48 protein-coding genes and 2 pseudogenes are annotated in these 51,739 nt (G+C 67.5%); 20 read left to right on the forward strand and 30 right to left on the reverse strand.

Annotation, left to right across the window (positions count from 1 at the left end):
• The coding region (locus ACFYY7_RS40665; RefSeq protein ID WP_388669976.1) for a hypothetical protein at positions 1-938 on the forward strand (938 nt) is incomplete at its 5' end.
• Positions 939-1,454: 516 nt separating this feature from the next.
• Here ACFYY7_RS40665 and ACFYY7_RS40670 read toward each other — a convergent pair.
• From ACFYY7_RS40670 to ACFYY7_RS40755, 18 genes and pseudogenes are all read right to left on the reverse strand, one after another.
• Positions 1,455-2,111, reverse strand: a complete 657-nt coding sequence (locus ACFYY7_RS40670; RefSeq protein ID WP_388669979.1) for a hypothetical protein — start codon at positions 2,109-2,111, stop codon at positions 1,455-1,457.
• The gene (locus tag ACFYY7_RS40675; protein WP_388669982.1) at positions 2,108-2,554 is read right to left on the reverse strand and encodes a hypothetical protein; all 447 of its coding nucleotides are present in this window, start codon (positions 2,552-2,554) and stop codon (positions 2,108-2,110) included. The genes ACFYY7_RS40670 and ACFYY7_RS40675 overlap by 4 nt, the downstream gene beginning before the upstream one ends.
• Positions 2,555-2,669: 115 nt before the next feature.
• Positions 2,670-2,816 (reverse strand): hypothetical protein, encoded by a 147-nt coding sequence (locus ACFYY7_RS40680; RefSeq protein WP_388669985.1) that lies wholly within the window; start codon positions 2,814-2,816, stop codon positions 2,670-2,672.
• Between the two features lie 359 nt (positions 2,817-3,175).
• On the reverse strand, positions 3,176-3,556 hold the full coding sequence (locus tag ACFYY7_RS40685) for a hypothetical protein (RefSeq protein ID WP_388669988.1): 381 nt from the start codon (positions 3,554-3,556) through the stop codon (positions 3,176-3,178).
• Positions 3,553-3,744 (reverse strand): annotated as a pseudogene (locus tag ACFYY7_RS40690) (GGDEF domain-containing protein); the annotation flags it as partial. The gene ACFYY7_RS40685 and the pseudogene ACFYY7_RS40690, both read right to left, overlap by 4 nt.
• A gap of 329 nt (positions 3,745-4,073) precedes the next feature.
• On the reverse strand, positions 4,074-4,196 hold the full coding sequence (locus ACFYY7_RS40695) for a hypothetical protein (RefSeq protein ID WP_388669990.1): 123 nt from the start codon (positions 4,194-4,196) through the stop codon (positions 4,074-4,076).
• A gap of 34 nt (positions 4,197-4,230) precedes the next feature.
• Positions 4,231-4,431 (reverse strand): hypothetical protein, encoded by a 201-nt coding sequence (locus ACFYY7_RS40700; protein ID WP_388669993.1) that lies wholly within the window; start codon positions 4,429-4,431, stop codon positions 4,231-4,233.
• 70 nt (positions 4,432-4,501) lie between these two features.
• On the reverse strand, positions 4,502-4,843 hold the full coding sequence (locus tag ACFYY7_RS40705; RefSeq protein ID WP_388669996.1) for a hypothetical protein: 342 nt from the start codon (positions 4,841-4,843) through the stop codon (positions 4,502-4,504).
• 222 nt (positions 4,844-5,065) lie between these two features.
• Positions 5,066-7,387: a hypothetical protein gene (locus ACFYY7_RS40710; RefSeq protein ID WP_388669999.1), complete on the reverse strand. Its 2,322-nt coding sequence runs from the start codon at positions 7,385-7,387 to the stop codon at positions 5,066-5,068.
• 152 nt (positions 7,388-7,539) lie between these two features.
• On the reverse strand, positions 7,540-8,046 hold the full coding sequence (locus tag ACFYY7_RS40715; protein WP_388670002.1) for a hypothetical protein: 507 nt from the start codon (positions 8,044-8,046) through the stop codon (positions 7,540-7,542).
• A 2-nt stretch (positions 8,047-8,048) separates the two neighbouring features.
• On the reverse strand, positions 8,049-8,867 hold the full coding sequence (locus tag ACFYY7_RS40720) for a hypothetical protein (RefSeq protein WP_388670005.1): 819 nt from the start codon (positions 8,865-8,867) through the stop codon (positions 8,049-8,051).
• Positions 8,868-9,215: 348 nt separating this feature from the next.
• On the reverse strand, positions 9,216-9,413 hold the full coding sequence (locus ACFYY7_RS40725; protein WP_388670008.1) for a hypothetical protein: 198 nt from the start codon (positions 9,411-9,413) through the stop codon (positions 9,216-9,218).
• Between the two features lie 281 nt (positions 9,414-9,694).
• Positions 9,695-10,831: a hypothetical protein gene (locus ACFYY7_RS40730; RefSeq protein WP_388670011.1), complete on the reverse strand. Its 1,137-nt coding sequence runs from the start codon at positions 10,829-10,831 to the stop codon at positions 9,695-9,697.
• Between the two features lie 79 nt (positions 10,832-10,910).
• Positions 10,911-11,294 carry a hypothetical protein gene (locus ACFYY7_RS40735; protein ID WP_388670013.1) on the reverse strand — a complete coding sequence of 128 codons (384 nt, stop codon included), beginning with the start codon at positions 11,292-11,294 and terminating at the stop codon, positions 10,911-10,913.
• Between the two features lie 152 nt (positions 11,295-11,446).
• Complete coding sequence (locus tag ACFYY7_RS40740; protein WP_388670016.1) at positions 11,447-11,584, reverse strand: hypothetical protein; 138 nt, start codon at positions 11,582-11,584, stop codon at positions 11,447-11,449.
• Positions 11,581-11,859, reverse strand: a complete 279-nt coding sequence (locus ACFYY7_RS40745; protein WP_388670019.1) for a hypothetical protein — start codon at positions 11,857-11,859, stop codon at positions 11,581-11,583. Before ACFYY7_RS40745 ends, ACFYY7_RS40740 begins: the two co-directional genes overlap by 4 nt.
• A 181-nt stretch (positions 11,860-12,040) precedes the next feature.
• Positions 12,041-12,637 carry a WhiB family transcriptional regulator gene (locus ACFYY7_RS40750; protein ID WP_388670022.1) on the reverse strand — a complete coding sequence of 199 codons (597 nt, stop codon included), beginning with the start codon at positions 12,635-12,637 and terminating at the stop codon, positions 12,041-12,043.
• A gap of 86 nt (positions 12,638-12,723) precedes the next feature.
• Positions 12,724-13,575, reverse strand: a complete 852-nt coding sequence (locus ACFYY7_RS40755) for a hypothetical protein (RefSeq protein WP_388670025.1) — start codon at positions 13,573-13,575, stop codon at positions 12,724-12,726.
• A 442-nt stretch (positions 13,576-14,017) separates the two neighbouring features.
• On the opposite strand from ACFYY7_RS40755, the gene ACFYY7_RS40760 reads away from it, so the two are divergent.
• Together ACFYY7_RS40760 and ACFYY7_RS40765 are read left to right on the forward strand one after the other, a co-directional pair.
• A complete protein-coding gene (locus ACFYY7_RS40760; RefSeq protein WP_388670028.1) occupies positions 14,018-14,788 on the forward strand; it encodes a GntR family transcriptional regulator in 771 nt (256 codons plus the stop codon).
• A 38-nt stretch (positions 14,789-14,826) separates the two neighbouring features.
• Positions 14,827-15,360 (forward strand): GNAT family N-acetyltransferase, encoded by a 534-nt coding sequence (locus tag ACFYY7_RS40765; RefSeq protein WP_388670031.1) that lies wholly within the window; start codon positions 14,827-14,829, stop codon positions 15,358-15,360.
• 7 nt (positions 15,361-15,367) lie between these two features.
• Here the strand turns inward: ACFYY7_RS40765 and ACFYY7_RS40770 are convergent, their stop codons facing one another.
• Positions 15,368-16,012: a hypothetical protein gene (locus ACFYY7_RS40770; RefSeq protein WP_388670034.1), complete on the reverse strand. Its 645-nt coding sequence runs from the start codon at positions 16,010-16,012 to the stop codon at positions 15,368-15,370.
• A gap of 926 nt (positions 16,013-16,938) precedes the next feature.
• Here ACFYY7_RS40770 and ACFYY7_RS40775 point away from each other — a divergent pair.
• Together ACFYY7_RS40775 and ACFYY7_RS40780 are read left to right on the forward strand one after the other, a co-directional pair.
• Entirely contained in the window at positions 16,939-19,095 is a 2,157-nt protein-coding gene (locus ACFYY7_RS40775) for a hypothetical protein (protein ID WP_388670037.1), read from the forward strand.
• Positions 19,092-19,928: a DUF721 domain-containing protein gene (locus ACFYY7_RS40780; protein WP_388670040.1), complete on the forward strand. Its 837-nt coding sequence runs from the start codon at positions 19,092-19,094 to the stop codon at positions 19,926-19,928. The genes ACFYY7_RS40775 and ACFYY7_RS40780 overlap by 4 nt, the downstream gene beginning before the upstream one ends.
• A 447-nt stretch (positions 19,929-20,375) precedes the next feature.
• On the opposite strand, the gene ACFYY7_RS40785 is transcribed toward ACFYY7_RS40780, so the two are convergent.
• Entirely contained in the window at positions 20,376-21,689 is a 1,314-nt protein-coding gene (locus ACFYY7_RS40785) for a protein kinase (RefSeq protein ID WP_388670043.1), read from the reverse strand.
• A gap of 262 nt (positions 21,690-21,951) precedes the next feature.
• Here ACFYY7_RS40785 and ACFYY7_RS40790 point away from each other — a divergent pair, with 262 nt between their 5' ends.
• The 3 genes from ACFYY7_RS40790 (at position 21,952) to ACFYY7_RS40800 (ending at position 22,955) form a co-directional block, all read left to right on the forward strand.
• On the forward strand, positions 21,952-22,197 hold the full coding sequence (locus tag ACFYY7_RS40790) for a hypothetical protein (protein ID WP_388670046.1): 246 nt from the start codon (positions 21,952-21,954) through the stop codon (positions 22,195-22,197).
• The gene (locus tag ACFYY7_RS40795; RefSeq protein ID WP_388670049.1) at positions 22,194-22,484 is read left to right on the forward strand and encodes a hypothetical protein; all 291 of its coding nucleotides are present in this window, start codon (positions 22,194-22,196) and stop codon (positions 22,482-22,484) included. The genes ACFYY7_RS40790 and ACFYY7_RS40795 overlap by 4 nt, the downstream gene beginning before the upstream one ends.
• A 126-nt stretch (positions 22,485-22,610) precedes the next feature.
• Positions 22,611-22,955, forward strand: a complete 345-nt coding sequence (locus ACFYY7_RS40800) for a hypothetical protein (protein WP_388670052.1) — start codon at positions 22,611-22,613, stop codon at positions 22,953-22,955.
• 346 nt (positions 22,956-23,301) lie between these two features.
• On the opposite strand, the gene ACFYY7_RS40805 is transcribed toward ACFYY7_RS40800, so the two are convergent.
• The 3 genes from ACFYY7_RS40805 to ACFYY7_RS40815 form a co-directional block, all read right to left on the reverse strand.
• Complete coding sequence (locus ACFYY7_RS40805) at positions 23,302-23,811, reverse strand: hypothetical protein (protein WP_388670054.1); 510 nt, start codon at positions 23,809-23,811, stop codon at positions 23,302-23,304.
• 368 nt (positions 23,812-24,179) lie between these two features.
• Positions 24,180-24,704 (reverse strand): hypothetical protein, encoded by a 525-nt coding sequence (locus tag ACFYY7_RS40810; protein ID WP_388670057.1) that lies wholly within the window; start codon positions 24,702-24,704, stop codon positions 24,180-24,182.
• A gap of 609 nt (positions 24,705-25,313) precedes the next feature.
• A complete protein-coding gene (locus ACFYY7_RS40815) occupies positions 25,314-26,108 on the reverse strand; it encodes a carbon-nitrogen hydrolase family protein (RefSeq protein WP_388670060.1) in 795 nt (264 codons plus the stop codon).
• Between the two features lie 726 nt (positions 26,109-26,834).
• Between ACFYY7_RS40815 and ACFYY7_RS40820 the strand changes: the two genes are divergently transcribed.
• Positions 26,835-27,677 (forward strand): IS5 family transposase, encoded by an 843-nt coding sequence (locus tag ACFYY7_RS40820; protein WP_388670063.1) that lies wholly within the window; start codon positions 26,835-26,837, stop codon positions 27,675-27,677.
• A gap of 45 nt (positions 27,678-27,722) precedes the next feature.
• Here ACFYY7_RS40820 and ACFYY7_RS40825 read toward each other — a convergent pair whose 3' ends face one another.
• The gene (locus tag ACFYY7_RS40825) at positions 27,723-29,069 is read right to left on the reverse strand and encodes a WD40 repeat domain-containing protein (RefSeq protein WP_388670066.1); all 1,347 of its coding nucleotides are present in this window, start codon (positions 29,067-29,069) and stop codon (positions 27,723-27,725) included.
• A 448-nt stretch (positions 29,070-29,517) separates the two neighbouring features.
• On the opposite strand from ACFYY7_RS40825, the gene ACFYY7_RS40830 reads away from it, so the two are divergent.
• The 3 genes from ACFYY7_RS40830 (at position 29,518) to ACFYY7_RS40840 (ending at position 31,831) form a co-directional block, all read left to right on the forward strand.
• On the forward strand, positions 29,518-30,336 hold the full coding sequence (locus tag ACFYY7_RS40830; protein WP_388670069.1) for an isocitrate lyase/phosphoenolpyruvate mutase family protein: 819 nt from the start codon (positions 29,518-29,520) through the stop codon (positions 30,334-30,336).
• 180 nt (positions 30,337-30,516) lie between these two features.
• The gene (locus ACFYY7_RS40835; RefSeq protein WP_388670072.1) at positions 30,517-30,861 is read left to right on the forward strand and encodes a hypothetical protein; all 345 of its coding nucleotides are present in this window, start codon (positions 30,517-30,519) and stop codon (positions 30,859-30,861) included.
• A 649-nt stretch (positions 30,862-31,510) separates the two neighbouring features.
• Positions 31,511-31,831, forward strand: coding sequence for a DUF5958 family protein (locus tag ACFYY7_RS40840; RefSeq protein ID WP_388670107.1), 321 nt, complete (start codon positions 31,511-31,513; stop codon positions 31,829-31,831).
• Here ACFYY7_RS40840 and ACFYY7_RS40845 read toward each other — a convergent pair.
• A pseudogene (locus ACFYY7_RS40845) lies at positions 31,829-32,734 on the reverse strand (hypothetical protein); the annotation flags it as partial. The gene ACFYY7_RS40840 and the pseudogene ACFYY7_RS40845 sit on opposite strands and share 3 nt — an antisense overlap.
• Before the next feature lie 936 nt (positions 32,735-33,670).
• On the opposite strand from ACFYY7_RS40845, the gene ACFYY7_RS40850 reads away from it, so the two are divergent.
• A complete protein-coding gene (locus tag ACFYY7_RS40850; RefSeq protein ID WP_388670075.1) occupies positions 33,671-34,174 on the forward strand; it encodes a hypothetical protein in 504 nt (167 codons plus the stop codon).
• A 1,073-nt stretch (positions 34,175-35,247) separates the two neighbouring features.
• Here the strand turns inward: ACFYY7_RS40850 and ACFYY7_RS40855 are convergent.
• On the reverse strand, positions 35,248-36,360 hold the full coding sequence (locus ACFYY7_RS40855; RefSeq protein ID WP_388670078.1) for a ParB/RepB/Spo0J family partition protein: 1,113 nt from the start codon (positions 36,358-36,360) through the stop codon (positions 35,248-35,250).
• The gene (locus tag ACFYY7_RS40860; protein WP_326770378.1) at positions 36,360-37,022 is read right to left on the reverse strand and encodes a ParA family protein; all 663 of its coding nucleotides are present in this window, start codon (positions 37,020-37,022) and stop codon (positions 36,360-36,362) included. The genes ACFYY7_RS40855 and ACFYY7_RS40860 overlap by 1 nt, the downstream gene beginning before the upstream one ends.
• 1,338 nt (positions 37,023-38,360) lie before the next feature.
• Between ACFYY7_RS40860 and ACFYY7_RS40865 the strand changes: the two genes are divergently transcribed.
• Positions 38,361-39,428 (forward strand): class I SAM-dependent DNA methyltransferase, encoded by a 1,068-nt coding sequence (locus tag ACFYY7_RS40865; protein ID WP_388670081.1) that lies wholly within the window; start codon positions 38,361-38,363, stop codon positions 39,426-39,428.
• Between the two features lie 542 nt (positions 39,429-39,970).
• Positions 39,971-40,444 (forward strand): hypothetical protein, encoded by a 474-nt coding sequence (locus ACFYY7_RS40870; RefSeq protein WP_388670084.1) that lies wholly within the window; start codon positions 39,971-39,973, stop codon positions 40,442-40,444.
• Positions 40,445-40,999: 555 nt separating this feature from the next.
• Here ACFYY7_RS40870 and ACFYY7_RS40875 read toward each other — a convergent pair.
• Positions 41,000-42,322, reverse strand: a complete 1,323-nt coding sequence (locus ACFYY7_RS40875; RefSeq protein ID WP_388670086.1) for a winged helix-turn-helix domain-containing protein — start codon at positions 42,320-42,322, stop codon at positions 41,000-41,002.
• Between the two features lie 442 nt (positions 42,323-42,764).
• Positions 42,765-43,244 (reverse strand): hypothetical protein, encoded by a 480-nt coding sequence (locus ACFYY7_RS40880; RefSeq protein ID WP_388670088.1) that lies wholly within the window; start codon positions 43,242-43,244, stop codon positions 42,765-42,767.
• A 1,289-nt stretch (positions 43,245-44,533) separates the two neighbouring features.
• Between ACFYY7_RS40880 and ACFYY7_RS40885 the strand changes: the two genes are divergently transcribed.
• The 4 genes from ACFYY7_RS40885 (at position 44,534) to ACFYY7_RS40900 (ending at position 48,167) form a co-directional block, all read left to right on the forward strand.
• Positions 44,534-45,610 (forward strand): bifunctional DNA primase/polymerase, encoded by a 1,077-nt coding sequence (locus tag ACFYY7_RS40885; protein ID WP_388670091.1) that lies wholly within the window; start codon positions 44,534-44,536, stop codon positions 45,608-45,610.
• The gene (locus ACFYY7_RS40890) at positions 45,607-47,148 is read left to right on the forward strand and encodes a phage/plasmid primase, P4 family (protein WP_388670094.1); all 1,542 of its coding nucleotides are present in this window, start codon (positions 45,607-45,609) and stop codon (positions 47,146-47,148) included. Before ACFYY7_RS40885 ends, ACFYY7_RS40890 begins: the two co-directional genes overlap by 4 nt.
• Positions 47,149-47,274: 126 nt before the next feature.
• A complete protein-coding gene (locus ACFYY7_RS40895) occupies positions 47,275-47,661 on the forward strand; it encodes a DUF6009 family protein (RefSeq protein ID WP_376320368.1) in 387 nt (128 codons plus the stop codon).
• A gap of 302 nt (positions 47,662-47,963) precedes the next feature.
• A complete protein-coding gene (locus ACFYY7_RS40900; RefSeq protein ID WP_388670097.1) occupies positions 47,964-48,167 on the forward strand; it encodes a hypothetical protein in 204 nt (67 codons plus the stop codon).
• 341 nt (positions 48,168-48,508) lie between these two features.
• On the opposite strand, the gene ACFYY7_RS40905 is transcribed toward ACFYY7_RS40900, so the two are convergent.
• Positions 48,509-49,027: a cupin domain-containing protein gene (locus tag ACFYY7_RS40905; RefSeq protein ID WP_388670100.1), complete on the reverse strand. Its 519-nt coding sequence runs from the start codon at positions 49,025-49,027 to the stop codon at positions 48,509-48,511.
• Positions 49,028-50,332: 1,305 nt separating this feature from the next.
• Between ACFYY7_RS40905 and ACFYY7_RS40910 the strand changes: the two genes are divergently transcribed.
• Positions 50,333-50,782 carry a hypothetical protein gene (locus ACFYY7_RS40910; protein ID WP_388670104.1) on the forward strand — a complete coding sequence of 150 codons (450 nt, stop codon included), beginning with the start codon at positions 50,333-50,335 and terminating at the stop codon, positions 50,780-50,782.
• The last annotated feature ends 957 nt before the right edge of the window (positions 50,783-51,739 follow it).

The raw sequence follows: 51,739 nt of genomic DNA on the forward strand, positions 1-51,739 counted from the left end.
GAAGGGCCAATCCTTCATCGGTCACGCAGCACTGCTTCAAGAAATTCTTCCTACATCGAATTCCCCTCTGCATTCAGGACACACTGGAACAAGATCGAGCACCGGCTCTTCGCGATCTGTTCCAGCGTGACGCCGGGTTCACGGTTGCGCGCGACCCGCACGACGTCCTCGCGGAACTCCTTCGGATACGGCTTGGGCACTGCAACATCCTTCCAGGCCGCCTCTCAGCAAGCCAGGTCAGGTGTCACTTATCCGTGCAGCAGTCCCAGATCCAGCGCAGCTGGTCCCGCTTGGTCGCCACCCACGCAGCCGTCTCTGGACTGTTCACCACGCTCAACGATCTGCGTGCCGCCCAGGACGACATGCGCGGCGCGATCTCCGAGACACACCGCGATCAGGCGCGCGCCGCCATCGTCTTCACTGCGGCAGGCATCGATGCCTGCCTGCGCACCTTGCTACGTGATTCCCTGCACACCCTGCTTTTTACCGAGGGACCAGCACACGGAGCCTTTGTCAGCCATTTCATGTCCGAGCGCCTCAAGGACAAGGTAACCGAGGCCACCAAGAAGGCCGTCGTCAACATCGACCCACGCGCCGCCCTTATCGATCTCTACGTCAAAGACCTCACGGATTCGAGCATCCAGGGCGCTGAGGATCTCGCCAAGTGCCGCAACGCACTCGGACTGAAGAGTGACCCCGCTCTGGACAGCTCGATACTCAAGAGCCACCAGCCCTTCTTCGATGCCCGACACGAAGTTGTCCACGAACTCGACCTCGTAGACCCATCCGGCAAGGGCACCCGCGGCCGCCGCCACCGCGACATCGCCGCTGTCGGTGAGCAGTGCGATGGAGCGCTCCACCTTCTGCACGCCTTCATCGCCCCCACTGCCCGCGCCGTCAAGCAAGCACGGCACGACATGGGATGGAGCGAGACATAACCCTGGTGTTTGGGCTAGGACTATGGGGCCAAGGCGGAGATCGTGGGCCGGAGCACGGGCCCACGCTGACTCACTCCTCCTTGCTGCGGGTGATCCACAGAACTCAAGCGGTACCCCCTGAGCCCGCACCCCCGGCACACCCACCTCTGCCGCCCCGGCCCTCCACACCGCCACGGCCGATTGCCCCGCCGCGCCGCCGCACACGTGGGGGCTGTTGGCCGTTCGTCCGACGGTCGTAGCAGCGAGCGAAGGCCGGCCACCGGGCCGCTTGCTGGCACCGCGGGCGAGCCCTGTCTGTCGATGGAACGGCTGGAACAGCCCAGGTACACACTCTGAGCAGGCCTCTTCCCTCCGGCTATCGCGTAGGAAAGAGGTGGCCCTGAAACGCAAGAAGGCCCGTACTCCCCGCGAAGGTGCTCGCAGGGAGTACGGGCCTTCTTGCGTTTCAGCCGTGCGTGTCAGGTTGCTCAGGTCGCGGGCGCATTGTCTTCGTCGGGTTGGAGTGGCTGGCTGCGGTTACACGGCGGCGGCCAAAAGCGCTACGGCATCGGCCTCGTACGGGTCGCTGAACAGTTGGTGGTCACTGACGTCGAACGGCGCGGACCGCGCGGTAACCCTGAATCCGGGGACGACCGTTGTCTCCCGCCCCTCCAACGCGGCGGTGAGACGGCCGGCGTCTTGGGAGGTGTGCCCGGTCTGAGTGTACGGGCCGAGTCGGAGCAGGGTGTAGCCCTTGCCGTCGGGCTTGCGGGCTTCGACGTAGATGGCGTAATGCGCGGGTTCCATGCCGATGCTGTCGGGGAGGTCCAGGCCTGCTGCGGCGTGGGTGAGTGGCGCGTAGGCCGGATCCCATACACCGAGGATGGTGGCTGTTTCGCAGCGCAGCCAGCCCGGCTTTCGGTAGCGCTCACCGCAGGGCGAGTACGAACCGCCGGGGTGTTGCAGGGCGACGGCGATGATGTCGGGTCCGTGGTTGTCGCCGGGCCGGGTATGAGCCCTCTCGATGAAGGGGCCGACGCGTACGGCGATGTCCTGGCAGCGGCCGGATGTCCAGGGCTCCGGAGAGCGGAGGGCGGCGAGCATCGCGCGAAAAGCGTCGACCACGGCCTGGTCCTCGGGGGCGAGGACAGTGCTGGGCACGGTGCCGCAGCGGCGGAACATACGGCGGATCATCGGGCGGTCTCCTGCTCTGGGTTGGCGGGGCGGGGGCCGGCGGGCGTCTTGAGGACGCGTGGCAGGTGGGCGTGCAGGTGCTCGACTTCGACTTCGCGGCCGCAGTCGTGAAGCGCTTGGGCAAGGAGTTCGGTGAGGCCGCATGCCCTGTGCCTCCCGCCTGCGCATCCGATGGCGATGCGGCGGGGGCCGACGGGCAGGGTCGCGTAGTCGGTGAGGTTGGCGAGCAGCTCGCGGGCGCCGGGGGTACCCAGGACGACGGCCTGGACGCGGGGGTGGAAGCCGTCGAGGTCGAGGATGTCGCGGGCAGCGGCCGGGTCGCGGAGCCGGTCGCGGACGTCTTCGATCCGGTCGGCGGCGGGCGGAACGAGAGAGCCGTCCGGGCAGGTGGGCAGGTGCAGGTAGCCGAACGAGATCAGGCGGATCGGGTGGGTCGGGCGCACAGATGTGCCTCCGGTTCTCTGGGGAAGGGTGGGGACGGCCGGAGCGCCGAGCCTGGTCGGGGAGATCTGGGTGGCGCTCGGTGGTATCAGCGGTACTTGGTGATGCCGGGACTCTTCAGCTGGCCTGCGCGAGGAGCTCGCGGTTGCGCCGCTGCTGCTCGGGCGTGAGAGGCACAGGCTTTGGGCCGTGCCGGTGCCAGAGCGGGGAGGCGGGCGGCTCGGGATAGGCGGGGTCGGTGTCGTGCTGCGGAGTGCTGCTCATGACGAGGGCCTCCCAGTAGGAGGGGTTCAGGCGTGGTCGTCGTCGCGCTGGCTCTTGGGCTGAACGTCGGACGCGAACCGGCCGAGGCGGGCCTCGGTGGGATTCGCGGCGATCCAGTTCTCAGCACACGCTTTATGGACGGGCTCCCCCGAGTGGGAGCGCATTGGCGTGGGCTGCTCGCACAGTGCGCAGGGGCGGTCCTGCCAGTGGTCGAAGTGCTGGTTTCGCGCCAGTCGAGGAGGCCGCCGGGGCCGGGACCAGGCCCGGCTCCAACGGCGGCTTCTTGCTTCGGGTACGGGTCATGGCCGCAGGTCGGGCAGTTGCTGGAGCACCTGCCCGATCAGGTCCTCGGTGGGTTTTCAGGGGCCGAGCTGCCCGCGGGCGGGAATCGGCAGGGCGAGTTCCTGGACGTCCGTAAGCACGAGGTGCCATCGATCGGGTTGTGCCCACTCGGTGCAGGGCTGGGAGCCGGCCGGGTCCTGGTGGCAGTCGATGATCCGGGCGATGCCGATCACGGCGCCGGCCGCCAGGTCGCGGCCGCGGATCGTGCGGGCGACCAGCGGGGTGTGCAGGGCGGCTCGGTCGGTGCTCTGGCCCGCGTGCAGCAGTACCCGGCCCGGCTTCCACGGGCGGGGCCGGTTCTCAATGGTTTTGGCGCCGGTCAGGATGCAGGTCGCCCAGGGCTGACGGATCGTGATGCCGCGGATCCAGTCGCCTTCGATGAGCGGGCTCGGTGTCATGCGGCCCGCCCCCGTACTGCGGTGCCCGGGCGGCCGGCCCGACGGCCGTTGACGCTCGGAACGCGCGCATGGTCGGGGCGGGCCCGGACGATGTCGCCGGTGTGTTTGCCCTCGTACATCGCCGCATCCGCAGCACGCATCAAGGTCGGCAAGTCGCAGCCAGCGACAGCGGCCGGGGTGGCGGCGCCGTGCGTCCAGAACCACTCGGAGAACCGACGCGAGCTGGCGGCGCTCCACCGGGTCGGGGCGGGCGAACAACTGCTCAGCCTCGCTGCGTACGGTGGCGCTCCTTGTCGGTGACGGCAGGATCGGGGAGCTGCTGATAGGTCATGCTTCTGGTCCTTCCGTCAGCGGCCGGTGCGGCGCTGGGTGTCGGCGAGGATGGCCTGCCGGCGAGGCCGGCCGGTCTTGCGCGGGTGGGCAGTGATCACGACGGGTCCCTCCGTGGTCTGCGGGTCGGGGCAAAGCTGTGCCCGCCGTCCGTGGTGGGCGCGGCGGGCGCGGATGGGAGTGGGGGTTACTGGCAGCCGTGGCCCATGGGGAACCAGGCGCCGCAGTAGACGGTGATGTGCTGGCCGTCGGTGGCGGGTGCGGGGTGAGGGTCGTGCACCGGGCAGGCCGGTGTGGAGATGTGGGGCATGTGGGTCTCCGTGGGCTGGCCGCCCGCTGCCCGGTCAGTTCTCGGTGCCGAGCTCGGCCGGGCTGGTGGCCTGACGGCGCGGGATCGGGTCGGTGCGTTCCGGGCTGGGGCGGCGGCCCTGCCGCATCAGAGCGGCGGTTAGGCGGGCTGCTTCGGGGTGGGTGCGCAGGGCTGCGGCGGCTTCGTCGACGACGATCGTCAGGGGCTTCGGGGCGGGCAGAGCGGGGCGGTTCACGGGCTTCTCCATCAGCTGTGGCCGCCGCCCGAACCACGGCGTGGCGGGCGGCGGGTGGGCGGGTGTGGTGTCAGGGCTGGAGCACTGCGGTGGTGGTCCACAGGACGGTGGCCGCGCCGGTGGTGAGGGTGAGCCAGGCCAGCGCGTCGGCCCAGATCCGGCCGCCGGTGCCTTTCGGATCGCGAAGGTCCGCGAACGTGTCGCCGAGACGTGTCTGGAGGGAGGCGAGTATGCCGAGGTCGGTGTACCAGCGTCCGCGCCGGTCGACCTCGCCGGTCGTCTCCCCATCGGGATAGTGGCCACCGTGGAGTGCCTGGCGGTGGTACTCGCCCTCCGCGCCGATCTCCGGCGGGCTGAAGCGGACGGGGCTGGTGGTGCGGCAGAGGGGGCAGCGGTAGAGGTAGCGGCGCAACGTGTTTCCTTCTGCTGACGCAGGCCCTGCACCCCCCTCCCTTGAAAGGGGCTGGGGAGGGGGTGCAGGGCCCGGGGAGGGGGGTGGTGCAGATTTGGTTGTCTGGCTTGTCTTCGCAGGTCAGAAGTTGTCTTGGAGGTTGTCTGCCGGTTGTCTCGACCTTGTCCGCGGACAAGGTCGAGACAACCGGCAGACAAGGTCGGGACAACCTCTTGGGCGGGGTCAGTCGAATGCGGTGAGGGCCGCCTCGATGTCCTCCAGGAGGTAGACGGTGGGCTTGCCCTTCACGTCGGACAGCCGGGTGGATTCCAGCTCGACGTCTGCGTCGGCGAGTTCCTTCTGCAGGGTCCGGGCGACCATTCCGAGACGGATGCGGTCCTCGCGGTCGTCCCACTGCCCCCACCGCCCGGGGTCGTCCTTGCGGAGGTGGTCGTGGATCTGGCCGATGGTCAGGTGCTCCGGGTTGCTCTCGTGAACGAATACTTCGCGCAGGGTTCGGAGGATTCCGGGTGCCTCGGGCCGGGTCTCGGTGCCCGTTCCGGCGGGTGCATTGCAGGCATCGCGGAGTTCATTCCAGGCGTCGAGGAGTCCGGCTTCGGTGAGGGTGTGGGTAAGGTCGGGCAGGCCGGCGGCGGCGCGTTCGGCGCCGAGCCGGGCGGCTTGTTCGGCGTCGATTTCGCGGACCTGGTAGCGGATCGGGCGGTTGGACATGCCGGGCAGGCCGACGCCGTAGATCTGGCCGGCGTCATTGCGGGCGGTGTGGGTGGCCGCGCGGAGCAGGTCTGCCCGGTACCCCTCGGCGACGGCTCCGGCGCCGAGGAGTTCGGTGACGTCGACCCGCCGACAGGCGCCCAGGAGCTTGGCGGCGAGCTTGGGGCCGATGGCCTCCCCGAGGTAGTCCTTCGTGCCGAACTGGCTGCCGCCGTAGACCCAGATCGCTTCCTTGCGGCCCAGGAGCAGCAGCTTGATCAGCAGGGCCTTGGCGGTGGGGGAGAGCTGGGGCCACTCGTCGACGAACGCGCAGATCGCGGGGTGTTCGGGGCTGACCTTCCATTTGTTGCCCCAGCCGTAGGCGGCGCGCTGCCGGGCCCGGGCGGAGCACCAGGCCAGGAGGAACTCGAGGACGGCGATGATGAGGTCGTCGTCCATGCACGCGGTCAGGGTGATGGCCGGCCCGAGGTCGCCGACCCCGGTGCCGACGGGGTCGAGGTTGAGGATGACGGCGTCGCGGGTGGAGGTGACGGCCTCGGCGGCGGCGAGCATGACGCCGCTCTTGCCGCCGCCGGAGTCGGCGACCATGAGCAGCATCAGCCCGGCCAGCGAGAACGTGAGCGGGGTGGCGTCCATGGCGACACCGAAGTCGAACATGTCGGTGATCGATGCGGACAGCGGCGCCCGGTAGGGGACCGGCCCGACCAGCTCGGGAGTGAACGGATCGGTCAGGATCATCCGGACCGTGCAACTGCCACCGTGCTCCGGATCCGACTCGATCAGCAAGCCGTTGCGGCGGAGCTTCAGCAGGGTGATCAGGTTCCGGTAGGCCTGGGACTCGTTGAGGTCGTCAGGGCTTCCGGTCTTGAAGGAGACGCGTGCGGACCAGCCCCACGGCTCCTTCGTACCGTCGGTGACGGCCTCGATGTCGCCGCCTTCGTGAAGGATCGCGCGGCGCAGCGCTTCCTCGGCCTGTTCCACGGTCGTGACGTCGCGGACCGGGAACGACGTCAGGTCCACGGTCTCGGGTGCGGGTTCGGTGGTTGCGTCGGAGCTGTTCTGGGCGCTGCTGGCAACGGGTTCGAGTTCGGGTGGTCCGACGAGGTCGGCGGGCAGGGCGCGTTCGGTGAGGGCAAGGGGGTGGTGGCCGAGCCACCAGGCGGCCCCGGCCAGGACCGGCAGGGCCAGGAGACCGACGGTGGGTGCGGCGAGGACCAGGGCGAGGGCTGCGGCACTCGTGGGGACGATGACCCCGGCGAACCGGCCCAGGCTGCGCACGGTGCGGTAGCGGCGGACCTGGTCGGGCGTGGGCTGCAGCAGCTCGGTCTGGAACGGAATCCGCCCCAGCGCGGTGCCCGCGCGGGCCTTCAGCTTGAGCTCGGCGTGCGTGTTCTTCAGCCGGGCCGCCTCCTGGGGGGTGAGACCGAAGTCGACGGCCTCACGGGCCAGCTTCTGGGCCCGCTTGTTCAGCCGCTTTATGTCGGCGGTCGTGTCCTCGCGCTGCGCGGTGTAGACGTCGAGATGCGCCTTGACCAGGCGTCGGCGGATCTCCTCGTCCGACATGGAACCCAGGGTCGTCCAGTGGACAGTGGCCGCCCACCCATGACGCAGGCCAGGACCGGTCTGCCCGGCCACGTAACGGGCCGCGACAGCGGCGTAGAGGGCAATGCTGCGCCTGGTGCTCGCAGCGCGGTGAGCGGCGTTCCCGCGCTGCTGGTCCTGCTCCTGGTCGTTTTGCCGGGGGCCGGGGTCTTCGTCGTCGACGATTTCGGCCCAGACGTATTCGCCTTCGTACGGTTCCACCTGGCCGTGGGTGGGGTGGGTGGTGCTCATTTCTCCTCCATGCGGGGGTCGTTCGGAACAGCGCGAAGGGGACCGGGCCTCGGTGGGGCCGGTCCGGGGGTGGCTGGGGGTGGTTTCGGGCCGGGGTGGCCCGCCACACGCCCGCGGTGGCGGGGGTGTGGGGGACCATCACGGCCCGGCGCCTATCCGCCGAAGACCCAGAAACCGACGTTGTTGCTGATCAGAACAGCGGAGTTGAGGGCGATTCCGAGGAAGCCGACGCCGCTGCCCGCGGAGATACCGATCAGCGTCCCGCCGGCCATTTCCCGCCAGTCCTTCGGCCTCCAGTTGGATGCGTAGGACTTCACGAGGAACCAGACCAGGATGCAGATGCCCAGCAGCGCCCCGAACGCGTTGACGGGGGTGACGTGGGTGGTGGGCGGGTTGGCCGGGCTCTGGGCTCCGGCGAGGCCCTTGATGGCCTGCTCGCCCGCGATGTTCATGCCCACCCGCATGGCTCCGGCGCCGCCGCCGAGCAGGCCGGCGGAGTTCACGGTGACGGCCAGGACCGCGAGGGCCACGAGGAACACGGTCTTCTTGTCCCTGAGAACGTTGAACTTGAAGCCGGCGATGATCAGGACGAGGGCGATCGCGCCGAAAGCGATGGTGCCGAAGCTCCCGTTGGCGACCGGGTTGTCGAAGAGGTTCATGGTCAGGCTCCAGTGAAGAGGCGGAGGAAGTAGCGGCCGGTGAGGACGATCAGGCCGCAGGGGATGGCCCAGATGACGGGGCGGGTGACGATCCAGCCCAGGCCCGAGGACAGAATCTTCCGGGCGGCCTGCCAGACGGTCCCGCCGACGAGGGCGGCCGTCTTCACCAGGACCCTGCAGATCGCGCCGAAGGGGCCGGGGACGACCTGGCCCACGAGGACCGGGGCAATGACGCCGAAGGCGACACCCACGGGCCCGAGCATCGCGTCGGTCAGCGTGTGGGTGTCGAGGACATGGGCGACCCACTGGGCGGCCGTGCGGTCGCCCAGCGGCACCAGGGTGACCGCCAGGATCGCGAGGCCGTTGCGCTTGAGCTGCAGACGCCCCCAGTCGACCGGATTACCGTCCGCGTCCTCACGGTTGAACCGCTCGATCAGACCCGTCGCGATGTCGATCCAGCCGACCCCCAGAGCAGCAGCGGCCACACCCTCAGCGGCGCGCCCGGCGACGTCCGTCCAGTCCGGGCCCGCACGCCCGCCCTGCTCGGCACCCGCCCCGTCAACCGCGGTGTCGATGTCGGCCTCGTCGGTGGTCTTCGCGGCGAAGAGGTCTGCGCCGTTGTGCTGGTCGGGGACACGGCTTGGAGGGGCAGGGGGCGGGACGGTGCCGGTGATGGGGCACACGACGTACGTCTCGGCCGCGAGCGCGCAGCCCTGGCGGATCGGGCAGGTCGCGCAGCAGCCCCCGTCGACGGCACCGGGCCACTCTGTGGACGGCTCGTCCGCCGTGTCCTGGAGGGGCCTGGCGGTCGTGTCCGTCACGATGCCACCCGGCCCGATGCCACCTGCCCGTAAAGCCAGGCACGCACCGTCATCTCATCCAGGTCCGGGGCACCCACCGGGGCGGCGGGATCCGTGGTGAGAACGGAGTGGAAACCGCAGGGCAAGGGCAGCGCGGCAACGGGCTTCGCAGCGGGCCCGAGACGCCCCGGGAAACGGGTGACAGTGGCACCCGGGGCGGCGAGGCGCCGCAGGTGACGCAGACGGCGCGGACGGCGAATGTGCAGGCAGGCGAACAGCACGAATACTCCAAGGAGATGAGGCCGCGGGGCCGCACCGGCATCCGGTGCGGCCCCGCGGAAACGTGTAGGTGAGGTGCGGGCGGGCAGGTCAGCGGGTGCGCCACCAGCCGCCGCGGTCCTGGCGGGAGCGCTCGGAGGCTTCCCACGCCTGGCCCTGCCTGTCCGCCGCCCTCGCGTTGCGGTGGTGGCCTTCGCGGCGCTTACGGGCCGCCTTGTCGCTCGCGGACTCGCCGCCGTACTGCTGTGCGAGCTTCTGGTCGTTGCCGATCAGGCCGAAAAAGGCCATGGTGATTCCACTCCTGACGTCGTGTTGGGGGTGAGGGCCGCTCCTGGCCAGGCCCTGGAAAGCGGGCCGGGAGCGGCTCGGTCTGCCGGTCTGGCCGGCGGGCCGTGTGCTGATGGCGGTGCTCGCCGGGTCTGCTCGCCGGGTCTGCGAAGCCGTGGCTCCGCTCGCCGGGTCGCTCGCCGGGTCTGCGCCGGGTCGACTGCGTGCTGTTTCCGGCAGTCGCAGCGAGGGCCAGTCCGCACGGATGCGGGCTGGCCCTCACTGGTGGTGCCGGACGGTGGTCAGGCGCTCGTGTCCTCGGACTCCTCCTCGTCCTCGAAGTTCTCGCCGCCGTCCTCCTGGGCCAGCAGCGCGCCGAACGCGATACGCACCCGCGCCTCACTGCCGACGAAACCGGCGCGTCGGAACGCATCGCGGGCCTGCCGGTAGGAGCGCGGCGGGTCGTCCGCGTAGCGCAGGTGCCGCAGGACCACGTCCAGCTGCTCGTCGGTCAGCGGCCGGCCGGGCTCGGGGACCGGCACACCCGACACGGCCGCGAGGTCGGCGAGCGTGACGGTAGGTGTGCCGCTCGGGTGTGCCGGTGTGCCGGACGGCGGCACACCCGGTGTGCCGGTCGGTGTGCCGGTTCCGGTCGGCAGCGCGCTGACCTGCGTGCCGCTGCCGTGCCGGTCGCCGTCGGGTGTGCCGGGCAGCGCCGGGGCGGCCGCCGACCACTGTCCGAGCTCCGGCAGACGGATCGCCGCCACGGACGCCGGCAGAACTTTCTCGGCGACCGTCTTCGCGGTGGTCTCGGCCTGGCCGTGCAGTTCCTCGGTCATCGTGTGCTGCGCCTTGAGGACGCCCTTGCGGTAGGCGGTCTCGGCCTTGGCCACCTTCTTCTCCAGGGCGGCGGCCAGTTCCAGGAGCTCGATGCGGTGCGCGGCCTCCGCCTCCATCTCCTCCAGCTTGTCCGCCACCGTCTGCCGCTTGGACTCCAGGGACTTCCGCGTCCCGGCAGACACCTTTCGGCCGAGCGACGGCAGGGCGATCCACCACGCGAGCTTGGTGAAGACGATCGCGATCGGCGTGAGGACCACGGCCAGGTCGATGCCCGGCTGGGACCGGGACAGGATCAGGTCGGCCGTCGGGATGGCCGCGTTGACGACCGTGAGAGCCAGACCGGCGTACTGCACCCGCCAGGCCCGGCGGCGGTTGTTCCCGGCCAGGATCTCCGTGCCCTGGAACACCACCCACAGAGCGTCCAGCGCGCCCACGGTCGGCACGGCCCACCCGCCGAAGCGCGGCTCGAGAATGTCGTAGGACACGGCCACGCTCAGGACGGCCACGCCCAGCGTGACCACCCCCAGAACGGTGAGCACGACCCCGCGCGAAGTGACCCTCCCGCCCCAGCCCTTGTCGTCCTTGTTGTTCTCCTCCACCGCTCTCTCCTTCTTTCTGGTGCGTGAAATCGCGGCCGGCATCAGCCGACCTGCGATGCGGATCAGCCGGCCGCGGCTGTCAGGCATGGGGAAGTTCCGGGCGCCGGGAGGCGGTCACGGTCTGCGCGGTGAGCCAGGCGACGGCGGCCGGGGCCATGTCGGCCGCGCCCGTGTCGGTGTCGAGCGGGGCGGTGTCGATGTCGTGCATCGCGTCGGCCGGCGGCAGCAGCCGCATGTACGGGGAGCGGGCCAGCTTGATCAGACCGCCGGTGCTGTCCAGGCGGGCCAGGGTGTAGCGGGTCTCGCCGCTGGCGAAGGGGATGGTCGCGTCGACCCGGCAGACCACCGTGTGGCCGGGCTTGCCCGTCCAGAATTTCTCGGGGTCGCGGTAGAGGACGTAGTCGTCGCACCGGTAGGTGACCGGCGCGACGACCGTGACGGCGTCGGGGGTGTGCGCGTGCATGTGTGTCTCCCTCAGATCGGGTCGGGTCTGTGCCCGGAGTGGGGTTTCACGAAAGGCCGGCTGCCCCTGGGGTGGGCAGCCGGCCGGGGAAAAGAGCACAGGATGGGCAACGACTTCGTGGCCCGTCCCGTGTCATGGGCGGCGCGGGGCGCTCACTTGCCGTTGAGTCCGAGCACCGACTGGGCGTGCCGTTGAAGGGCTTCTTCGGCCTGCTGGCGGGCTTCCTCGGCCTTGGCCGCGGCCTCGGCGGCAGCGGCCGCTGCCGCCTGCTGGTCCTCAAGGGCGCTCATGCGGCGTACCCCCTGGCCTGCTCGCTCGCCTTGAAGACGATGTCGGCGGTGGTCATGCGGAGGACTGGCTGGCGGTCGTACGTGCCGGGGACCATGTCGGCGAAGGTCCGGCGAGCGCGGCGGCCGGCCGTCCGGGCGCGGTCGTCGCCGTCGACAAGAAGGTGCTGGACAACCTGGTGGAACTCGGTCTCGTCGGGCATGGGGCCGAGGTCGTTGTCCTTCTCCTCCTGGTCCTCGTACCACCCGGCACGTGGGGAAATTGCCATAATGGTCATGCGGATCAGCTCCTGTGAGAGGTCGCTGTGGTCCGTGCTGGCCCCCGGCACATATGGCGTCTTCAGCGCCGTGTCGGGGGTCGCCCCATTCAGGGGCGGCGCACGGTGGGGTCCTGTAGCCCCACGCCGCCACCAGCCCGCGATGCGGCGGGCTGGGGACGACGTGGAGAACAGGAGCAGGTCAAGCTGCGACCACGAGGCCTCCGTCTTCTCGGGCAAAGACGAAGTCGAAGGTGCTGTCGGCACCGGCCGCGTTGTAGACAGTGATGTCCCAGGCCCTGCCCTGGTCAGCGATCTGCATGACCATCGCCCCGATCCGCTCGACAGCCTCACGCGACAGGCCCTGTTTCGTAGTCGGCCCGGCGTTCATCGTGTAGGCGAGCGTGTACCGCTCGCTGCGGGCCGCGGCGGTGCGCTCCAGGAGGTGCTGCCAGTCGGCCGCGGCAGCGGCGGCGAGGCGGCCGGGCTGGCGGATCTCCCGGTCGACTGCCAGTTCCTGCCCGGTTCGGCCGCCGCGGACCAGGCCGTCGCTCGCCCGGTCGCCAATCCCGTCGCGCAGTGCGAGTTCCTCGCACGCCGGACGGACTGGGCAGCTCTGGCAGAACCGCTGTGCACTGGCCCGCTGCGCTGCCCAGATCGCGGGCGGCAGACCGTCGTTGCGGTTGAACAAGGCGCGGTCGATCCGGCCACCGCAACGGGCACCGGCGGCGACGGCGGCCTGGAGCACGGGGCGGCGAGCGAGGCGGGCGGCCTCGGGCGAAATCCTGTCGAGCGTCATGGCTGTCCTTCCGTGGTGGGCTTGTGTGTGGGCAGCGTGATGAGCCCCCAGGCCGAGGTGCCTGGGGGCTCATCACGCGTGAGTGGTCAGATGTGGAGGGGCTTGAGAGGCAGGCCGGGGCCGCCATGCGTCGGAGCGGGCCAGGAGGCGGCGCGGCGGATGAGCTCGTGCTCATCAACGAGGGACGTCGACCGGGCCTCGGGACGCGGAACGTTGTGACGGGCTCGGGTCGCCCGGTCCACCCTCGGGAGGGCCTGCCGCAACGACCACTGATGCACACGAGCCTGCTCCCGCTCCTCAACACGGCGCTGCGCGGCCACAGTCCGGTCCGTGAGGGCCTGCTGCTCGCGGGCGAGGACAGCGGTTGCCTCGAACTCGCGAAGCGCAATCTCCAGTTCGCGGCCCGTGCCGCACCGACCGCCAGCCCCGCACGTCGTGCACGTAGCGCGGTGTGCGATGACCGCGCGGCGGGCCCGATCCAGCAGCGGGAGCAGCCTGGTGCCGGCGGGGGCAACCTGCTGTTCACGGCTGTCGGCGAGTTTGTGTACAGGAGCCGGGACTGTCGTTGCCTTGGGCTTGGGTAACACCTTGGTCGCACGGCGGGACACTGTGGTCGGGGCCGCCTCGACTAGCTCAGTGCGCCAGGCGTTGACGTCGACGTCGAGGGTGACTCGGCGGTTGCTGTTGAGACAGCGGCGTGACTCGGTGCTGCGGTAGCGCTTGGTGGGATGCGGTACGAGTTTCGGAGCGCCGAGCATGCCGGTGATCGGGGTCCACCGCTCGCAGCTGGGGCAGCGCAGGTGCTCCTTGCCGGGCGTCAGGTCGATGTCGTTGATCTTGAGCTCGGAGGCAACGATCGGCAGAAGGGTACTGACGTTCTTCGTACGTGTCTTCCGGCGGCGCTTACGGGCCTCGGGCTGCGCGGATGCCGTGGTCATCAGGGGCTCCTCGTGTTGGAGGGAAGAGAGGTGCGCCGCGGTGGGCTCTCCGACCGCCAGGCGCACGACGTAGGTCGGCGGTCCTGGAGGCCGGACAGCGCATCAGCGCTGCGACGTGCACGGGAGCGCTCGGTCAGGGGACCGATCCGGGGGATTTGGTGGAGCTATCGACCCCGGCCCTCCCCCTCTTCGGGGCAAGGGCTCCTGCTGTGGTGCGGTACTCAGTGCTGGCATGCCCTGCGTGTGAAACAGACGTGACACACCATCAACGGCTCGACTGTGGAGAGCCGTTGCCACTTCCTATCGGAAGCTGGAACCGACAGTAGGGCTCTCACGACACCCCGTCAACTACTTCCGATAGGAAGTTGGTTGGGGTCGACCCAGGACTCGCCAGGCGACTTCACCCATTACTTCCTATCGGAAGCTGCGCTAGGGTTTCGACATGACCTCGAAACCAGCTACGGCCAAGTCGATTGCGGAGGAGTTCCGCGATCGGATCGCCACTGGTGATCTACTGCCGGGCGACAAGCTGCCCAGCACGAAGAACATCGCGGCCGAGTTCGGTGCCAGCGAGTTGGTCGTCTACCGGGCGATCACCCAGCTCAAGGAGTCCGGCCACGTTGTAGCAAGACAGGGGCTGGGAGCGTTCGTTCGCGTCTATGACCCGCTGCTTTGGAACCCTGGCGAATATGAACGCGGAGAACGGGCCGACGATCCAGTCACCAACACGGACGATTGGAAGGCTCAGGTCCGAGCACAGGGGCGGGAACCTGAGCAGAGCGTTCCGCAGGTGTCGATCGAGCCCGCGCCGAGGAACGTTGCCGAATGGCTGGCCTTGGAAATCGGCACGCTCGTAGTCGTTCGCCGACGGCTCCGCCTCGTCGACGGTGAGCGCTGCCAACTCGCTGACTCGTGGTTCCCCGTACACATCGCAGAGGGCACGCCGCTCATGGAAGAGCGGGATGTGACCATGCAAGGCGGCATCCTTGCTGCCACTGGCAACCCTCAGCACCGAATCCGGGATGAGCTGGACATCCGGATGCCTTCGAGCCTTGAGATCGAACGGCTTGAACTGCAGCAACTGCCCGGGACGCCTGTCTGCCAGCACGCGCGCATCGGATACGGCGCCGACGGCTCTCCGGTTCGCGTGATGGTGACGATCGCCCCCGGCGACCGCAATCGGATCATCTACGAGCTGGGGGTCGACAAGTGAAACTGCGCCGAGCAACACCTGATGATGCGGACGCCCTCATGGCCCTCCGTATCGAGGCCGAACAGTGGCTCGCCCAGGCTGGGATCGATCAGTGGCGCAACCCACGAACTCGTGGTCCTGCGCTGGCCAAGTGGATGGCCGACATTGAGGCCGGACGCACCTGGGCCATCGTCGGCAATGACCAGGCCGTGCTCGCCACAGTTACGATCGCCCCGCCTGACATGGACTTCTGGCAGGAGAACGACCACCCTCAGAATGCGCTGTACGTCGCAAAGCTCATCACCGCTAGGTCGTCCAAAGGCTCGCACCTGGGCGGCCGGCTCTTGGACTGGGTAGCTGGGCAGGCACGGCGACAGGGCAAGGACTGGATTCGTCTGGACTGCTGGCGCAGCAACACTCAGCTCCAGGAGTTCTACCTCCTCGAGGGCTTCCAGCATGTACGTACCGAGGCACCGTCACACCGTCTCTCAGGTTGGCTTGGGCAACGCCCGGTATCCGTTGTCCGCCACCCGGAGTCGCCGCTGGCAGACGGGCATGTGGCGATGAAGAGCGCATCGACGAGCGCACGCTGACGCCTGTTCAGCGCGTGCCACCACCTCGAGGAGGTGCAGCAAACTGATGAGCAAGGTGACCTGGCGCCGACACGCGCGCTGCCTGCTCGACCTCGACGCTGGTCGGGTTGACAGCGTTGAGCGCGGCCTTGAGTGTCAGGGTGTCCCGCTGCCACCTCTTCGGCGCGATGAGCTTCAGCCGCGGCGCTTCTTCTGGGGCGAGGACCTGGCTCCGGCAGTCGATGACCGGGATGAGTCCGAGGTTGTGTCCGTAGAGGAACACGGGCTTTCGCGCGATGAGCGAGCGCAATTCGAGTCGGGCGATGGGGCCGAGGAGATAGACGCGGCTACCGGGCCTCTTCTGCTTGCCCACGACGACGAGACCGTCGATTCCTCCGACGACGCTGTCCCAGTTGTACGGGCGGCCGGCGGTGAAGACGCTGCGGTAGTGGAGGATTCCGACACCATCCGGCAGTTGCTCAGTAATCTGCGTAAGCCAGCTGTCCCACTTAGGGCTGTTCATCGTCCTCGGCGCTGCGCTGATGTAGATCCGCACGGGAGCGTCAGGTGCCCGGCTGGCAGCGATCCGTTCCATCGCTGTGGCGAAGCGGTGCTGCTGCACCGCCTTGGCAAAGGTCTCAACGTCCAAGGGATCGGTCTGCGTGGCGTGCATGCTGCTCATCATGCCGGTCTGGACTCCCGGGCTACATCGATGGGGCGGCGGGGTGTCTTCGATCTGCCGATGCATCAAGAACGCACAGAGGAAGAGCGACACGGTTGGTACCAGGGTGTCGTTACATTATGTGCGGAGAGTAGTGTGTCTGTGGATAAGATCAGTACAGACATAGCTAAGCCCCGCGAGGCTGCACTCCGGGGCACGGCCGCAGACCCTCTGGGAAGGTCTCGACATGACTCAGGATACCCGTACCCTCCGCCAGACACACAAGGCACCCACTGCCGTAGTAGCGATGACCTGCGCGTCGCTCCGGCGGGCGGGTGCCTTTTCCATGCTGCCGTGCTCGTCCGGGCACAGGTACACCTCACCCCTTGCGGGGTCGAGATGACGTGAACTTGAGGGCGGCGCCTGCCTCGCAGGACTTCTAGCCGCCCGGGGCCCGACCTCACGGTGATGCCACTCACCTCGGCTCAGCGCCCCATCTAAATCTCCGGTTCCGGCCTGCCAGGGCCGGACCGAAGGAGCTGTTCGACCCGGTGCCAGCCGGCTTCGAACGGTTCAACTCTTGGTTCTCCAGAACCCGAAGCGCCAAAAGGGGCTTCGTTGTACCCACTCTCGACGAGGGATGCGGTTGCCATTTTGCATCATCGATGCACCTTTCGCCAGTCTCTCGATGCCCGATTGATCCATATTTGCGGCCCCGTGGTGTCCCATGTGACACAAGATTCACGTCCGGTGCATCGAGAATCTGCCGCTCAACTGGATGGCGTCGACCAGTCGAAAGGCTCTCGTCGATCCATCTCGTCGGGATCTTTCTGCGCCCTTGGTGTCACGTCTGCCACCGGTTTCGCACTTGGGGCATGTGTGACGCACATCTACACCCTCAGCCACCCCGATCTCCACGCACCCTTCCGGGCGGCCCGGTGAGTGCCGTAGCGGCGCAGGCCGCTGTGCTCCCCCGCCCTCGCACGGCGTTCGTCAGCGGGGCGTCGCGCCGTCGGCTGCGGTCGATCCCGGCGCAGGCCGGTCCAGTTGTTCCGCTGGAGCTGGGCAATCCGCTCCAGCTGTCGAAGACGATGCGGGCCCGGCTGCTCGCCGCGGTGCGCGCGCTGGTGTCGTCTCCAGCGCTGGCCGGGGCGTCGGACTGTGCGCGGCTGGCGTCGGTGGTGCTGATGGCGAAGGCGAAGGTCCGCGACGACTATCAGGCGTCGATCTGGGCGGCGGAGCTCGGTCGCTGGCTGGGGGTCTCCCAGTCGACGGTCGCGCACACGGTGCTGCCCGAGCTGCGCGGTGCGGGGTTTCTCGGCTCGAACGTCGCGACGAACGCCTTCGGGCACGCGACGGGCCTGGAGTGCTGGGTGATCCCCATGTACCGGGCGCAGAAGGCCGGCGACCGACGGCACGCCCTGGCCCTGTCGCGCTCCGAACTGGCGGTGCTACTGAGCCTGATCGAGGTGCTGTTCGGTCCAGGGTGGGCGCCGAAGGACAAGGCGCCGGTCCCGGCCGGGCTGCTCGCCCGGCGTACGGGCCGAGGGGCGGCGACGGATCGGCTCGGGCTGCTGCTGATGGTGCTGACGACGGGTTCGGCGGGCTGGCTTCAGCTGTGCCCGGGGTCGGTGGACACCGGGCGCGGGCGTCCGGCGGCGACAGTCGCGCGGCTGCTGGGCTGCACGGCGGCGGCCGGGGCGAAGGTGCTCAAGCGCCTCCAGGAGCACGGCGTCGCGAACGTGGTGCGCCAGGAGACCGGCTCGGGTCTGCACGCGCGGTCGCGGGTGCGCCTGGTGCCGGTCGCAGAGGCCCACGGCGCGGCCGTGCGGGAGGCCCGCCGGGTTGCGGACGCCGTGTTTTCAGACCTCGCCGCTACTGCATCCGGAGATCTTGGGTCCGTCGAGACGGGCGAGACCCGTGTGGCGACTGGGATCGAGGGTGCCGGGCAGGTCGAGATGGCCGGATCGGCAGACCTTGCCGCAATTGCACAGCACCACGCTCTCCACGCTTCTGGGGTTACTGCTGGTGGTTCTCTCTCGCTCTCTTGTGGTTTTTCCGGCGAAGGCCGTGGTGGGAACCACGGTCTGCCGGACCGCGCGTGCGTGCGCGAGGACGGCGGCCCGCTGCGCGGGGAACAGCCGAAGGAGTCCCCGTCGATCAGCAGCGAGAAGCCCGGCCGCGGGACGGTGCCCGGTGCCGGTCGGGGCAGGCAGCAGCGGGGGAGGGTGCCTCTGCCGCCGGAGGATCTGCGGACCGTTCTGGCTCCGGTCGAGCTGGTGTGGGCGCGGCTGGAGCGTCCAGCGGCCCGCCGTCTGGTGGAGGCCGCCGCCCACAGCGAGCTGGGCAGGGTGGTCGGGTTCGCCGGTCGCGCGGACGCGCCGCAGGTCCTCGCCGACCGGCTTGCCCGGCACCTGGAGAACCAGATGCGGCTTGGCCGTCCGATCATGGACCCGGTGGGCTGGCTGATCGGCCTGGCCCTGCCGCAGCGTCAGCAGTGCGGCGACGTGCGGTGCGACGACCGGGTGCTGCTCGGCTCCGGGCAGGACTGTCCGCGCTGCGCGGAGAAGCAGGCCGACCGCCGCGACCAGCGCCGTGTGGTCGCGGCCGCCGTCGACGCGGCGATGCCGAACGCCTCCGAGACCGAGCGCCGCGCGGCCACCGAGCAGCAACTGCACCAGGACGTGACCGCCAGGGCCTGGGCCCTGGAGCACGAGTGGGAGCAGGTCCGGGCCCGGCAGGCCGCCGCAGCTCAGGCCCGCGCCGAAGCTGCGGCCGCGCAGTCGGCCGACGACGTCCCGGCCGCGCCGATGGCGCCGGTCGTCCTGCCCGCGCCGCGTCCGCTTGCCGCGCCCGACCCGGTCGACGACGTCGACCAGGAGCAGGAGCTCGTCCTCGAGGACCTGACCCGTGAGCAGGTCCGCGCCTGGCGGGTGCGGGGGTTGAAGGACCACAGCGTCGTCTTCGACCACATCGACCAGTACGGCGAGCCGTCCGCGAGGCGACTGTTCAGCAATCAGCTGGTCGACGAAGCACAGCGCCTGGAAGGCACGCACCACCTGGTCCTCGGGCACACCGCCTGGGGGCAGGCATGAACGGCTGCGAGGTTTCCGGGGTCGACCTGGCCCGGGTCGCGCTACGGGCCGCGAGGGAAGCGGCACGGAAGAGCGGCACCGGCCAGAAGGCGAAGGAGAAGAAGCCGCGAGCCGCCACGATGGTGCGGCGCGACGGGCGCGAGCCGATGGGCCTGGGCACCGCGATCGGCACGCTGGTCGCCTCCCGGAGCTGGGAGATCCCGGCCATCGGCGCCTCCCTGCGTGAACGGTGGGCGGTCATCGCTCCCGAGCTCGCCGGGCACGTCGCCGCCGTCCGCTTCGACCCGGACTCCGGCCGGCTCACCGTGTGCCCGGAGTCGTCGGCATGGGCGACGAAAGCCCGCCTGGAACAGACCCGCGTCATCGCGGCCGCCAACAAGGCAGCGGGCCGGATCGTCGTGAACTCCCTGCGGATCCTGCCGCCCGGCGCCATGCCCGCACCCGGCCCGGCCGACGTCGCTGCGGCAGACCCGGTCCCGGCCGCGCCCACCAGCCCGGCGAAGATCAGGAAGACGGCGTGCGAGGGCTATCGGCGCGCACTGGAAGCCCACCGCGCGGTTGCCCAGCCGTCCTGGGCGGACCCGCACATCGCGCGGGCGGTAGAGCGACAGACTGCCGCATTGCGGGAACTGTCCCGCCGCGCGTTCCCTGAGCCGCCCGCAGTGCCGGACGACGTGCCAGCCCCGATCGAGCAAGCCCGTGTCCAGCGCCGCCGGCAGGCTGCGGCGACCGAGGCCGCCGCGCTGCGCCGGGCCCGAATCGAGCGGCCTCGTGGGGCTCAAGTACCGGGCATGGTGCCACTTCAGCAGCCCCCAACTGACGAGGTGGCGTGAAAGCGCCCGGTGCGCCCTGTCGTGGGGTCTGTCGGGGCTGGTCTCTGGGAGATCGGGGCGAGACACTCGGCACGACCCCAGCGTCCGCATCACGCTTGTTGACCGCCCGCCAACTATGTGCGGCCAGAGCGGAGCGCCTCGTACCCGTTCCAACGATTCAGGTCCGCTCGTTAAGACTGAGCAGCAGGCCGCGTTGCGAGCCCTCCAGGGCTGATGACGACTCGCGGAAGCTCCAGCCATGTAGCAACTGAAGCTTCCCCGTGATCTTGGACACTCGATGCCTATGCTGCGAGGTCGTGTTGGTGCCGTTGCCGGGTCTCGGCCGGGGTGAACCTTCCCCTTGATTGTGGACACCTGGAGACTGGAACAGGTTCACGACGACACCTGAGCCATCACCGGCGGTGAACTGGAGCGACCACTGGGCGGCGCTGCGATTCGTGCCTTGCTTCAGCGGATGTGGACTGCGAGATACAGATCGCTACGGTTTCCCTCATTGTCCGGGTATCCCATTCCTGGCAGTACGAGGAACGTGCCCGAGCTGATGCCCGGCGCGAAGGTGATGCTGACTGACTGGGGTGCACCCGGGAGGTGACCGGAGCCTGAGCATGATCGGCAAAGCCCTGCAGCGGTCGTACCCCGTCCGCTGCAGGCGGAACATGTCTCATGCTCGTTCGCCAGGAAAGCTATGGGTCCGCCTGACGCGGCTGCCGCGCGACTAAGGCGCAGTTCCTGGATGGCGGCGCCCTCATCGACGGGCACTCCGTTAAAGGCGTCTTTCAACCGTCCCCATAACGGCGGGCGCGGGGGTGCGGGGACAATCTCGAGAAACGTTGCCCTGTGCGCGGACTTGGTTTGAGGATCGACGAGCCGGGTGTTCTGGGGCGTCTTTAGACGTAGGACGTGCTCCGCGGCTGCGGCGATGTCAGCGAGGATTGCGGCGGGAAGCCAGGCCTGTGCCGGGTCTGGGGAAGGGATTTCCTGGAGAGCGGCGCTCAGCGGTGGGCGCCGATACGGATTCTTGTCGAGAAGTGCTGCAAGCAAGGCGGCGATGTGGGGGGAAAGGCCTGCGAGATCTGGCGGCTCGTGAACGGACCGGTATTGCACCTCTTCCCAGCGTCCCTGTCCGAAGGGGTGCCGCCCAGTCGCCGCGTAGGCAAGTACGGCTCCGAAGGCGAAGAGATCAGCGCGCTCGTCTGCTGTTGCGGTGGTGAGGTACTCGGGTGCCATGTAGCCGATCGTGCCGACGGCTTGGCCCACGTTGGTCAGGGCACTGTCGTTATGTGTGCGGGCGATACCAAAGTCGATCAGGTGTGGACCCGTGCGTGACAGCAGGACGTTGGCAGGTTTCAGGTCTCGGTGAACCGTGCCAGCCTCGTGAACGGTGTGCAGAGCGGTTCCCAGCTGGTGAGCTATACCTGCCCAAGCGGGTGTTCCCAATGGGCCGTGCCGGATGACCGCGTCAGCAAGCGTGGGGCCCGCGATGTATTCGGTAGCCAGCCATGGCTGGGCCGCATCCATGTCCGCAGCAACGACCTTGACCAGTCCCGGTCCCGTCATTTCTTGCGCGACGCGAACTTCGCGCATGAACCGGCGGCGGAACTCGCTGTCGCTCGCGTGCTCGGGGCGCACCACTTTGAGGGCAACCACGTCGCCCTGCGGCCCGCGACCGATGTAAACCACACCCATTCCGCCTTGACCAAGCCGGCCCAGGAGCTGGTAGCCGCCGAGCTCCACTGGGTCGTCCATCAGTAGCTGCTGCACTTGTCCCCCATCTACATGGCCCACGCAGCATGCCACCCGCTGGTCTCCGCTTGGGCAAGCGACTTTACGGACTTCTTTCCGGTCGTAGCTACCCAGGCGACAGGAATACGACCGCTGCGGAACAAGTGCTCTCCGCCAGTACCGCTCAAGACCTTGGAGTCCTGCGTGGAGTGCTTCGACGGCACGCCCGCCGACCCCGCCTCCTACATCGCTCCCCCAGCCAAGCACCTGCTTGCCGCCTGATCCGAGAGGACACCCGACCATGAGCACCACCACCCTCGCCGCCCTCACCGAGCCGGACCGCCCCAAGAACCTGCTGATCAGGTTCATCACGGTCGGCGGCAGCTACGTGGACGTCACCGGACCCGGCGAGCACTCGAAGAAGAACCGCCGGGACTGCTACGGCTGCGGAGACTCCTCCGACCGGCCCGAGGAGGACTACCTGTTCAGCATCCGGCCGGACGCCAACCACCACGCCGCCGCCTGCCGCGCCATCCCGCTCAAGTGACCGCCCGCCATCTGCGCGGCGCCCTGCTGCTCGCCGTCGCCGTCCCGCTCGCCGCGGCGACGGCCGCCGCCGCGCTCAAGGCCAGCCACCTCAAGCTCCACGCCGACCGGCATCGCATCGAGATCACCGCCCGCCCCCGGCCGGGCTGCCCGCACTGCCACGGCAAGGGCGGCTGGTGGATCGGCGGCGCCTTCCCCGAGATGGAGGCATGCGGCTGCTGGTCCGGCCGGCGAGAGCTGCACATCCGGCTCCTGCGCATCCCGGCCTGGACCGAGCCTCCGTTCTGAGCACCGCCGCCCCCGGCCGGAGACCGGCCGGGGGCGAAGGCACCACGGGGCGTCCGCAGCATCGGCAGAGGCCGGCCGCCCCACACACCCCCAAACCCCGAATCCGAGATGAGGAGCACACCCAGCATGACCGATCGCATCCGCGCCATCGAGGGCCTCGCCCTGGTCGCCGCCCTGACCTCCGTCTTCGACGGAGTCCACGGTCTGGGGGACCAGGTCGTGCAGAACTCGTACGACGCGATGACCAAGGGCATGCACGGCTCCCACCTGGTCTACAAGAACGACGGCTCCCCGGTGGAAGAGAACCCCTGGCGGCACGGCAAGGAAGGCCGCACCTGCACCGCCAGCGCCTACGGCCGCCGCTCGGTAAGCCGACACGCCGCTTCTCTGGGGGTAGCCATGTGGCGTGAGGCGAGTGGAGACCACTTCGTGCAGCTCAGTACCGGTGTGATTGGCTTCGTTCATTTTTAGGCTGCTCGATAAAGCCAGGTGTGATCGGCACTACCGTGTGCAACACGTGTGGTGCCACTGCTAGACAGGCCCGGGGTTGCTGGTGGAGATACCCAGCTCCTCGCAGACCCCCATGTTCGAGGCGCCCTCGGCGCAGGCCAACACGATCCGACAGCGCAACGCCAGGGCCTGCGACAACGTCCGCCGACGCGCCCAGCGCGCGTCAACGACTCCCGCTCGCCATCAGTGAGTTCGATCCGGACCATCGGCCTGCCGGTACGTGCCATACCAACAGTTCAGGAAAATTGACGCGTAATGGCCGGCAAGGGAGACGGTTCCCCTTGCCGGCCATCAGCTTCAAGGTGGATCAGTAGTGGTCGATGAACCAGCGGGTGCACTTGAACTTCGCACGGGTGGGCTTCACACAGGCCCGTACCGCATGACTGCGGTTGTCCTCTCCTGTCTGAAGCCGTACCGCGCCGGACTCCGCATAGTCGGCGACGTTCGCATCCGCCCAGTTTGCGATGTAGCGGCAGGTCATGACGCCTCCACCTACAGCCCGGACGTATTCGTCTGAAGGATGCCGGGGCTTGGAGTGCATGTTGAAGTCGCCCATGCTCCGCTGCACATACACCTTGTCGTACCTGGCCACATCTGTGATCGCGGCGTAGGCGTAGGCGTCGAAGATCTTGCCGGTGTAGAGGGTGAGATCACGCCCCTTGTAGGAGCGCGAGTCGGTCTCGCCGTACACCTCTCCACTGGGCACGTAGGCGAGATCGCAGCCATCGACGTTGTCGGATGCCTGAGCGGGCGCTGTAATAGCCAGCGAGCCCAGGACAGCAGCGGCGACTATTGCCGCTTTCGCTTTGGTGCGCATGCTGGTGTATCTCCTTACCGTGCCATCCGTGGGTGGCACGCCCCCTTGCCCCAGATGGCGGGGCATCTGTTCGCAGAGTAGGGGTCGGTGGTGCGCTGACACAGGCGGCTCAACGTGACTGTTACGGGCGTGTGTCACGAAAGCTGCTGAGCAATTGTCAAATTCTGCCGTTCAGTTGAGCCTGCTTGGAGCGATCTCACCTTGGCCGCCGGAGTCGGCTCAGCTGCTTTGGTTCAGGGCTCTGGTCAGATCCCGGTTGGCTGCCCTCGCGGCATCGAGATCGGACTCCTTGGCCATCGTCGCGGACAACACGGTGCATCTGGCGATCAACGCCGCCGCCCTGACGTGGTGGGGTGACGGCGATGACGTCAGTGGTTGACCTGGGCCATCAACTCGCGGTTCGCAGTGCGGGCGGCTTCAAGGTCCTCGTCCCGTTCGGCGAGTTCACCGCGCAGATCGAAGATCTGCTGTTCCAGCTCGGTGATCCGGCGCGTGACCGTCTCGACGTCAGCCGGGGCACCGAGGCCGGAGGCTTCCCAAGCCGCCTGTCCCAGGGCCTCGGAGAGCCGACGTTCGAGTCGGGTGATGTGCGCGGACAGACGGCCGTTGCGGGCCGTCAGATTCGCGACGTCGGCCAGCAGCGACTGGCGACTGACCTGCGCCCCGGTCGCCGTGCCGGGCGGCGGCTCGGAAGCCTGGGCAAGGACGGCCACGTGCAGGTCACCGTGCCGGTGGATCAGACTGCGATGGACGCTGGCGGCACGGGCGACGGACGAGACGGTGATCTCCTCGCCGTCCGCGGCCAGCTTGTCGGGGACCTTGAGGACACGGGTCCGTCGTCGGTCGGAGTCCGCTGCCCGCGCTCGGGCCAGGTAGTCCGGTGATGAGCTCACGCGTCACGCTCCAGCCGCAGGTCCGGCTCCGGCGGACGGATGCCGGGCATGCCCAGGGAGACAGCGCGGGTCTTGCGCAGGGTTCGCGTAGCCTCCGTGATCTGCTCGCGTTCGTCGTCCGTGAGCCCGTCGAGATCGGTCTCGACGCGGCGGATCAGCGTGCGGATGCACTTGATTTCCTCCTCGGAAAAAAATCGCCTCGGTGCGGGCCCAATCTTCCAAGTCGGTTGCTGGGGCGAGGCGTTCGCGATCCCGGACCATGGTGTCGAGGTAGGTCCGCAGCTCCGGCAAATACGACGGGTCGGTGCGGAAATGGTCGCAGCCCACGCAGCGGAACCGGAACGGGCAGCCGTGGCCGCCGGCCTTGACGTTGCTCGGCTCGACGCAGATCCCGTAGGGGACGGACACCTGGCCGATCCGCAGGCGGGCGTGCTCGTGCCCCACGAGCTGGCGGGCCTGGGTCCAGATCTTGTTGCCGTGCCGGTCGAACTGGTGCGAGACGAGTTTGTCGACCGCGGACCGGGTCCGCTTCTGGGTCACCCGTAACGGTGGGCTCGGGTATTGGAACCCTCCGAATGCCTGCCTGTGGGCAGCCGCGCTTTGCACCGTTTACATTGATCTGCCCTGTCCTTCGTAGGACAGCCTCAGCAGGTCTTGCCGCCGCTGGCCGAGGTACCAATTGCCGGACTGGTCAAGATCGATGGTGGTTCTGATGACGGCGGTGTCGCCGGAGGTCACCTCGGCCAGGACCTCTCCTCGCGGCGAGATGATCACGCTGGGGCAGTGTTGGTGAGGGTCTGCGACGTTCGCCGCAACGAGGAACCGCTGGTTCTCCGCTGCACGGCTGATGAGGTGGCTTCTCCAAACCCCAGCTGGCTCGGCTGTGTTTGCGGCGTGGGTGAGATAGATGAATGCCTGTGCTCCGCTGCTGGCAAGGTGCTGCCATTGCTCGGGGAAGCGGATCTCCCGGCAGATCTGGACGCCGAGGCTGACTTGCCCGCCGGCCATCGGGATGGAAAGGGTGGAGAGGTCGGTCCCCGCTTCCAGTCGGCCGCGTTCGTTCATCGCCAGGTTGATCTTCCGGTAGGTCCACCTCGCGCCGTTGGGTGAAAAGTAGACGGCGGCGTTGCTCCAGACTCCCTGGTCGAAGAGCAATGTGCCGCAGAACAGATGGACCGCTTGTCGCTGCGCCAGGTCGGCGACACGGTCTGTGGCCTGGGCGAGGGCCAGAGTGTCGAGGTCGCCAAGGACGGAGAGGTCAGGCCCGTAGCCTGACAGTGCGCCCTCGGGCAGGACGACGATGTCGTCAGGCCGGGCTTCGGCCAAGACCTCGGAGATCAACTCCACATTCCGCTTAACGTCCCAGGTGATAGGGAACTGCGCGACCGTTAGCGATATCTTCATGAATCCTTCTTCCGGCAGTTGATCCTTCCCCCGAGTGCAGGACCAGCACGGCGGCCTCATAGGACGAGGGGCACGGCTTCTGCCCCGGGCCGACCGACGTGCGGGTCGGCGATGTCGTCGTCGAGCGCCTCACCTGCGCCTGTTCCTTCCATTCCCGAAGGACCTGCCAATGATGTGCGACTGCTGTCAGCAGCCCATGAAACCCGAGCAGTCAGAGCAGCGCGAGATGCCCGGGTGCTCTCCGCGCGAGCGGAGGTGAGCAGCTCCGACTGAGCACCGAGGTCTCCGTGTGCACGCGGCGGCGAACACTGAACCGTGCGCCGTGCTCGTTTCTGATCGTCGACTGCGTGAGTGGCAGAAGCCCAGTTGTCCGCCGTGGCCGAAGGTGCGCGGCTTGCTACTGACAAGGCTGTTCTGTTCGAGTCGAGACTGTGATTGAAACCGATGAAAGTCGCATCTCACGCTAAAAGCGACCGACAGAATGGCGGTGCTGGCGGCCTGCTAGCAAGGGGCCGATATGACGAGACATCCGGACCACTGACAGGCCGCCAGGAAGCCGCACAGCCGTTTTTTTCCTGCCCCGAACGGGACCAGGTTCCGAAGTCGCGTCCTGGAATCAGGCTTAGTGGTCACGCGGATAGGCGCGGTTGGGGACACTGGCAGCAGGAACGGGCACAGGCCCGGTGATCATGGAGTTGCGACGCTCTGTAATTACTGAGGAGACCTGTGCCCGTTCTGCCGTCGTGGCTCACTGAACCGCTCTGGGATCAGTTCGCGGCCCTGTTGCCTGTGCGGCCGGAGTATCACCCGGACCATCCGCTCGGCTGCCACCGCAGGCGTATCAGCGACCGGGTCGTCTTCGACAAGGTGCTGCAACTGCTGCGTTTCGGCTGTTCCTACGAGGCGACAGCGGATACAACGTGCTCGGCCACCACGATCCGCAGCCGCCGCGATGAGTGGATACGGCTGGGCGTTTTCGCCGAGTTCAAGCGGATCGCGCTGGAGTCCTACGACCGGATCGTCGGCCTCGTCCTGGACCGGATCGCTGTCGACGGCGCTATCACCAAGGCTCCCAGAGGCGGCGAAGCAGCCGGGCGTTCGCCGGTCGACCGCGGCAAACAGGGCCTGAAACGTTCTGGCATGACGGACGGTTACGGCATTCCACTGGGCAGAGTCCTGGCCGGAGCCAATCGACATGACTCCCCGCTGCTCGCCCCGACCCTGGACCTGCTGGACGACCTCGGACCCCTGCCCCAGGACATCACCGTGCACCTGGATGCCGGCTACGACTCCGACAGGACCCGCGCCCTGCTCGCCGAACGCGGCCTGCACGGCCGGATCGCTCACAAAGGCGAGAAGGCGCCCATCCAGGCAGGTCAGAGGTGGCACGTGGAGCGTACCCACGCCTGGCAGAACGCCTTCCAGCGCCTCGCCCGCTGCTACGAGCGGCGGACCACCGTGATCAACGCGTTCTTCGATCTCGCCGACACCGTCATCACGGTACGCAGCCTGATCCGCCAGGCATGGACAACCCACCGCTGGGAAGAACGCCCGCACCGCCGCTTATGAGAACACTGTGTGGGACACCCCCGGGGTGCACCGCGCGGGACCTGGTCAGCAGCGGGCCAGCACCGCCACCTCATGGCCGAACCCCACTACCAGCCGGCCATCCGAAGTGACAGCCACCGCGAACACCTCCGCGGGGAACACCAACTCTGGTCCGGCCGGCCGGCCGGTGGTCAGGTCCCACACCCGCACCGTCCCGTCTCCACTGCCGGTGACGGCGACCGGACGGCCCTCCACCACCCCCGTCGCCACTCCGCGCACCCAGCCGGTGTGGCCGGTCAGGGGCTCGCCGATGGGCTGGCGGGTGGTCAGGTCCCACACCCGCACCGTCCCGTCCCCGCTGCCGGTGACGGCGACCGGGCCGCCGTCCACCACCCCCATCCCATACACCAAGCCGGTGTGAGTGGTCAGGGGTTCACCGATCTGCTCGCGGGTGGCCAGGTCCCACACCCGCACCATCCCTCCACCGCCGGTGAGGGTGACGGCGACCGGGCGGCCGTCCACCACCCCCGTCGCCACCGCCTCCACATCGCTGCGGAAGTGGTCTTGCAGGGGTTCGCCGATCTGCTCGCGGGTGGTCAGGTCCCACACCCGCACCGTTCCGTCATAGCTGCCAGTAACGGCGACGGGGCAGCCGTCCACCACTGCCGTCGCCACCGCAGTCACCCAGTTGGTGTGTTCGTGGAGGGGTTCGCCGACCTGCCGACCGGTGGCCAGATCCCACACCCTCACCGTCTCATCGTCGCCGCCGGTGACGGCGACAGGGCAGCCGTCCACCACCCCCGTCGCTACTCCAATCACCGCGCGGGTGTGACCGGTGAGGGGCTGGCCGACCTGCCGACCGGTGGCCAGATCCCACACACGCACCGTCCCGTCCCTGCTGCTGGTGACGGCGACCGGACGGCCCTCTACCACCCCCGTCGCTACTCCAATCACCCCGTCGGTGTGACCGGCGAGGGTCTGCCAGAGGCTGCGATCGACCATGCCGCCAGTCGCCCACTCCACCCCCCACCGCGCGGCGGGTTCGCCCTCCACCAGTACGGCGGTGATCCGCGCCGCCAGTCCCCGATCCCCGTACCGGGCGGCATCCAACGCCAGCAACTGCCTCCGTACCCCCGCACCAGCATCACGGTGCAGGTGCGCCGACGCCCGGTACACCGCCCCCGCAAGCCGCCCAGCAGGCCCCGAAGCCGTATCCACCAGCCCCAGCACCTCCTCCGAGTCGGCATTCACCAGAAACCCCGGATCCGCCAACCGCCCATCCGCGCCCGCAAGCACGGCCTCAACCCCGTCAACGTTCAGATCATCGGACATGCCCGCACCCAACCAGCCCACCACGCAACTGCGTAGCCAATTACGAAACGTTACTGACGAACCCTCCAGCAGCCTCAGCAAACAAGACCCGCCCCAGACCCGCAGTCCGCCCCTGCCTCACCAATTCGCGCGGGTTCTTAGCTGAGGTGCTAACGCCGTTAGCACCTCAGCCGTTCACGCCCGTCCGAGCGTGAACGAGCGGCGAGGTCATTGCGAATCTCGTGAACTGGTCTACCTGTGTGCGCGAGGCCCCAGATCGCGCTCATTCGTTTTGACCGAGAGCCTCAGCAGACGCGGGTGCCCACTGAATCCAACCGCCACGACGAAGCGGCACCACTCCCCCCACTGGCTGGGGCACTACCTGCTTCGATCTGATCCACTCCCCCGCCACGAACGTCAGCGCACCCGATGCTTCGGAAGTCCTTCGGGGTTGACTCCGGAGGTGGGGGCATCTGCGTCGGCTTCGAGGTCGACGTCTGTGTCGGATTCTTGCCAGAAGGCAGGCGGCAGTCGATGTTTGACTGCGTCCATGACCATCGCGCAGCCGCATAACGCTCACGTCTTCCGCTCCCTGCACACCGCACCTGCGCCCCTGGCTCTCGCCAACGCCTGGGATGTTGCGAGCGCCCGCGTCATCGAGGCTGCGGGCGCACCGGCGATCGCCACGACCAGTGCCGGTGTCGCCTGGTCGTTGGGTTTCCCGGACGGCGACTTCCTTACCCGCGACCGGGCGCTGGAACTGGTCGGCCGGATAGTCTCTGCCGTCACGGTTCCGGTTACCGCGGACATCGAGGGCGGGTATGGGAAGGATGCCGCCAGCGTTGCCGAGACCATAACCGGGGTGCTCACGGCCGGCGCCGTGGGCATCAACATCGAAGACGGCACCCGGCCCCCGGAAGAGCTCGCGATGCGGCTGGCCGCGGCCCGGCAGACCGCCGACCGGGCAGGCGCGGACCTGTTCCTCAACGCCCGTATCGACACCTTCCTGTTCGGGCTCGGCAACCCGGATACTCGACTGAAGGAAACCCTGGCCCGGGCACACATGTACGTCGATGCGGGCGCGGACGGCATCTTCATCCCCGGCATCACCGACACCGACACCATCGCAGCGCTGGCCAGGGACATCTCCGTACCGCTGAACGTCATGGCCGGCCCCGGCGCACCGACCATTGCCGAGCTCGGCGCCCTCGGCGTGGCTCGCGTCAGTCTCGGCTCCGGCGTGGCGCAAGCCGCCTACGCTGCCGCCCGCCGCACCGCACGGGAGTTCTTCGGCACCGGCGGCTACGACTCCCTCGCCGAAGGCATGGCCTTCCCGGAACTCAACGCGCTGTTCTCCGAACTCAACTGACCTTGGCTGAGTCGGGAGGCGCGGCCATGGCGGCCAATCCTGCCCGCGTCGCGTGACAGGGCGGGTGGCACGCGGGTGCGGCAGGCCTCCGCCGACCGTGATCATTTTCGTCCACGCCCTTTCAGGCGGGGCGGTGATCTCACTCCCAGCCTGTCAGTGTCGATCGTCATCATGAGAGACATGACCAACCCGAACCTGACCACTAGCAGTATCTGGCGGCTCCACCACGGCGACCAGGAGATTGCGCGGCTGGCCGTGACCGGCGCCGATATGCCCTGGATACACGCCGAAGTCGAGACACTCCCCGGTTTTGAAGAGTTCCGCCCCCTCTTCAGTGAGCAAGTGCGAGCTGTCGACGAGGAGGACTGGGAGCGGGCCGAGGACTGCTACGCCCAGATCCGCAGCGCGCTCATCCTGGCGTTTCCCGACGGCGGTCCGGTCGCCGAGTTCATGCTGCACATCTACGACGACGGTACCGCCAGCTGGCGCTGGCACCACGAGCCCTTCGACGCGGTGAACCCGTGACGGCCTGGGTTCGCTGCCTCTGGGACGAGAAAGTCGTCTGGTTCTGCTTCAAGCAAGGACTCCGATGGCCGTGTGATCCGGCAAGCCGAGTTGCAGGAGCCCGGGAACAAGGTCTGACGCTGTCTCGCCGACCGAGTGGGAAGAAGCCCAAAGAGACGGTCGGTCATCTGAACACGAGGGCGCCTACGGTCCGACCGCGGCGGCGAACACTGAACCGTGCGCCGTGCTCGTTCTTGACCGTCGACTGCGTGAGTGGCAGAAGCCTAGCTGTCGGCCGTGGCCGAAGGTGCGTGGCTTGCTGCTGACAAGGCTGTTCCGTTCGAGTCGAAACTGTGATTGGAACCGATGAAAAGTCGCATCTCACGCTAAAAGCGACCGACAGAATGGCGGTGCTGGCGGCCTGCTAGCAAGGGGCTGGTATGACGAGACATCCGAATCGCTGACAGGCCGCCAGGAAGCCGCACAGTCGATTTTGCCTGTCCTGAACGGGCATTGACTGCTCCGTATGGGTAGGGAGGGTGCGGTCGTACGACCCGCTGCCTGGTTCCACTGAACTCAACTCCGCGGCGAAGCGTCGCTTGTCTACTGGGAGGCAGCCGTGACCGAACGCGACGTCATGCTCAACGAACTTGCCCAGGGGCTCCGCCCGATGTCACAGGGCATCGCGTGGTTCGACGCACTCGACCCGGAGAAGCAGTCCGAAGCGCTGCTGTTTCTGCGCCACCACTGTGTCCAGGCGCGCGCCGTCGCGGAGGACGGGCTGGAGGGCATCCGCCGTGCCGGTCTGCGCCCGACGCACACGCCAGCGGTGCTGATCACACGCGGTCGGATCAACGATCAACTTGGGAAGATCGCTTCTCTCACTCCTCGCGACGAACGTAGGAAGGCGTTCCGACTGCTGGTCGCGGTGCTCGCGATCGCCGACGGAAGACGTCGCGAACGCTACTGCTCGGACGGGTGTGGTCACTAGGCAGCCGCGGAAATAGCCACCCGGCCCGTTGACGGCCTCGCCGAGTGCCAGGTAGAGGCCCGGTTCGTCGGTGATGTGCTGGCCGTCCAGCTCGTACGTGTGTCCGGCCTCCCGCTCCTGATGCTTGAGTCGGCAGCCCCGCTCCCGGACGAGATCGAGCCAGGCCGCACGCTGGCGGGTCTCGAGCCTGGTCCAGGCGCCAGGGGCGTTCGGCGGGCCGGCAAGCCAGCGCTCCCAGACGGGCCGGGCGTACCCCGGTATGGGTGCGATGTATCCGTCGAGTTCCAGATCAATTAGGTCCGTCCTGATGGAGGACGGCTGCCACGTACGGACTTTGGGTCGCAGCAGCCGGTCGGTGAGCGATTCGCCCCGGTCGTCTCGTATCTCCAGCCAGACCTCCTCCAGGTCCAGCGTGCGCCGGGTGCCCGTAGCCAGTGCCCGCCGTAGCCGATCACTCGGGGCGAGCCCCCGCAGGACGACCGGAGGTTCTACTTGCTCGGGCGGCAGAACACGGGCGAACTCCCGGCAGGAGCCCAGCCACCGGTACCCGTCGTGCAGTCGGACAGGAGCCCGGTGCCCCTCGGGCGGGCCCTCGTAGTCGTCCAGACCGGTGAGCACGAGACCGTCCGTTACCGGGTGCTGTCCGAGGCTCTCCGCGTCCTCCAGCAGCCAGGCATCGAGCCTACTGTCCTCCGGCACCAGCCACACCCGGCTACCGACCCAGCCGCGCACCTCGGCTCCGTCCGGAACCCAGCCGAACAGTTCGTACGTCCCGCGCAGGGGTTCCCGGAACAATCCCTCCGCCTCGGCGCAGATGCCCCAGACATGGCCGCTTCCTGTGTCCGTCAGCGAGTACCGTCCCTGCCTGCGATGGTTCCTGTCCACATGCACGGTGGGAATCATGCCTAGACCCGGTGTAGTCCGTGAAGTTCTTTTCGTGGTCGGTCAGGGTGTGTGGCCAGCACTCTCCGAGCGAGCCTCGCCCTGCAGGACCGACACCTGAACGGGCTCCGGCGTGGCCGCTGACATAGCCGCATTCCGCGGGGGCACCGCATGCCTCGCAACGCCTGGCCTCATCGACCTCGTCCACTCCCCCGCTACCACTCCAGCCTTGCACCTCGAACAGCCCTGGGCAGCCAGAGCCCTGGCTACCTCGCCCCTCTGGCCGCACACCACGTCGCCGGAGAAAACGGAGACCATAGGCCTCAGTCATCACATCGGAGGGTTCGCGTACCTCCAGTAGAGGGTTCGCGTACCTCCAGTAGCGGTGCAGGCAGCGGCCGAAGCACTGCGACCCTCTGATGGGGCCACCTCTGTCCCTGCAGCCGACCTTCTTGATGGCCAGCGAGGCTGATCTCTACCGGAACCGGTCTGACACGACAACGACCCCGCTCCCCCACCAGGCGGAAGAACGAGGACGCGGCACTTCTGTCAGGCCGTCGTGGTCATGGGCTGGAACCCCGTCTCATCCAGGACCAGCACCGCGCCGGCCTCGCCCCGGACGCTCGGCCACGTAGGACAGCACCACATCGCGGACCCCGTCTGCATCCCAGCGGTATCCCCCCAGCAGCAGCCGCTGCGTCGACCAGGGCATCGCGGCACCGGCCTGCTCAGCCAACTGCCACCCGCTCTTGCGCGGCACGTCCGCCAGCGCCCCCTCACATTTGCGACCGCCGTCGCCCGCAGCTCCGACCGCTCGAAGCACCCAGCGCCCCGCGACCCCAGACCCGCCAGCTCCGCACCCCACAGCTCCACCTGATCCGAAGTCACCACACGACGATCACTGCAGGCAGGATGACCCACGTGGCAAGTGCCGCCGCAGCACCAGGGAGACCCCGCATGGCTGACTACTATCCGTACCCAATCACGACCAGGAGAGGGGACCTGGCGCTGATCTGGCGGCCCGGAGAGGACGATGCTGCCGATGAGCTCGCCGTTGACGAACTCGGAAGACTCCTCGCGTTCCATGACCCCAAGACGCTGCAGGAATACTGCGATCGCAACGGCTGGGAGCTTGTCTGGGAGGACGAAGGCACTCTCGATCTGGGCGTCGTACGGCGATGGGTCGAGCACCCTAGCCTCGGCTCGGTCCCGGCAGGACTGCTGCTGGACGCGTGGAACTTCTTCGAAGACCTCTCCCACAGCCTTAAGGCCGGCCCGCCCCTCCCCTCCCAAGGATCAATCCACGACAGCGCCTACGAAAAGATCTTCGGCGGCAAAGCTCTCGAACCGACCGCTGGCGAGGAAGTCTGGACGGACGAGGAGACCGCGGCCGTGCGCGAACTCCTCCGCGCGGGACTGAACCTCTGGGAACAAGCCGTGCACAGGTCCAGCACCGGCTGATCGACTCTACGAGCCCTCCGCGCGCACCCATCTCGACTGCCGCTGTAGTACTGGCTGTGGTGCTAACGCCGTTAGCACCACAGCCGTTCACACCCGTCCGAGCGTGAACGAGCGGCGAGGTCATCCCGAGTCTTCAACGTGAACTGGTCGACCTGCGTGCGCGAGACCCCAGACCGCACTCATTTGACCGAAGAGCCTCGGCAGACGCGGGTGCCCACCAGATCCAACCGCCACGACAAGCCGGCTCCACTCCCCCACCATCAAGTGAGAGAACGGAGCCGCCGATGAAGCTTGACGCTATGCCTGGGAGTTCTCGCCCCGGCTCGTCTCGCTCAGCATCACGCGTTGGAGCTTCTTCGTCAGCATGTACCGGTCCAGCTCGGACAGCTCCTCCATCAGCGGGTCAAACTACCTTTCCCCGTTGGCCAGGCCCTGCTTTGACCGAGGCCAGCTGATGAATCGCAGACGCACCTTGCCATAGACGGTTGCGTCGACACGAACCCCGCCGCTGGCTAGGGCACCACCTGCTTTGACCTGATCCACTCCCCCACCGATGCGGACCGGTTCGCGGGGCACTGCCTTGGACACTGTGTTCACCTGCAGCACCGATGACCCGCGCATCGCCGACGTACTGCTACGCGAGATTCAGCCTGGCGACTTCCCGAGCGTCGCTGGCCTCGTCGTCCAGCCCGAGGATCTCGAGCCTCGGCCTGGCTCACCGTTGACGCTCTGAAGGTCTTGCTGCGGGCCACTGGGCATAGGCCCTGAGCGGTAGGTCTTCAGGCTTGGCGGGTCGGTGTACAGCGGTTCTGGGCGGTGGCCTAGCGGGTCTTGTCTGTGTGCGTGACGAGCATCTGTATGGCCACAGCGTCTCCCTGGAATCAGGCGGCCATCGTTCGCATGGCTCGGGAGGTCGCCTCCTGGCACTCGGAACGGGCAGGACCAGGAAGCACTTATTTGTGACCGAAGAACTCGGCAGGCGCGGGTGCTCACTTATTCCGACCCGGCCACGACAAACGGCCCCGCTCCCCCACCACCAGGTGGAAGAACGGGGCCGCCAATGACGCTTGACGCTATGCCTGGGAGTCTTCGACCCGGCTCGTCTCGCTCAGCATCACACGCTGGAGCTTCTTCGTCAGCATGTGCCGGTCCAGCTCGGACAGTTCCTCCATCAGCCGGTCAAACCACCTTTCCCAGTTGGCGGCCAGGGCCTGCTTCTGCTTTGGGGCGGCAGAGGTCGGCTCGACTTCCGGCGATTCAGGAGCGGCGTCGCGTGGCACGGGGACGGGCAATGCTTCGCGCGGGGCAGTGCCCGGTGATTCGGCTGACAGGGGCTCTTCTGCGCGTGGCTCGGGCTGCTCTGAGCCTGCTTCCGAACTGGAGGGTGTGTATACCGCGGTATACGCAGGCTCAGGTTTGGGTGCCGGTGCGGTGGTCTCTCTCGCGGGCGCGGGGCTGGGGGCGGGCATGGGGCTAGGGGAAGGCGTGGGGGATCCCATCTTGTCCGCCTTCTGCTTCGCAGCCATCCGGTCGGCTTTCCACGCGGCGAGCTGATCGCTGGGCGGCATGGCCGAGTACATCCGCATGTCGCGGAAGGCCTTGAGCTCGCCGGAGATGACGAGTGCTTGCATCTCCTCGGAGAGGCGCAACAGACCGATGCGCTGGCTGAACCACTGTTTCGACTTCTGCAGCTTCTCTGCAGCCTGCGTCTGGTTGCCGTTGGTCATCTCCAGCATCTGCTGAAGGCCACGGGCTTCTTCGATGTAGTTGAAGTTCGACCGCTCGACGTTCTCTGTGAGAACGGCTGCGAGGAACCTGACACGGGACTCGGCGATGTCCTCGCGGACGTGTACGTCGAGCGTAGGGAGTCCGACGTGGACGGCAGCCTTCCACCGCCGCTCCCCTGCGGCCATGACGATCCGGCAGTCCGGCAGCAGTTCCTCGTGTTCGGGGAACAGCTTGATGTAGCGGGCCCGGGTGATCCCGACGCACGGCTGAAGCTGCCCGGTGCGCATGCTGTTGCCGAGCTCTTCGAGCTTGACTGGGTCGAAGTCCTGGCGGGGGTTGAGGGGGGTGGGCGCCACCTGGTCGGGCGCCACGTGAACCAGGGTGGGCTTGCTGCTGCCGGGGGTGCTCTCCACGGCTGCTCCGGCCAGGGTGGCCAGGTTGAGTCGTCGGCCGGCCATCAGCGGCGGCCTCCGTATCCGAGCTCCAGAGCCAGCCGGAAGTAGTCTTCGCGTGCGCGGAGCGTGGTGCCGTTGTCGGCGTACTGGGTAACGACCTTGCCTTCGGCCGCTGCACGGGTATGAATCTTGTACCGGCGGATCACGGTGTTGGCGCGTGGCCAGCCCATGGCGTCGATGTACTCAAGGGTCTCGTCGCGGTCGGCCTTGCCGTCGCGCGGATCCCAGGCATTGACGACGACCTTGTACGGCAGCCCCCGGGGTGCGATCACCTGGGTGATAGTGCGCGCGGTCGGGTCGAATGCAAGAGGTTCCGGGGGGAGCGGGACCAGGACGTCATCGGCGATGTCCAGTGCGGCAGCGAGGATGTGCTCGTTCTCGAGGCTGCCGGGGGTGTCGATGAAGATGTGCTGCCGCTGGTCGCTGCTTCCGAGAACATCGTGTGTGACTGCTGCCAGGTTGACCGTGGTGGTCGTCTTGCCGACTCCACCCTTCTGGTTCGCGATGACGTGGATCTCAGCGCCCAGGTTCTTGAGCTCCGCGAGGCTGTCGGGGTCCTCGTGGGCAGTCGCGAAGTCGAAGGGGAGGTTGTCGCCGATCCGGTCGGCCCACCAGATGGTGGATCCCTGTGGGTCGGTGGATACAACGAGAATGGAGGAGGCCATGATGCTCCGTTTCCGTGTGCTTCCCGAGGGGTTCTCGGTACTCGGACTGGAACAGCATTGCAGATGATCGAGCCGGACATTTGCACCACCCTGGATGTTCCGCGTGGCGGATGTATACCGCGGTATACGTGGACGCACTATCAGCGCGGCTGCCCGAACCGTCGGGTGACGGAGTCTCCGAATGAACCGAGGCGTATACCGCGGTATACGCCTCGCCTCAGTTCCGCCTCTCCAGGGTGCATCTCTCAGGTGTTGTCCTGTCGCATCGGGCCTTGACCGGTCTCGCTGAAGGTCGGCGACTGTCCTGTTCGTCTCACGAAGCTTGATCACTACTAGCGGGTGTCTTGCGGATCGGCCCGCGTACCCTTGGCTCTGTGCCTCGCCGTTCGAAGAAGCCTCGCCGACTGGTCGCCGACGGGCGCGTGTACATGTGGACGATGCGTCACAGCCACGGTAGAGACGGCGACGGCCGGTCCATGGACTGCCGCCAGATCCTCACTCTCTCTCCCCGCAGCCGGCCGGCAGCGGAGGCCCGCTGCGCATCGTCTTCGCCGAGGGGCCGGGACGGTACGTCCCGGGCGGGGCCCTCATGGGCTCCGGTGACGTGGGCCTCACCCGGGGCGAGTCCCTGAACCTGCACGAGCCGGGCGCCGTCCGGGCCTTGCTCGACGTGGCGCTGGCCCGCGGCTGGCAGCCTGTAGAGCAGCGAGCGGTGGAGGTCAACGGCTGGCCCCTGCTCGAGGCGGCGGCCGTCGTGCGGGCCGGGGGGATTCGGCCCCGCGAGCGCGTAGGGGCCTATGGCGATGTGTATCTGGGTTCGCGCCGCGATTGCCTGGTGCGGGACGGAGCAGGCGCTCACACAGCTATGCCGCTGGGAATCCTGAGTAGCCCCTTCGCCTGGCTTCTTTGATTCTCGTACAGGCTCATCGTGGCGCGATCAGACTTTGGTGGGACTGGTCTTGCTCTGTCGAGGCGGGGCAGTGACGGGGGCTTCGAACAGGCCGAGGCCGTCCCGCTTCAGTCGGCTTGGTTCGGTCTCAGGTGGCTCGGTCTGATGCGCTTGTAGTCGCAGGTGATGTGGCCCGCCGATGGCACCGGTCGAAGCCCAGGAAGACCGGTGGAGTGGTCGGTGTGTGTCCGTACCGTCCGTGGGATGGCCTATCTGAGTCTCCTGGGATATCTGCTGGGCGTCGAGGGTGCTGCCTTGCTGCGCGGCTTCAGGGAAGGAAGCGCCGGCCGAGCGTTCGTCGGAGCCCGGATCGCTGAGATCTGCGCCCTGCTGGACACGCCCGCTCTCGTGCAGGCCGAGGGGTCACAGCGAGTCCGGGCACGATCAGCATGGCCGACGTCTACCAATCCTGGGCGCCGCACTATGACTCCCCCGGTAACCAAATAATTGCCATAGAGCAGCCCGTTGTCCGGCGCATCCTGGACGGCCTGCCCGTCGGGACAGGGCTGGACGCGGCCTGCGGCACCGGCCGTCACACCACCTGCCTGCAGGCACTCGGGCACGATGTGATCGGCGTCGATGCCTCACCGGAAATGCTCGCCCAGGCCCGTAAGCGCCTGCCAGATGTTGCCTTTCACAAGGTTGGCCTGCACCGGCTGCCACTTCCCGGCAATGCGGTCGACACCGTCGTCTGCGCGCTTGCCCTGACGCACGTACCCGGTCTGGCTCCCGTATTGGCGAAGTTCGCGCGGGTCCTGCGCTCTGGCGGAAGCCTCGTGATCTCGGATGCACACCTACTGGTGTCCTATCTCCGGCCGGCCCTGGCCCGCCGTCCCGGTCCGGACGGCCGCCCGTCCTCGCCGAGCACCACCGTCCGCTCAGCGCTTAGCTCGCCGCCGTCCTTCCGCTGGACTTCCAGTCCGGCATTGCGAGGAACCCCGCCGCCCGCGCCATTCCCTCGATCCCGGCACTGCCCCGGACCCACTCCCGGCCCCTGTGTCCTGGGACTTGTTGCACTGGTGCCCGGAAGCGTCGGCCGTGGCCTTGGACGATTCCCCGATCGCGGTCATCTGGCACTTCCAATTCGATGGCAGCCGGAAGGGCTGAGTAACCGGACGAGATCAACTGAGGCAGCGTCCGGCATCACTCGCCCAGACCGCCTCATCCGAGATTCTCACCGTCTCCAGGTCTCAAGCGATCTGGTCACCGCACGTCATAGGTCTGATTCGGAGCCGGATCGTTGGAGGCAAGGCGTATACCGCGGTATACGCCTTGCCTCAGTCCCACCCCTCCTGGGTGCCATCTGTGCTCCGGGATACGTGATTCGAGACAGTCCTCGGTATTCCGGTGCCGACGAGCGCCTGCGATTGCGGTTGAGGTCGGCTCTATGGCTGCGCGGTGGGGGAGTCCGGGCGTGGTGGGGCATTGTTCAAGAAGCGGGGGTCAGGCGACGTTGAAGGCCCATCAGACGGGCTGGCCCCTCCGCGGTAGCCGGTGCAGTTCGGATGCTCGCGAGCGGCAGGGGGGCTCGGCTTCTGTTCCTTGCGAGTCACTACGGCATCGGCGAACGCGATCTCGGGTTCGCGAAACTTGGCGTGGGTCTGTCGCTCTATCGCTGTCACGGCGTCGATGGTGCTGTGGGTCTTCAGTGGATCGCGTACAGCGCAGCACAGTGCCAGGGGCAGCTGTGCCACGCGTCTTCACTGGTGCTTCGGGGTAGGGCTGCGGAGGGAATGCGGATCAGAGGTTGATGACGTTGTTGATCCGGCTGACTGGCAAAGGACGGTCGCGCGGTCGGCTTGGGTGCCGAGTTTGTCGTTGATCTGCTTGGCGAGCCGCCCGCCGAGGAGCCGAAGCAGGGCGCGGGGGAGTGGGACGGAGTTCAAGGACGCCGCATTCGGTCTCTCAGGCGGTCCCGTTGATCACCACGAGCGAGCCAGTTCTGGTAGCGCGGTCAATACTGTCGCCGACGAGCCAAATGGATACGTAGATTCACCCGGTGACCTACGACATCATGCTGGTGCGGGTACAGCCAGGCCTGACGCTTCAGGACACACTTGACCGCCTCAACGCCGGCTTTGATCCTGATGCCGACCTGCCCCTGCTCCGGCTCACCAACGCGCAACGGGCCGAGTGGGACCGGATCCTGGGCCGAGTCTGGCGTGACATCGGATCTGTCGAGTCTGAGGAGTACCTGTACAGCCTGACCCTTGAGACGGTCGGTCCCCCGGGACGCGTGCAGCTCGACTACTGCGGTGACACAGCCCATATCGAGGTTGCTTATCGCCATTCGGGGTCGGCGGCGTTGGAGGTGATGGAACTGGCCTATCGCATCGCTCGCATCGTCGAGGACGAAAGCGGCCTGACTGGTCACGACTTCGAGGTGGATCAGCCCACCCGAACCGGTGACCCCGTCAAAGCCGCGGTCCTGCTGAGCGGCGTCTCCGATTGGGCACGACATCACTTGAGCTAACAGGTCACCGGGCGGACCAGAGGAAAACGCCAGCCGTCCAACGACCCCGGTGATCCGAACGAAACCGCTTAGCGGGCGGGCTCGATGAGGCTGTCGCTCTGCGGGCAGAGCTCAGAACACCGGTCGGTGACGTCTGCAGCAAACAGGATGGCCAGCGAACGGCTGAGGGTTATGACTGCTCCTGGACTGGTGCGAAGCAGTCTTCATTGGTTGCCCAGAGACCATCTGTACGCGTTGCCATGCTGCCCGTCTTCAGGTCGCCGGCCAAGAGCCGTGCCAGTTCCGCTGGGTTGAGTGGCGGTTCGCCATCGGCGGCGAACTGAGCGTTGAACCGATTGCGAAGGCGGTCAGCGGTGAGTTCCCGCACCTGTCGGTCGGGGCACAGCACCGGGAAGAGCCGACGGAGTTTGTCTGCTGGGTGCCTCCTGGGTGATGGAGAGTGGGGCAAGCTCCACCGTGGAGCTGCTGTTACTGCGTCCCTCGGGCGCTTTCGCCTGGTGCCGGAGCTTTGCGGCCTGGTTGCTGGTGTTGCCTGTTGTTCATGAAGTTCTCCTGTCAGAACGCGGGGACGGGTTCCTCCTGGGTCAGGCGGAGTGCGGCGAGGGCCTGGTCGACGAGGTTGCTGCTGAGGAGCCGGCGGACCGCGGTGTCGGTCATGGTGTGAAGCAGTGACCGGACGTAGGCCGGGTCGGCGGTTGCGTAGGCGCGGTGGATGCCGATTTCCTGCGGAGTGAGCGCGCGCAGGTCGAGGTCACCAGCCGCGTACGTGGGCTCGTTGTCCTCGTCGGAGCCGGCAGGGAGAGGGGCATTCGCTGCCTGCAACGCTGCGCTGATCGCCTCCTGTGCCTCACAAACCCTGCTGCTGGTCGGAACACGGTGCGGCGTGGGCTGGTCGTATCCGGCGCGCCGGAAGTGCTCCTGTGCCCGGGATTCTTGCCATTCAAGAACCATGAGGCGGCGGCTGTTGGGGTCGGCGTACAGCAGGTGGGCGCCCTTGATCCGGTGGGCGAGGAGGCCGGACGGCCGGCGGGCGTCCGCAGGGTCGATGGGGCTGTGTTCCTCGGCGGCGGCCTGGACCTCGCGCCATGTCCATCCTTCGTCGGCGCAGTGCCGGGCGATCCACGAGATGCGGGGGGCGGAAGCGTGCTGTAGCCAAGGCACGTTGGTGACGAGCTCGTGTCCGAGCTGGTAGCGGCGACCGGTCTTGTTCAGCTTCTGCGGCCTGTGGCCGGCTTTCTTCTGGGTGGGGTGACTGGTGCTCCCGCTGGCGAGTTCTGTCTCAGGGGGAGAGGTGGAAACAGCTGTGGGAGAAGACGTTGAGGTACCACCCTGCATTGGGGTGCAACGCGACTTGCCCGAACCGGGGATGCGTGTGCGGCGGCGGCGTACCTTTCGGGCGGCTTTCTTCGCGAGCTTCCCGATGAGCTTTCGTCCCTCTTCGGCGATCCCGACCGGGACACGGGCGTGTGCGGGGGCGGTTTCGTCGTGCTGCACCGTGCGGATGCCGAGGGCCTCGTCGAACTGGACGGGGATGACCCGCTCGTATACGGATGCCTGACGGATGCTGCCGGTGATGCGGGTGCCTTTGGTGCGGTACACGAGGAGTCCGGCTTCGCGGAGCATGTCGAGGTGGTACTGCACGGTCCGCCTGGACAGTTTCAACATGCGGGTGAGGTAGCCGACTCCGGGCCGGCACTCGGTGAGCGCGGACAGCTCCTGGGCGACGAGCACAGTGGTGGGCCCCCACTTCGGTCCGTGGATGCGGGACGGGACGTAGAGGCCGGAGCCGCCTACCCAGTGGACGGCCTGCATCCAGGAGTAGGGGCAGGTCGTGATGCGGCCGGTTGTGGTGGAGACCCACTGAGCGGCCGTAGGCACTCGCAGGGCCTCCCGAAGTACGGGCCTGCCATTGCACTCGTGCACGCGTTCGGACGTGTCATGCGGGATGTCCGTGTCGTGAGGAGTTTTCTGGCACGGGATGCCCTCGGAGCCGGGTGACTTTTGCCATGAATCGGGCGTCCGGGCGTGCGGAAGCTGACAAACGGCAGCCGCGTACGGCACTATGTACCTGCTTTCACTATCGAGAACGCCAAAGGGAGCTCTCACTGCGTGACGTGAAGGTGAAGTGGTTCATGGGGAACCTGAAAGTCGCTCGACCTGCCCGGACCTGGTCGCCAAACCGGTTCCGGAAGTTCGGGCCTTAGCTCGGTCGCCAAACCGAGCCGTGTGAAGAGGCCGCGCACGGTGCGCCAACACCAGCGGCCAGCGGTAGAGGTAGTGCCCCCGCCAAGGGGCCCAGGGCCTCCCGCTCAGAACATTGCTACGTCATCTGATCTCCCTTACTGGGTGAGGTCTGCCCCTGCGCCTTTCCGGCCAGGAAGTCATTGCGGAACCCGTCCCGGCCGGCGGCACGGAGTATGTCCTGCATCCGGTCACTCAGGCCGCCGGGGCTGTCCAGGGTTTCGTTGCACCCCGACCGGTAGTCGGGGTGGCGGCGCCACGCACGGGTGAAGTACCGCACAGTGCTGTACGGGAAGCCGTCCGAGACATGGCGGGTGAAGCAGCGCGCCCAGCTCTTGCCGTCGCTGCCCACGTAGGTGGCGTGCCGGGTGACGGCGAGGCCGGGGGAGACGGGCCGGTTGACGGCCTGGTCCTGCTCGGGTCCCGCCGGGCGGGTCTCGGCTGCGGTGGGTTCTTCGGCCGGGCGCGCGTGCACAAGTTCCTCGGCGGGAAACTCCCAGTCGGGGCCGGGGTTGCCGGGGGAGAGGCAGACGAGGAGGACCTCGCCCTGCGCGGTCATGCGATGACGCGGGTAGTGGTGACAGGGCCCGAGCGGTGCGTCGCCGGTGTGATCTTCACGGCGGACTGCCGGGTCCCACTGTCTGTATCCCCGGTGATCCGGGTATTCTTTGCCACAGAACTGGCACCTTCTTCTCGAGAGGGTGGGTGTCGGTCCGGCCCCGCTCCTGGGTGTGCAACCACCCGGGACTCCAGCGGGGCCTTTCCTCTGCCTTGGTGACTCCGTCCGGCACATCTCAGTCCTGAGTGGCCGTCTGGCGTCAGGCCCAGCCTATCTGTTCAGCTCACCACATGTTCACGGCTTGCTAATCGTGTCGTTGGTCCGACCTGTCATCAGACACACAGCTCATCGCACCACTCCCGGACAGACCACCACCCCAGACCAGACAGCGGCTTCAACTGTGAGCGCGGAATATCAGTACTTGTTCCAGACGTACCGCCGGAAGCCCTGTGCTCGTCCAACAGGGCCCGGCCCGCCCGTAATGCTGCCGCGCCAGATGGGGCCTGCTTGCCAGTCAGTAGCAGGGCGGGCAGCGGCGTCCTTGAGCTGCTGATCAACCTCTCTGACCAGGTCTGTGAGGGCAGCAGAGTGCGGACCCCGCAACGGCACAGGGGCGGCTCTGTGGGACCTGCTGGCTGGGCACCGGTTCGGAGCTCTCGCAAGAAAAACGGACCTCGAGGCCGGGGCGGGGGTGGCAGGGCATTACTGTTCCGGGGCCCGGTCACCGAGTCGTCCTGTTGAGTCCCTGGCTCGGTCCTTGGCAAAAGCGCAGTTCAGAGGCGTCTTCGCTGCCTCACCAGGGGACTGAAGGGACTGAAGGGACTGAATATCCCTGTTCCGTTCATTACGCGTGTGTGTATGCGTACGCGCGAGTACAAAGGTCTTCTATCCTGAGCGGCTCATAACAGAGACTTTCAGTCCCTTCAGTCCCTCACTCAAGCGCTAAAGGCTCTTTGACCTGCGCTTTTCCGTGAGGGACTGAATGGGGAGCCAACCAGGCCCAGCCCTTCAGTCCCTCGCACCTCCGTCAGGACCGACACGCCCGGTCGACCGACCCGATCAGCTGCTTGTCCAAGGAGCAACCGCCCAACTCCCCAGGCCGCAAAGGGACTGAAGGGACCTAAAAACCAGAGAACAGCCGCCCCCGGGCCAGGTGCGCTGCTGTAGGCTCTGGCCTCATTGGAAAACTCAGTCCCTTCAGTCCCTTTCCGGGCAGCAGCAGCGCTGTGACCTGGCCTTATGCTGCAGGGACTGAACAGGCTATTGGCCCCTCGGCAAGGACGATCAGAGTGCCGCGTCAACGTGAGACCAGCGGTTCCCGCTCCACAGGAACCGCCAGTCCCTACGACGTTGCCCGCTGGTGCGCGGGGAACGGCTGGCCCGTTCACCCGTTGGCCCCGGGCCGCAAGACTCCGGCCGCCAACTGCCCGGCGTGCCGGAACGAACCCCACAGCCCTCAGGACTGCCCCTGCCATCCCGCGGGCCGGTGGTGCCACGGCTTCCACGCAGCGACCACGAACCCCGCGCTCCTCGATGCCTGGTGGGGCAGCCACCCCACGCTCGGAGTCGGAGTCTCCTGTGGTCCTGCAGACCTCGTCGTCCTCGACATCGATGCTCACAGCGCCGAAGTCCCCGACCGGAACCGGCTCCTGCCCGGCATCCCGATCCATGAAAGCGTCAACCTGGCAGGTCTTGCCTCCGGTTTCGACACCCTCGCCCTGCTGGCGGCTCTCCGAGGCAAGCAAAACCCGGCCGACGACGACTCCACCCTGCGCGTGCGAACACCCTCAGGGGGGCTGCACATCTGGTACCAGACACCCCCTGAAGGCCCCCGCTACCGCTCCTCGGTGGGCTCCAGCCCGAAGACCGCCCTCGCCTGGCAAGTCGATGTCCGATCCACCGGCGGCTACATCGTGACCCCCACGACCCGCACTTCCGCCGGCACCTACACCCCGGTCGGCACAGCCCGAACCCCCGCCGTCCTGCCCGACTGGCTCGCCACCGAACTCCAGCGCACAGGCCACCCGGTCAACCAGCAGCCCACCCGGCTTCCGCCACCACGCCCCCACACCCTGCGCCCAGCCCGCAAGCACGCCCACCGGCTCCTGGAACCGCTGATCGACCAGGTAAAAGACTGCGCAGCAGTCCCAGAGGGCACCGCCTTCACCGAGAAACTCAACCGAGCCGCGTACACCGCCGGAGGCCTGATCGCCTCCGGCCACCTCACCGACAGCCAGGCCCGCGACCTGCTCACCGCGGCCGCGGACGCCGCCCGGCCGCATCGCAGCCGCCACAGCCTCGCCGTCATCACCTCTGCCCTGACCGCCGGCGCAAGCCGGCCGCTCCATCTCAAAGGACGCCCATGAGCAGCGCCGACAGCCCGCGCTTCGACGCCACTGCCGCTGCGCAGCAGATGCTCGATCTCGAAGCCCAGGCGGAGCAGCCCAGCCTGCCTGCCCAGCAGAGAGCCGCCACCGCGGTCGTCCACGAGCCACCAATTCTGTCGGGCCAGCTCCCCGGGCTGCTCACCGACCGCGGCAACGCCAAACTGTTCGCGGTGATGTTCGGCGACCAGTTCCGCCACGTCGAAGGCCTTGGCTGGTACCACTGGGACCAGTACCGCTGGAAGCGCACCGGAGGCGAGAAGGCCGCCGTATGGGCGGCAGGTGATCTGGCCGAACAGATGCCCGCCACCGACCCGACCGGCCAGTTCACCGACCGCGACCTCGCCTCCCACCGCCGGCGCTCCATGTCGACCCCGGGAATCAAGGCCATGCTCACGCAGGCCAAAGCCTCCCCGGCACTTGCTCTGGACCCCGACGCCCTGGACGGCGACCCCTACGCCCTGTGCACCCCGGCCGGCGTCGTCGACCTCCACACCGGCCACCTCCACAAGCCCGACCCCGAAAACGACATGCACTCCCGGGCCACCAGCGTTGCCCCCGAGACGATGCCAACCCCCCGCTGGCACCGCTTCCTCCACGACACCTTCGGCGACGACGCCAAGGGCGAGGAGACCATCCACTTCCTGCACCTGCTCCTCGGATACTCCGTCACCGGCGACGTCGGCGCCCAGGTCCTGCCCTTCCTCTACGGCACCGGCGCCAACGGCAAGTCCGTGCTCCTCGACGTCATGACCCAGATCCTCGGCGACTACGCCCAGGCCGCCCCGCCCGGCTTCCTCATGGAGAAGGGCAAGTTCTCCGAGCACTCCACCGAACTCACCGAACTCCACGGCCGGCGCATCGTCGTCTGCTCCGAACTGCGACCCAACGACAAATTCGACGAATCCCGGGTCAAGCTTCTGACCGGCGGCGACCGCATCATGGCCCGCCGCATGCGCCAGGACTACTTCAGCTTCAACCCCACCCACAAACTCTGGCTGCTCGGCAACCACCGACCCGAAGTCGGCACCGGCGGCCACGCCTTCTGGCGCCGGATCCGCCTCATCCCCTTCGAACGCGTCGTCCCCGCCGCTCGCAAGATCGACAACCTGGCCAAGGAACTCGTCCAGAGCGAAGGCCCCGGCATTCTCCAGTGGCTCATCGATGGCGCCCAGCGCTACCTCGACACCCGCGACCCTCTCGCCGGCCCCGCAACCGTCCGCATCGCCACCGCGGCCTACGCCACCACCGAAGACCACATCGGCCGCTTCCTCACCGAGTGCTGTACCACCGACAGCGGCGACCTCCGCGTCGAGCAGGGCCTGCTGTACACCACCTACAGCAGCTGGTGCAGCGCCGGCGAAGGCATCCGCCCCGCCACCGCCCGCGCCTTCGCCACCCGCGTGCGCCAGGAACTCTCCCTCGCCTCACCCGCCGACATGATGAAATCCAGCGGCAAGAAGTACTACCCCGGCCTCGGCCTTCTCACCGACGACGAACCCCAGGCCGGCCATGCCTGACCACAGAGCCCGACACACCTGGGCCAATCCGGCCTACCATGAGCACGGTGCCCCCACCAGGGATTGTGCTCACCGCATCCACCCAGGCCCGCAACCGGCCACCGACAACGAAAAGGGGCTGCAGCCATGAGCTCGCTGCTGACCGAGAGCGACCTCCGCCACGAGAGCGCCGTGGTGTGGCTGGAGAACCCCGACGACCTCGACTACGTACGCCAGGCACTCGACAAGACCGCCCGCCGTCGCGGCAAGCCCCGCTACGAACGCGACGGACGCATGGTCGGCTACACCGAACTCGACGCCCACGCCGAAGCCGACCCCGACAGCGGCCTCCAGCTCCGCCGCGTCTTCTTCCTCCTCCCGCACGACCGCGACGCCAGCCCCGACGGGCCCTACCACGAAGGCGCCCCAGGCGAAGCCGTCGATCCCCGCACCATCGAACCCAAGCGCGTCGGCGACAAAACCCCCCGCTCCCAACGCGGCCCCGCCGCAGCAATAGCAGCCCCCAGCACCTGAACCCTGGCGATACCGAGCGCACCGTCGGAAGCACCGTCCCGCCATTCTCGTCCTGGCGAGGAGCCCGACTCCGTCGACCACGAGACCTCAGGCGGACAGGAGGCTCAGCAGAACGACAGCGCAGTATCCGCCACTCCGGGCCCTGACGCTCTCGTCTTCTGCCAGCCACGGACTGAGCAGTCCGACCGAAGCGCCGGTCGTAGCGACACCGAACTGCGACAACTGGGGGAATCGGCATGGGAGACAGAGCGATAGCGGAAGCTCGCCAGGAGCATGCGCGGGCCGAGCAGCCGACGGAACGAGTGACCATCGCCATGGCGCTGGGCCTCTCCTTCTACCTACTGGCCGGCCCAGCAGTGTTCTACGGCACGAACACCTGGCACCTGGTCGCCGATACCACCGCGTTCAGCCGGTTCTTGATGCCGATGACCTTCCTCGCCCTCGTGGCGCTGCCGCTCATCCTGGCCCGCGTAGTGTTCCGCCCGGGCCCGGCGAAAGGGCAATGAAACAGCTGACGGCGGCGGTCCCGGCAGCGCTGGCGCTGCTCGGCGGGTCCGTCGTGCCCTTCGCAGCTCTGTGTCTCATCCTCATGTACGCGGACTGACCTCCAGCTACGACAGGTCCGTCCGACGTTCACAAAGACAGGCACGCCGTCACCCTCACCAACCAGATGAACCGGCCGCTGCGCCGCTTGACGGTCCTGAACACCGTCCGGCTCGGATAGCCACCTGGTGACAACGCCATGACCGCGGCATTGCAGCGACACCGTTGGCGAACTTGTACAGGCCGGGCCTGCCATGGAGTAGCTGTCGCGGTGGGGGAGCGGTAGCCCTGCAACGGTTCCGAACTACTTCTCCCCGGGCTCGAAGTCTTCAAGGAAGTAACTGTCGTGTCGGATGCGAAACTGCTTAAGCTCTTCGCTACCGCGCTGCGCCATCTCCCCGACCCGCTCGAAGTACTCCTCGCGTGGGGCGCCTGGGGAGAAGAGCATGAGCATGGACATGGGCTCGTCGGTCACGTTTTTGAAGGCGTGCAGGCCGCCGACCGGTACGTACAGGAAGTCGCCCGCGCGGCCCGTGACCCACTTATCGCCGTTGTACAGCTCCAGTTCGCCGGAAAGAATGTAGAAGGATTCCGACATCGCCTTGTGGAAGTGGGTCTTGGCCCCAGCGGACCGTGCACCCAGCTCCACCTTGTACAGGCCGAATTCGCCGCCGGTCGACTCGTTGGTGGCGAGGTAGTGGGTAGAGGCGCCAGGTGAGGAGATGTCCGGTGGGCTGTCGGCCGGGCGGAAGGCCGCGTTTACTTCACCCTTGTCGCCGCGGTAGCGGGCTTCCGGGTACTCAAGGTATTCCGGGGACGACATGATGCGCTCCTCTTGGCAGGTCCCACCAGCATGGTTGCTCCGCGTCCAGAAGGGGCATCGGACTTGCGGATGATCTCGGTTTGGCCGGGGCTGAGGGCTGGGGCCCTAACCAGGGCAAGTGCAGCTGAAGCGTTGGGCTACATGGGGCGAGCCCCTGTTGTACGTTCTCGCCCCCTCCAGCACCAGACCGCAAGGTGCGACAACGACTTGACAGTATTCGCTCGTCAGCGCTGACGGCCTACGAGCGAGCGAGGATGTCATGAGTGCCAATGCGATGCCAGATGATGTGCCGCTCGCCCGGAATTTTCGCCAGCCCTGGTGCGGCCGTTCCCGTCCCAGGTGAGCTCGAAGAGGCCGGGCGCGGAGCGGACGCCCTTCACGCGGAGGCCAGGGCGAAAGGCCCCGGTGCGCAGGCCGTCGATGAAGATGGCGTCGGCCTGTCGGCTGTGGTCGGTTCTTCGGCCGGGCGCGCGTGCACAAGTTCCTCGGCGGGAAACTCCCAGTCGGGGCCGGGGTTGCCGGGGGAGAGGCAGACGAGGAGGACCTCGCCCTGCGCGGTCATGCGATGACGCGGGTAGTGGTGACAGGGCCCGAGCGGTGCGTCGCCGGTGTGATCTTCACGGCGGACTGCCGGGTCCCACTGTCTGTATCCCCGGTGATCCGGGTATTCTTTGCCACAGAACTGGCACCTTCTTCTCGAGAGGGTGGGTGTCGGTCCGGCCCCGCTCCTGGGTGTGCAACCACCCGGGACTCCAGCGGGGCCTTTCCTCTGCCTTGGTGACTCCGTCCGGCACATCTCAGTCCTGAGTGGCCGTCTGGCGTCAGGCCCAGCCTATCTGTTCAGCTCACCACATGTTCACGGCTTGCTAATCGTGTCGTTGGTCCGACCTGTCATCAGACACACAGCTCATCGCACCACTCCCGGACAGACCACCACCCCAGACCAGACAGCGGCTTCAACCTGCCGGGCACACCTCTGTCACGTATCGGTGATCGCAGTCCGCGAGCACTCGCCACCCTGCCACCGAGCCCAGGACACTTGTGCCAGGGACCGAGATGGTCGGGACCAGCAACAAGCCCTCATCAGAGCACCAGAGAACAGCCGCCGGCACCAGTGCTGCCGTAAGTGCCACCCACTCACTGCCCACGATTCCCGACACAACGGATACGGACCCGAATGCGACCCCACCCGCCGGTTTCGCCGCAACATCGAGCACCACCCCGGGCAGGAGACAGCACTCGAGACGAGAAACGCTGCCGTGCCGAGAGCAACGTTCTGGTCGAGCGCATCGAGACGGGCTCCAAGTGAAGGAACTGCTCACAGTCCTGGAGACGCCGACCGACCGCAATCCAGACAAACGAGACGTCGCCGCCGCAGCACTCGGAGATCTCCTGCGTGGCACCGCGCTCGACACCGAATCCGCCTGCCTGATCGTCGGACGCCTCGTCGGCGTGGCCGTCAACGACCCCGTGACCAACGTCCGTGAGTCCGCCTTGAACTCGATCAGCGAAGCGTTCAACTGCCACAACCTGCCCCTGGGCCTTGTCGAACCGCTGGCCCAGGCCATGCCGACGATGGAACGCGAACTCCTTGCGCACACTCTCTATATCTTCGGCGCCACGCGTGACCTGCGGGCCTACCCGCTCATCGACTCCTTCCTTCACCACCTTGACCCGGATGTACGCGAGGAAGCACGCCTTGCAATAGCTGAGATCACCGCAACCGATCCGGAAGACCGCATCAACAGCACCTGACAATGGTTCTGCACGGCTGGCGGCTGCCAGCCGATGACCGTTGAGGGGAGTGGCAGAGCGTCGTTCTTGTCGGTGTGTGGCCGATGAGGCGGCTGGTGCCCTGGTGGGTCAAACTGGAGGGTAGCTCCGGAACTTCGTCAGGAGCGATCCTAAGGATGGGCCTAGAAACGCAGTCGGTCGGAATCCAGCGTCATTGGCGTTATGGGAGATGCCTGACACAGCCCTCTCGAGCGTGGATACCCGCTCTGCAGGCTCACACGGCGGACGGCCACCCGGCTTCGACAAGAAGCGGAACACTGTCGAACGCGCGCCGAGCTGCTGCTCGACGCCGGGTACGGCGACGAGGCGATGAAGGAAGCGAGAGGGGGCGTGGCGGGCCGAGGTATAGCGTGCGTCCGGTGGAGGCCGCGGGGCGCCGATGGGCAGCAGGCGAGGGGAGGCCTCGAGCGGCGGACGGCGGACGAGTGCAGCGCTGGGTGCAGCTGGCGAGGCACCGGATCCCCCGGGGCGGCGGAGAGAGTGGTGCCGCTGAAGTGGCCGTGCTCTCGAGCAACGTAAAAGCCCCGCACGGTGGTGTGCGAGGCTCTACGACTCTGCTGTTATCCCTTATCGGGAGGATGAAAACGGAGCCGAGACTCCGCTCCAAACGATACAGAGGTTGCGATTCTTGCCCTGGGCGCCTGCCCGCACTCGCGTAGCGGCGGATTCGGCTTCGTCGGATTTCCCAGGGTTCCGGTGACGGGGTGGACGCTTCCGGTTGTGCCTGACAGGTATGTACACCGGCTGCCCTGTGGGGGAGGGGGTCAGTGGGGACTGCTGCACGGATAAGTGACACCTGACCTGGCTTGCTGAGAGGCGGCCCGGAAGGATGTTGCAGTGCCCAAGCCGTATCCGAAGGAGTTCCGCGAGGACGTCGTGCGGGTCGCGCGCAACCGTGAACCCGGCGTCACGCTGGAA

The sequence above is a fragment of the Streptomyces sp. NPDC001933 genome, assembly GCF_042890955.1.
Lineage (GTDB): Bacteria > Actinomycetota > Actinomycetes > Streptomycetales > Streptomycetaceae > Streptomyces.

Bases quoted from the DNA above. Each gene is read 5' to 3' on its own strand.
- ACFYY7_RS40670 (WP_388669979.1), bottom strand. From the start codon at position 2,111: ATGATCCGCCGTATGTTCCGCCGCTGCGGCACCGTGCCCAGCACTGTC.
- ACFYY7_RS40680 (WP_388669985.1), bottom strand. From the start codon at position 2,816: ATGAGCAGCACTCCGCAGCACGACACCGACCCCGCCTATCCCGAGCCG.
- ACFYY7_RS40685 (WP_388669988.1), bottom strand. From the start codon at position 3,556: ATGACACCGAGCCCGCTCATCGAAGGCGACTGGATCCGCGGCATCACG.
- ACFYY7_RS40695 (WP_388669990.1), bottom strand. From the start codon at position 4,196: ATGCCCCACATCTCCACACCGGCCTGCCCGGTGCACGACCCTCACCCC.
- ACFYY7_RS40710 (WP_388669999.1), bottom strand. From the start codon at position 7,387: ATGAGCACCACCCACCCCACCCACGGCCAGGTGGAACCGTACGAAGGC.
- ACFYY7_RS40715 (WP_388670002.1), bottom strand. From the start codon at position 8,046: ATGAACCTCTTCGACAACCCGGTCGCCAACGGGAGCTTCGGCACCATC.
- ACFYY7_RS40725 (WP_388670008.1), bottom strand. From the start codon at position 9,413: ATGGCCTTTTTCGGCCTGATCGGCAACGACCAGAAGCTCGCACAGCAG.
- ACFYY7_RS40735 (WP_388670013.1), bottom strand. From the start codon at position 11,294: ATGCACGCGCACACCCCCGACGCCGTCACGGTCGTCGCGCCGGTCACC.
- ACFYY7_RS40740 (WP_388670016.1), bottom strand. From the start codon at position 11,584: ATGAGCGCCCTTGAGGACCAGCAGGCGGCAGCGGCCGCTGCCGCCGAG.
- ACFYY7_RS40745 (WP_388670019.1), bottom strand. From the start codon at position 11,859: ATGACCATTATGGCAATTTCCCCACGTGCCGGGTGGTACGAGGACCAG.
- ACFYY7_RS40750 (WP_388670022.1), bottom strand. From the start codon at position 12,637: ATGACGCTCGACAGGATTTCGCCCGAGGCCGCCCGCCTCGCTCGCCGC.
- ACFYY7_RS40755 (WP_388670025.1), bottom strand. From the start codon at position 13,575: ATGACCACGGCATCCGCGCAGCCCGAGGCCCGTAAGCGCCGCCGGAAG.
- ACFYY7_RS40760 (WP_388670028.1), top strand. From the start codon at position 14,018: ATGACCTCGAAACCAGCTACGGCCAAGTCGATTGCGGAGGAGTTCCGC.
- ACFYY7_RS40765 (WP_388670031.1), top strand. From the start codon at position 14,827: ATGGCCCTCCGTATCGAGGCCGAACAGTGGCTCGCCCAGGCTGGGATC.
- ACFYY7_RS40770 (WP_388670034.1), bottom strand. From the start codon at position 16,012: ATGCACGCCACGCAGACCGATCCCTTGGACGTTGAGACCTTTGCCAAG.
- ACFYY7_RS40780 (WP_388670040.1), top strand. From the start codon at position 19,092: ATGAACGGCTGCGAGGTTTCCGGGGTCGACCTGGCCCGGGTCGCGCTA.
- ACFYY7_RS40790 (WP_388670046.1), top strand. From the start codon at position 21,952: ATGAGCACCACCACCCTCGCCGCCCTCACCGAGCCGGACCGCCCCAAG.
- ACFYY7_RS40800 (WP_388670052.1), top strand. From the start codon at position 22,611: ATGACCGATCGCATCCGCGCCATCGAGGGCCTCGCCCTGGTCGCCGCC.
- ACFYY7_RS40805 (WP_388670054.1), bottom strand. From the start codon at position 23,811: ATGCGCACCAAAGCGAAAGCGGCAATAGTCGCCGCTGCTGTCCTGGGC.
- ACFYY7_RS40815 (WP_388670060.1), bottom strand. From the start codon at position 26,108: ATGAAGATATCGCTAACGGTCGCGCAGTTCCCTATCACCTGGGACGTT.
- ACFYY7_RS40830 (WP_388670069.1), top strand. From the start codon at position 29,518: ATGACCATCGCGCAGCCGCATAACGCTCACGTCTTCCGCTCCCTGCAC.
- ACFYY7_RS40835 (WP_388670072.1), top strand. From the start codon at position 30,517: ATGACCAACCCGAACCTGACCACTAGCAGTATCTGGCGGCTCCACCAC.
- ACFYY7_RS40840 (WP_388670107.1), top strand. From the start codon at position 31,511: ATGTCACAGGGCATCGCGTGGTTCGACGCACTCGACCCGGAGAAGCAG.
- ACFYY7_RS40850 (WP_388670075.1), top strand. From the start codon at position 33,671: ATGGCTGACTACTATCCGTACCCAATCACGACCAGGAGAGGGGACCTG.
- ACFYY7_RS40855 (WP_388670078.1), bottom strand. From the start codon at position 36,360: ATGGCCGGCCGACGACTCAACCTGGCCACCCTGGCCGGAGCAGCCGTG.
- ACFYY7_RS40860 (WP_326770378.1), bottom strand. From the start codon at position 37,022: ATGGCCTCCTCCATTCTCGTTGTATCCACCGACCCACAGGGATCCACC.
- ACFYY7_RS40865 (WP_388670081.1), top strand. From the start codon at position 38,361: ATGGCCGACGTCTACCAATCCTGGGCGCCGCACTATGACTCCCCCGGT.
- ACFYY7_RS40880 (WP_388670088.1), bottom strand. From the start codon at position 43,244: ATGACCGCGCAGGGCGAGGTCCTCCTCGTCTGCCTCTCCCCCGGCAAC.
- ACFYY7_RS40890 (WP_388670094.1), top strand. From the start codon at position 45,607: ATGAGCAGCGCCGACAGCCCGCGCTTCGACGCCACTGCCGCTGCGCAG.
- ACFYY7_RS40895 (WP_376320368.1), top strand. From the start codon at position 47,275: ATGAGCTCGCTGCTGACCGAGAGCGACCTCCGCCACGAGAGCGCCGTG.
- ACFYY7_RS40905 (WP_388670100.1), bottom strand. From the start codon at position 49,027: ATGTCGTCCCCGGAATACCTTGAGTACCCGGAAGCCCGCTACCGCGGC.